This window comes from Micromonospora sp. NPDC048930, from assembly GCF_043197935.1.
In the GTDB taxonomy this organism is placed as follows: domain Bacteria; phylum Actinomycetota; class Actinomycetes; order Mycobacteriales; family Micromonosporaceae; genus Micromonospora.
This window is the reverse complement of sequence record NZ_JBICUB010000014.1, coordinates 113,637-171,307: the sequence shown is the minus strand read 5'-3', so window position 1 is coordinate 171,307 and position 57,671 is coordinate 113,637. Positions and strand designations below refer to the sequence as shown.

Below are 57,671 nucleotides of genomic sequence, written 5' to 3'. Positions count from 1 at the left end.
CTGGGCCGTCACCACCAGCCCGGCCGGGGTGCCGCCCCCGCTCAGCTTGACCGCATACTGGCCACCGTCGGCGGTGGTGGCCCGCCACAGCTCGGCGGTAGCGTCCGCGCCGTACCCGACGGGCACGGCGGAGACGACGGTGAGGCCGAAGTCGTCCGCCATCCACCTCGCGAGCCGCTCGTCCACGCCGGTCGCCATCTCGCTCGTCACCGGCTCACCATGTCACTTCGGTGACAGGCGAGCGAACCGTTATCGCCAGCCGTAGCCGGCGCGCAGTGCCTGGCCCACCCGGTCGAACCGCCGCCGGTCCAGCACCGCGCCCTCGCGGCGGATGCTGTCCTCACGCATGGTGAGCACCCGGTCGAGGCGTACCCAGCTCGGGCGCTGGTCGCGGTCCCACTCCCCCGGGCCGAGGGCCAGCCAGTGCCGCTGCCCGTCCCGGTCGCGCTGGCTGGACAGCATCAGCCCGAACAGGGTGCGGCTGTGCCGGCCGACCACCAGCACCGGCCGGTCCTTGCCCTGCCGCGGGTCGTCCTCGTACGGGACCCAGGTCCAGACGATCTCGCCCGGGTCGGCCTGCCCGTCCAGCTCCGGGGCGTACGCCAGCTCACGCCGTTGCAGCGCGGCGACCTGGCGCCGCCGGGCCACCTGGGCCGGGATGCGCCCGGGGGTCCGGGCCGGTGCGGCCGCGCCCCCGGTGATCCGACCGAGCCGGGACGCCACACTCCTCAACAGACCTGCCACGGCGGGCAGCCTATCGTCCGGGCACATCCGGCGCGCAGGACGGATCAACGGACGCGCCTGGTGGTGGGAAGCCACCGGCCGGCCCGCGGGGTCAGGTCGGGCGGCGGGCCAGCACCAGCGTGGTACGCAGGTCCAGCACGACCCTGCCGCCGAACCCGTCGACCGCCGCGCCGACCGCGGCGAGCACCCGCTCGCGCAGCTCCGGCGGGCGGCGCAACTGAGGCGAGAAGGTGCTGACCAACCGCAGGTACGCCGCCGTGTCCAGGGGCACCGCCCGGCGGAACGACAGCGAGCGGATGTCGCCGAACAGCCCGCTGTCGGCGATGTCGGCGCGGAACCAGCCGTCCGGACGGTCGCCGCGCTGCTCCGGGTCGGCCGACTCGAACGCCGCCTCCAGCGCCGCGGCGTGCGCCGGATCGACGTAGGCGTAGCGGTGCCCGAAGACGGCCAGGGTGCCGCCGGGGGCGAGCGCGTCGTGGGCCCGCCGGTTGCGGGTGGCCGGGTCGAGCCAGTGCCAGGCCATCGCGCAGGCCAGGGCCGGCACCCCACCGGCCGGCGGGCTCCACTCCTCGAAGGGGACGGTCACCACCTCGACCCGGGGGAAGCGGTCGGCCAGCACCCGGGCCATCCGCCGGTCCGGCTCCACGCAGGTGGTCGGCGCGCCGAGGCCGAGCAGCGTCCGGGTGGCCAGGCCCGTCCCGGCGCCCACCTCGACCAGGGCCCCGGGCACCCCGCCGTGATACGCGCGGAGCGCGTCGACGATCTCCGCCGGATAGCCTGGGCGGGCCTCGTCATAATCGCCGGCCACCTCACCGAAGAGCTGCGACATGATCGCCATCATCGCAGCGCCGAGCGGCCGCCGCCGACCCCGGGAGGAACCGTGCATCCGGAGCTGCCCCGCGACCTGCCCGTGATCGAGCGCCGCGCGGTGCGGCTGGTGGTGCTCGACGCCACCGACCGGGTGCTGCTGTTCCACACCCGCGACCCGGAGCACCCGCGGCTGGGCATCTGGTGGGAGCTGCCCGGCGGCGGGCTGGACCCGGGCGAGACGTACCTGGAGGCGGCGGTGCGGGAGCTGCGGGAGGAGACCGGCATCGCGGTCCGGCCGGACGGGGTGGGCGCCCCGACCTGGCGGCGCCGGGCCAGCTTCATCCACCGGCAGCGGCGGCACCTCCAGGACGAGGTGGTGGTGCTGGTCCGGCTGCCCGGGCCGGGGCCGGACGTGGACGAGGCGCACCGGCTCGACTACGAGGTGGAGGACTACTTCGGTTTCCGCTGGTGGCCGGTCGCCGAGCTGGTCACCACCCGGCCGCGCTGCTATCCGGGGCGGCTGCCCGAGCTGCTGCCGGCGTTCCTGTCCGGCGAGGAGATCGAGGAACCGTTCGAGCTGTGGTCGTGACGGGCGGGCGGCCAACCGGCAGAGTGGAGCGGTGACTCCTCTCCGCGAACCCCTCGCCCGCTACGCCGAGCGGCTGCACCGCGCCGCCGGCGACGCCCACCACGTCGCCTCCCCGCTCGGCGCCTGGCTGCTCCTGGCGCTTACCGGCCCGGCCGCGACCGGGGACGACCGCCGGGAACTGGAGGAGGCGCTCGGCATCGACGCGGACAGCGCGGCAGAGGCAGCCCGGTCGCTGCTGGCCGCACCGCACCCGCTGGTGGCCTCGGCCACCGCGCTGTGGGAGCGGACCCCGTTCGAGGAGCTGGCCGCCTGGCGGGCCGGCCTGCCGGAGCGCACCGAGCGCGGCCCGCTGCCCGATCAGACGACGCTGGACGCCTGGGCCCGGCAGCGCACCGGCGGCCTGATCGAGCGGTTCCCGGTCGCCGTCGCCCCGGACACCCTGCTCATCCTGGCCAGCGCCCTGGCCACCCGCGTGTCGTGGGCGGACCCGTTGCAGGTGGCGCCGGCTGCCGAGCTGGGGGCCCGCAGCACGTGGGCGGGCCGGCTGCGGCGGGTGCTGCGGACGCCGCCGTGGGGGCACCGCTGCTGGGTGGCGGCCACCGGGCGGGCCGGCGACGTGGCAGTGCACGCTGCGCCGGCCCGGCCGGCGGACGGCGGGGCCGGCCTGCTGGTGGTGTCGGTGGCCGCCGCGCCGGACGTGCCGGCGGCGGACGTGCTGGCCGCCGCCCAGGAGGTGGCCGCGGCGGCTGCCACCGCCCCGGACGGGGTCGGGCCGGGCCGGCGGTCCCTGTTCGACCTGCCGCTCGGCGAGACGCCGCTGTGGACGCTGCGGGAGGAGCCGACGCGGACGTTCGCCGCCGACGGCCGGGTGGAGCACGCCTCGGCCGTACTGCCCTGCTGGTCGGCGGAGAGCCGGCACGACCTGACCCCGGCCGGGTTCGGCTTCGACGGGGCCGCCCGGGCGTTGGGCGCGCTGCTCGGGCTGGCGGAGCCGCCGTTCGAGGCGGTGCAGTCGGCGGTGGCGCGGTTCGGACGGTACGGCTTCGAGGCCGCCGCGGTGACCGGGTTCGGGATGGTGGCCGGGCTGCCGCCGGAGGGGATCGCCCGACTCGCGGAGCTGCGGTTCGGGCACCCGTACGCGGTGGTGGCGGTGGCCACCGACAAGGCGGGCGGGCCGTGGCACGGGCTGCCGGTCTACTCGGCCTGGGTGGCCGAGCCTGCAGAGCTGCCCGAGGACGAGGTGGCGGACCCGCCGGTCGAGTACTGATCGCGGGCGCCTCCGGCTGTGTCGCGGAGGCCCCGCGCCCGCACGAGAAGGGAACCCTCCCTACCGCTGGTGTTAAAAAGGGCCCCTTCTCTACCGCTGGCGTTAAGAAGGGCCCTTCCTCACGCCGCGACCGGCTCGCGTTCGGCGGTGCGGGCGGCGAGGCGCCGTTCCCGTTCCTGGGCGCCGATCAGGTCGTCCGGCAGGGAGTCCTCGACCTCGAGGTCGAAGCGGCGCAGCAGGCGGATCGCGAAGCCGCCGAGGGTGATCAGGACGAGGGCCAGCCCGAAGCAGACGTACGCGAAGCCGATGCCCCGGCCCGGACCGGTGCCGATCACCGCGCCCACCGAGCCGGCGAGCGCCCCACCGGGGGCGAGCATCGGCTCGAACAGGGCGGTGGCCCCCGGCGCGAGCAGCGCGAACCCGATCGGCAGCGTCGACCAGGCGATGGTCTGGTTGAGGCTGAACACCCGGCCGTGGAAGCGCTGCGGCACCTTTACCTGGACGATGGTCGCGTAGATGGACTGCGCGGTGGTCATCGCCAGGGCCAGTCCGAAGACGCCGACGCAGATCATCGCCAGCGAGCCGTCCAGGCCGATCAGCACGCAGCCGATCGCGGTGCCGAGGTTCGCGATCAGGACGCCGATCATCCGCCGCTTGCGCGGGCCGCCCCAGAGCGACATGAGCACGCCGCCGGCCACCGCGCCGACCGCCTCGGCGACGGCCACCTGCGCCACCTGCGTCGGGGTGCCGAAGGAGAGCACCAGCGGGGTGGTGAGCACCAGGGCGGAGGCCAGGAAGATGTTGCCCAGCGCGAAGTAGCCGAGCATCAGCCGGAAGCCCCGGTGCTGCCAGGAGTAGCGCAGCCCGTTGGCGATGGATGCCAGCAGCCGCTCCCGGGGCCGCCAGCCGAGCAGGTCGGGGAAGCGGACCACGGCCAGGGTGGCCACCGCCACCAGGTAGCTGGCCACGTCGACGAGCAGGATGCCCTTGAGTTCGATCGCGGCGAGCAGGCCGGCCGCGAAGACCGGCATCAGCAGGGTGGCGACCCCGGTGGAGAGCTGGGTGATGCCCATGGCGTGGCCGAGGTAGCGCTTCGGCACCAGCTGGGGCACCGCCGACTGGAACGCGATCCGCTGGAACGACCCGGCGACGGAGCTGAGCGCGACCAGCAGGTAGATGTGCCAGAGCACCAGGTTGTCCGTCCACAGCAGTCCGGCGAGCACCAGCTGGATCGACCCGGCGACGGAGCTGGCCAGCATCATGATCTGCCGCCGGCTGACCCGGTCGACGATCGCGCCGGCCACCGGGAGCATCAGCACCCCGCAGATCAGCGCGAGCGCCCAGAGCAGGCCGAGGTCGGCCACCGAGCCGGTGCGGTTGAACAGCCAGATCGGCAGGGCGAACGCGGTCAGCGCGGAGCCGGTGCTGGAGACGAGCTGGCCGGCGGTGACCGCGAGGAAGCGGCCCATGCTCGGCTTGACGGTGGCCTCGGTGGGCTGCTCCGCCCCGACCCGCAGCCGGTCGAGCACCACCCAGCCGGCGTCCTCGCCCCGGGCCTCCGGGCCGAGCGCGGTGACGTCCCCCGCGGTCACCGCCGGGTGCACCTGGGTGACGATCTCGGCCAGTTCCTCGGCCCGGTACTTGAGGAAGAAGTGGCCGGCCTGGTCGAGGACCACCAGCCCGAGGGTGTCGCTGAGGAACTGCCACTCGGCGTACCGCTCGCGGTAGTAGTCGGTGACCGGGTCCTCGGAGCCGACCACCGAGATGATCGGGGCGCGCAGCCTGGTCGCCCGCTGGTCCAGCAGCCGGGTGAAGTACTCCTCGGAGGCGCGGGAGTCGGCCCGCATGTTGCTGATGATCCGGTCGGCCTGCTCCGGGTCCAGCTCGTCGGTGTCGACGCCCATGGACTTGAGCCAGCTGGCGTAGTGCCGGTTGCTGACGAGCTGCTCCAGCCGGTTGCGGGTGCGGGCGAAGAGGCCTTTGGGGCGGGCGAACGGGAACATCGCGCCGATGTAGACGGCCTCGAGGTCGCGCCCGGCCGCCTCGACCTTGCGGGCCACCTCGGCGATGATCGCGCTGCCCACGCCGCAGTGGCCGTACAGGGCGATGGGGCCCTCGACCCGCTCCAGGATCTCCTCGGCGACCCGGGTGGTCAGCTCCTCGAACGGCAGCGCGTCCTCGGCGAGCCCGACGTCGTGCCCGGGGATGGCCAGGGACCACAGGGCGTGCCCGGCGGGCAGCGCGTCGGCCAGCGGCTGGTAGACGATCGCGCTGCCGCCGCCGTACGGGACGCAGACGTACGACAGCACGCGTTGCGCGGCGGGGATCGGCTTGGTCAGCTCGTAGAGCAGCCGGCGGGGGCCCTCCTCGGCGGCGTCGCCGGAGATGTACGCGGCCAGCTCGCGGATGGTCCGCTGCTGGAACAGGTCCATCACGCCGACCGCCCGGCCGCCCAGCTCCGCCTTGCGGATCCTCGCCACCACCTGGGTGGCGAGCATGGAGTGCCCGCCCAGGTCGAAGAAGTCGTCGTCGATGCCGAGGGTGTCGACGCCGAGCACCTCGGACCAGATGGCGGCGAGCGCCCGTTCGGTGTCGTCGCGCGGCTCGACCAGCGCCACCGACGCCTCGCGGGTGGCCACCGGCGCGGGCAGCGCCTTGCGGTCGAGCTTGCCGTTCGGGGTCAGCGGCAGCGCGTCGAGGGTGACGAACGCGGCCGGCACCATGTACTCCGGCAGGGTCTCCTTGAGCGCGGCCTTCGCGGCGGCGTGCTCGGCGGGTCCGACGAGGTACGCGGTGAGCCGCTTGTCGCCGGGGCTGTCCTCGCGCACGATCACCGCCGCCTCGGTCACCCCGGGCTGCTCGCGCAGCGCGCTCTCGATCTCGCCCAGCTCGATCCGCAGGCCGCGCAGCTTGACCTGGTGGTCGATCCGGCCGAGGAACTCGATGACGCCGGTCTCCCCCGACCCGGCCGGGGCGGGCACCCAGCGGGCCAGGTCGCCGGTGCGGTAGAGCCGGGCGCCGGGGTCGCCGGAGAACGGGTCGGGGACGAACTTCTCGGCGGTCAGCGCCGGCCGGCGGTGGTAGCCGCGGGCCAGCCCGACGCCACCGATGTGCAGCTCCCCCGCGACGCCGACCGGGCACTCCTCGCCGGCCGGGTCGAGCACGTGCAGGCGCAGGTTGGCGATCGGCGCGCCGATCGGCACGCTGCTCACCTCGGCCAGCAGCGCCGGGTCGCAGGGCCAGGCGGTGACGTCGATGGCCGCCTCGGTGGGGCCGTACAGGTTGTGCAGCCCGCACCAGGGCAGCCGGGCGGTGAGCTCCAGCGCGGACGCCAGCGGCAGCTCCTCGCCGGAGCAGATCACCCGGCGCAGCGCGGTGACCGCCTCGATGCCCTCCTCGCCGAGGAAGACGGTGAGCATGGACGGGACGAAGTGGGCGGTGGTGATCCGCTCGGCGACCAGCAGGTCGCGCAGGTAGCCGGCGTCCTTGTGCCCGCCCGGCTTCGCCAGGACCAGCCGGGCGCCCTCGCGCAGCGGCCAGAAGAACTCCCACACCGACACGTCGAAGCTGGCCGGGGTCTTCTGGAGCACCGCGTCGTCCGCGCCGAGGCGGTAGGTCTGCTGCATCCAGTGGAGCCGGTTGACGATGCCCCGGTGGGTGTTCGGCACGCCCTTGGGCCGGCCGGTGGAGCCGGAGGTGTAGATGACGTACGCCAGGTGCTCCGGGCCGGCGGTCGGCTCGGGGTCGGTGGTGGGCTGGTCGGCCCAGACGGTGGCGTCGTCCAGGGCGAGCACGCTCGCGGCGGTCTCCGGCAGCACGTCGCGCAGGTGCCGCTGGACCAGCACCACCGGCGCGTCCGCGTCGGTGACCATGAAGGCGAGCCGGTCGGCCGGGTACTCCGGGTCCAGCGGCAGGTAGGCGCCGCCGGCCTTGAGCACGCCAAGGAGTGCGGCGACCAGCTCGACCGAGCGTTCGGCGCAGACGCCGACCAGGGTCTCCGGGCCGACGCCCGCCGCGCGCAGCCGGTGGGCGATCCGGTTGGCGGCCGCGTTCAGCTCCGCGTACGTCAGGCTGCGCCCCTCGATGGTGAGCGCCACCGCGTCCGGGGTGGTTGCGGCCCGCTCCTCGATCGGGCCGTGCAGGGTCTGCGTACGCGGGAAGTCGGCGCCGGTGTCGTTCCAGGCCGCCAGCAGCGCCCGCTCCTCGGCGGGCAGCAGCGCCAGCCGGGAGACCGGGGTGTCCGGGGCGGCGGCGATCGCGGCCAGCAGGGTGTTCCAGCGCCGCGCCATCCGCTCGACGGTGTCCCGGTGGAACAGGTCGGTGTTGAAGACCAGCTTTCCCCAGAGCCCGTCGGACACCTCGACCGCGTGCAGCTCGAAATCGAACCGGGTGGCCCGCAGCTCGATCGGCGTCCAGCTGAAGCTGACGTCGTCGGCACCGGACACCCCGGAGAACCGGCCCATCTCGTAGTTCTGCAGCACGAACATGGCCTGGAACACCGGGGAGCGGCTGACGTCCCGGGGCAGCCCCAGCTCGTGCACCACCTTGGCGAACGGCACCTCGGCGTGCTCGAACCCGTCCAGCACGCTGCGCTTCGTCCGCGCCAGCAGTTCGGTGAAGGTCGGATCGCCGGCCAGCTCGGCGCGCAGCGGCAGCATGTTGATGAACATGCCGACCACGTTCTCCAGCTCCGGCGCGGACCGGCCGGCCACCGAGGCGCCGACGGCGAAGTCGTCCTGGCCGGCGTGCCGCGCCAGCAGCACCTGGTACGCGGCGAGCAGGGTCATGAACAGCGTGCCGCCGGCGGCGCGGGTCAGCTCGCCGAGCCGGTCGACCACCGCCCGGTCGACGGTGAACTCGACGAAGTCGCCCCGGTAGGTCTGGGTGGCGGGGCGGGGCCGGTCCAGCGGCAGCTCCAGCGGGGTGATCCCGGTGAGCCGCTGCTTCCAGTAGTCGACGTGCGCGCGGGCCTGCGGGCCGGCCAGCTCCTCGGCTTCCCACCGGGCGAAGTCGCCGTACTGGATGGGCAGGGTGGGCAGCTCGCCGCCCCGGTAGAGGGTGATCAGGTCGCGCAGCAGCACGTCCACCGACCAGCCGTCGCCGACGATGTGGTGCTTGCCGAGGAACAGCACGTGGTCGTCTTCCGCCAGTCGGATCAGCAGCGCCCGCAGCAGCGGCCCCCGGGCCAGGTCGAACGGCTCGGCGGCGGCCGCGTCGACCAGCGCCTGCGCACCGGCCTCGTCGGGCGCGTCCACGATGGTCAGCGGCACCTCCACGGCGTCCTCGACCACCACGGTGGGGCGCCCGTCCGAATCGGCCGGGAAGCGGGTCCGCAGCGACTCGTGCCGGGCGGTCAGCGCGGCCAGGGCGGCCCGCAACGCGTCGACGTCGAGCGGGCCCCGCACCCGTAGCGGCACCGCGATGTGGTACGCCGCCTCGCCCGGAGCGAGCTGGTCCATGAACCAGACCCGCTCCTGGGCGTACGACAGCGGCACCTCGGCGTCGGCGGGCCGGGGCGCGATCCGGGCCGTGGGGGCGGCCTGGCGGGCGCGCAGTCGCCGGGCGATCAACGCCTGCCGGGCCGCCTCCCGGGCCGGATCCTTCAGGGCGGTCATCAGCTCGATTCCTCTTCCGCCGCGAGCAGCGCGGCGACCTCGGTGTCGGAGAGTCCGTCGAGTTCGGCGGCGATCTGCTCCTCGATCTGGGCGGCCAGGTCCGCCACCACGGGGCTGCTGAACAGCGCCCGCATGGGCAGTTCGACGTCCACCTCGGCCCGGATCCGGGCCATCGCCCGCATGCCGCGCAGCGAGTTGCCGCCGAGGGCGAAGAAGTCGTCGAGCGCGCCGACCTTCTCCACCTGGAGGATCTCGGCGTACACCTCGGCGACCAGGGCCTCGGCCGCGGTGCGGGGTGGCACGTAGCTGTCCTCGGCCGGGACGGTGGTGGCCGGGGCGGGCAGCGCGGCCCGGTCCAGCTTGCCGTTGGGGGTCAGCGGCAGCGCGTCGAGCCGGACCAGCGCGGTGGGCACCAGGTGCGCCGGCAGCTCGCGGGCCAGCTCGGCGCGGACCGAATCCTCGGCGGCCGGACCGACCAGGTAGCCGACCAGCACCGGCTCGCCGTTGTCGAGGCGCACCGCCGCGGCGGCGGCCCGCACGTCCGGGTGCGCCAGCAGGGCCGCCTCGATCTCGCCCAGCTCGATCCGCATGCCGCGCACCTTGACCTGCTCGTCCCGGCGGCCCAGGTACTCCAGGGTGCCGTCGGTACGCCAGCGGGCCAGGTCGCCGGTGGCGTACATCCGCTCCCCGGGAGGGCCGTACGGGCAGGGCAGGAAGCGCTCGGCGGTGAGGCCGGGCCGGCCGTGATAGCCGCGGGCCAGCTGGGTGCCGGCGACGTACAGCTCGCCGACCACGCCCGGCGGGACCGGCTGGAGGGCGGTGTCGAGCAGCAGCGCCCGGGTGTTCCAGGTGGGCGTGCCGATCGGCACCGGGCCGGGGGCGACCGGCTCGCCGGGGGCGATCCGGGCGGCCACGCAGCCGACGGTGGCCTCGGTCGGGCCGTACTCGTTGATCACCGCGACCTCGGGGTGGGCGGCCCGCCAGCCGGCGAGCTGCTCGCCGGTCAGCGCCTCGCCGCCGATCACCAGGTCGGTGGTGGGCGACAGCGCGCCGTCGAGCAGCGCCAGGTGGCTCGGGGTGACCTTGAGGAACGCCGGTCGGCCACCGGCCCGGGCGGCCGGCTCGTCGATCGCGGCCAGCCGGACCGTGCCGCCGGCGGTGAGCGTGCCGAGCAGGCCGGTGACCGTCAGGTCGAACGAGATCGGCGAGTGCAGCAGCGCCGCGCCGGCCAGGCCCGGGTAGGTGTGCCGGGCCCAGGCCAGGTACCCGGTCACCGCGCGGTGCTCCACCACCACGCCCTTCGGCCGGCCGGTGGAGCCGGAGGTGTAGAGCACGTACGCGGGATGCTCCGGGCGCAGCGGGGCGTGCCGGTCGGCGTCGGTGAGGTCCGCGTCGGACTGGTCGGCGCCCACCTCCCCGTCCAGCACCAGCGCCTTCCCCGGCACCAGCGCGGCGGTCTCCGGGGTGGCCACCACCAGGACCGGCTCGGCGTCCGCCAACAGGTACGCGATCCGCCCGGCCGGGTACCCGGTGTCCACCGGAACGTACGCCGCGCCGGACTTGAGCACCGCCAGGATGGCCACCACCAGTTCGAAGGAGCGGGGCAGGGCGAGCGCGACCCGGGTCTCCGGCGCGGCCCCGCGGGTCACCAGCAGCCGGGCCAGCCGGTTGGCGGCGGTGTTCAGCTCGGCGTACGTCAGCGGCACGCCGTCGCAGACCAGCGCGGTGGCGTCCGGGGTGGCCGCCGCCTGCCGCTGCACCTCGTCGACCACCGTGCTCGGCGGGACCTCGTGCGCGGTGTCGTTCCACGCCACCAGCACCCGCTCCCGGTCGGCGTCGGCGAGCAGCGGCAGCGCGGCGACCGGCCGGTCCGGGTCGGCGACCGCGGCGTCGAGCAGCCGGACGAACCGGTCGACGATCGCCTCGGCCGTGGACCGGTCGAACAGCTCGGTCCGGTACAGCAGCCGGCTGGTGCCGGTGGCCAGGTCGAACGCGAGGTCGTCCTTGGTGGTGCCGAGCGGCACCGGGTCGAAGCCGGTGTCGGGGATGTAGTTGATCGCCGCCTGGAAGATCGGCTGCACCGCGGGGTCCCGCTGCGGCGCGACCTCCTGCACGACCAGCTGGAACGGGGTCTGGGCGTGCTCCATCGCGTCCATCAGCGCGTCCCGGGCCCGACCGAGCAGCTCGTTGAAGGTGGGATCGCCGCCAACGTCGCAGCGCAGCGCGAGCGGATTGACGAACATCCCGATCAGCGGGGTCAGCTCCGGCAGGTCCCGCCCGGTGGTGGAGACGCCGACCACCACGTCCGGGCTGCCGGCGAGCCGGGAGAGCAGGGCGGTGAACGCGGTCAGCAGCACGGTGAACGGGGTGGCCGACGCTGTCCTGCCGAGCGCCGCCACCCGGTCCAGCAGCCCGTCCGGGAGGGTGAAGTGCACCTCGTCCCCGGCGAAGCCGGGCTTGACCGGTCGGGGACGGTCCAGCGGCAGGTCGGTCACCGGCGGGGCGCCGGCGAGCCGGTCCCGCCAGAACGCAAGGTGGTTCGCCAAACCTTCGCCGGTCAACTGCTCACGCTGCCACGCCGCGTAGTCCGCGTACTGGATGGGCAGCTCGGGCAGCACGGCGGTGGTGCCGGACAGCGCGGCCTGGGACAGGGTGTCCATCTCGCTGCGGAAGACACCCACCGAGTGCGCGTCGAAGACGGCGTGGTGCAGCACCAGCAGCAGCCGCCAGGCCGTGTCCCCCAGCCGCAGCAGCCGGGCCCGCCACAGCGGCGGCCGGTCCATCGGGATCGCCGTCCGGGACAGTTCCCCGGCGATCTCGGCTGCCCGCGTGGCGCGCTCGTCCGCGGGCAGCTCGCGCAGGTCGTCGACGGGCAGCTCGATCGGCTCGACCGCGCGCACCACCTGCACCAGGGCACCGTCGTCGAGGCGCAGGTAGCTGCGCAGCGTCTCGTGCCGGGCGACGACCTCCGCGAACACCGCGGTGACCTGCTCCCGGGTCAGGCCCACCGGAAACGTCCAGGGGCTGGAGACGTTGTAGACCGGTGACCCGACGTCGAGCTGGTTGGCGAACCAGACCCGCTCCTGGGCGTACGACGCCGGGAAGGTCCACTCGCGAGGCTCGGTCATCAGCTCGCCTCGCGCAGCGACCGTGGCCGCATGTCCGTCCACACCTCGTCCACGTGGGCCAGGCAGTCCGCCCGGGCACCGGTGAACCCGGCGTCGTGCCAGCCGGCAGGAAGTTCCCGGTCGGCCGGCCAGATCGAGTACTGCTCCTCGTCGTTGCGCACCACGACGAAACGGTCTTCGCTCATCACTGCTCCTGCTGCTCGATCGGGTCCCGCCGGTTGCCCGGGCGGTACGGCTCGGCCATCGCGACCGCGATCCGGCGGGGGCCGGTGAACGGCTCCCGGCCGTGCGCCGCGGTCATGTTGTCCACCACCAGGACGTCGTCCGTGCGGTAGTCGAAGCGCACCGTCGCCGCCCGGTAGGCGGCCCGGAGGTGGTCCATCACGTCGGACGGGATCGGCTCACCGTCGCCGTAGTAGGTGTTCGTCGGCAGCCCGTCCTCGCCGAACATCGCCAGCAGGGCCTCCTGGAGGTCCTTGGCCAGGGTCGACACGTGGAAGAAGGTCGCATGGTTGAACCATCTCGGCACGTCGCTGCCGGGCCGGCGGTGGACGGCGTCGCGGACCGTACGGGTGCGCAGGCCGTTCCGGCCGATCCACTCCGCCTCGATCCCGTTGGCCGCGCAGTAGCCGGTCACCTCGTCCCGGTCGTCGGTGTTGAACACCTGCTGCCAGGGCGTGCCGAAGTCGGCGTGGAAGTTGCGGACCAGGAGCCAGCGCCGCCGCTCGAACTCTTCGCGGATCGCCGGGTCGATGTTCCGGTAAACCTGTCGGACGTCGGCCAGCGGGGTGGCGCCCTGGGAGGTCGGCGGCTGGATGCAGTAGAAGAACAGGGTCAGCGGCCAGCCGGCCTGGTACGAGTTCTCGTTGTGCAGGAAGATCTCCTCTTCCGGCGGATAGTCGGTCGAGGTGTAGACCCGGCCCTTGATGGAGTGCCGGGGCGAGGACCGCTCGGTGTAGGTCAACGGCTCGCCGGACAGTGCCCGCACCACCCGGTCGAATCCGTCGACGCCGCCCACGTCGAAGCCGCGCAACAGCAACCCGCCGTGCTCGACCAGGGCGGCGCGCAGCTCCGCCCGGCGGCTCTCGATCAGCTCCAGGACGGGCGTGCCGTCACTCTCGACGGTCACCGGCAGACCCGCGGCGACAGTATCGGTCATCTGGCTCTCCGTTCGTGCACTCAGCGGCGGGGCAGCCGGGGGATGGTCGGGGCCGCCGGGTCGGCGGCGGTGGGCTCCGCGGGCTCCTCGGCTCGCATCTGCTCGATCAACGCGGCCAGCTCGGCGATGGTGGGCCGTTCGAACAGGCTGCGCATCGGCAGCTGTACCCCGACCGCCTTGCGCATCGCGGCGATCAACTGGACCGCGACCAGCGAGTTTCCGCCGAGCTCGAAGAAGTCGTCGTCGACGCCGATGTCGTCCACGCCGAGGTTGTCCCGCCACACGGCGGCGATGACCGCCGCCAGCCCGCCGGCCGGGAGGTTCGCGCCGCCGGCGGCGGTCGACGCGGCGGGCGCCGGCTCCGGTCCGCTGTCGGCCACCTGTCGCCGGGTCCGGGCCAGGACGTCATCCACGGACCGGGTGGTGATCACCACCTGGGGTCCGAGCCCGGCCGCCAGGCTCCGGCGGAAGGCCTCCGCCCCGGCCGCGGGACTGATCTCCCCCGCGGGTCCGGCCGACGGGAGGGCCACCGGCCCGGCCGCCGGCTCGGCGGCGGCGAGGTCGCCGGTCACCGCCGCCCGGTCCACCCGGCGCAGGACGAATTCGCTGATCGCGACGAGTTCCCGGCCGTCGGGGTCGACCAGCGACAGGTCGGCCACGACGACGTCTCCGCTGGCGGTGTCCCGGTGCCGCAGGTGGCTGTAGAAGGTGGCCGGCAGATCCCCCCGCACGACCACCCGGCCGTACGACAGCGGCAGGTAGTTCCCCGCACCGCGGGCGCGGCCGAACGCGGTGGCCACATCCAGCATCGCCGGGTGGAGTCCCCAGGCCGCCAGGTCACCGGCGGCCACCGGCGGCGCCTCGATCCGGGCCAGCTCCTCACCCTCGCCCACGTGGTGCTCGCGCAGCACGTCCCAGCGCGGCCCGAAGCTGACCATTCCGGTCCGGGGCGGGCCGGACCCTTCGCCGTCGTCGATCCGCCGGCACCGGGCGAGCACCGCGGCGAGGTCCAGCACCGGGGCGTCGCCCACCGCGGTCCAACCCGCCGATCCGCGTACGTGGGTGCGGGTCCGCCCGCCGGAGAGGCTGTGGATCTCGAACGTGCCGTCCTCGGTGGACAACTCGACCCGGTACTGCGCCACCGACCCCTCCGGCACCGCGAACGGCTCCAGGAAGGCCACGTCGGTCAGCTCGACGACCTGTCCGGCGTCCGGCGCCGGCACGGCGTGGACGACGGCGGCGCGGGCGCACTCCAGGTGGCCGGTGCCGGGCACCACCGGCACGCCGGCGATGCGGTGCTCGTCCAGCAGCCAGTGGGTGGCGGACGAGACCACGCCGTGCACGACGGCCCCGTCCGGGCCGCCGACCCGGGTGGTCAGGAGGGGGTGGTCGACCGGCGCGGTGTCCCGCGCCGCCGGGCGCAGGGTGGCCGAGGTGGTCTCGGCGGCCATCCCGACCTCCGCCCAGCCGCCCCAGTTCTGCGACAGCACCGGGGCCCGCCAGCCCTGGCCGGCCCGGGCGTGCGCGTCGAGGAAGGCGTTGGCCGCGCAGTAGTCGACCTGACCGAAGCCGCCCGCCACCGCGGTGACCGACGAGCAGAGCACCACGAAGTCCAGCGGCAGGTCGCCGAAGACCTGAGCCAGCGCGAGGGTGCCGGCGAGCTTCGGCGCGAGCACCCGCTCGGCCTCGGCCCGCTCCTTGAGCTCGGCCACCCCGCCGCCCGGCAGGCCGGCCGCGTGCACGATGCCGTCCAGTCCACCGAACGCCGCCTCGGCCTCGGCGCGTACCCGGCGCAGGTCGGCCGGGTCGGTCACGTCGGCGGCGAGCACCAGCACCTCGGCGCCGGCGCTCTCCAGCCGGCGGATCGCGGCGATGGCCCGACCGACCCGGTCGGTGGGCGCGCTGCCGTGGACCGCCAGGTGGCTGTCCCACTCCTCGCGGGGCGGCAGCCCGGAGCGGGCCACCAGCACGAGCCGCGCTCGTACCCGCGTGGCGAAGTCCTCGGCCAGGGTGATGCCGATGCCGCCGAGACCACCGGTGATCAGGTAGCGGCCGCCCTCGGCCAGCGCCGCGGTTTCGGCCGCACCGTCGAGGCGGACCGGCTCGAACCCGGACACCCAGCGACGCGCACCGCGCAACGCCACCTCGGTGGGGCCGTCGTCGGCCGGCCGGCGCAGCTCGGCCACCAGCGTCGCCGCGCCGGTGGCGGCCGGGTCGGCGTCGATCAGGCGGACCCGCAGGCCGGGCTGTTCGACCGGGAGCACCCGGGCCAGCCCGGCCAGGGTGGCGTGCTCGGGGCGGCGCAGGTCGCCGCCGACGGGGTCGCCGACGCCCGAGGTGACCAGGTCCAGCCAGACCGGCTCGGCGGCGTCCCCGCCGGCGGTCAGCCCCGCTGCGGCGAGGGCCTGGGCGAGGTGCAGCGCGCTGAAGAAACCCCGGTCCTGGGCGGCCCAGGCGGCGGCGACGTCGATGCCGGCCGGCTCGCCGTCCAGCGCCCACGCGTGCACGATCCGGCCCGGCACGCCGGTCGGGGCCAGCGCCTCGACCAGGGCGTCGTGGTCCTCGCGTACCCCCGGGCGGAGCTGGAAGCCGTGTGGCGTCGGACCGAAGTGGGGTCCCGGCCGCACCTCGACCAGGTCGGCGCCGGCGGCGCGCAGCGCGGCGGCCAGCGCGTCGCCGCGCGGGCCGTCGACGAAGGCCAGGCAGCGGCCGACCGGCGCGGTACGCGGGTCGGGCGGGGCCTGGCGCCAGGTCGGCACGGCGAACCAGTCGGCGAGTTCGCGGGGCCCGCTGGGCGGGACGGCGGCCATGGTCGGCTGATCCGGGTCCGGGTCGACCCAGTGGCGGGTGCGCTCGAACGGGTAGACCGGCAGCGGCACCCGCGACAGCGGGGGGACGCCGTCGTCGTCCGCACCGGGCAGCGTTCGCACCGGCGTGCCGCGTACCCACAGCGCGCTCAGCGCCCCGGAGAGCGTGGCCAGGTCATCGGTCGACTCGCCCGGGCCGGGCAGGCTGGCCAGCGGGGCGAGCGCCCGCTGCGCTGTCGACCGTTCCGGGTCGCGGCGCGGCGTCGAACGCGCCGAGCCGGAATGGTCGACTGCGGCCCGGCCCACCTGCATCCGGGCCAGGCCGGCCAGCTGCCGGCCGGGCCCGCACTCGACCAGCGACCAGGTCCCCTCGGCCAGCAGGGTCGCCACGCAGGCGCCGAACCGGACCGGCTGGCGCAGGTGGGTGGCCCAGTAGCCGGGGTCGGTCGCCTGCTCGTCGGTGATCCAGGCGCCGGTCACGTTGGACAGGAACCGGGTCCGCGGGCGGCCGAGCGGGACCGCGGCCACCACCTGGGTGAACTCGGCGAGGATCGGCTCCATCATCGGCGAGTGGAACGCGTGCGACGTCCGCAGCTTCTTGGTCTTGCTGGGCAGGGTGTCGGCGAAGGCGGCGACCGCTGCGGTCTCGCCGGCGACCACGCAGGTGCCGGGCCCGTTCACCGTGGCGATCGTGACCCCGTCCGGCAGCAGGGCGGCCACCTCGGACTCGTCGGCGGCGACGGCGAGCATCGCGCCGGCCGGCATCGACTGCATCAGCCGGCCCCGGGCGGCGACCACCCGCAGCGCGTCGGGCAGGGTGAAGACCCCGGCCAGGGTGGCCGCGACGTACTCGCCGATCGAGTGCCCGATCATCGCCGCCGGGCGTACGCCGAGCACCCCCCAGGTGGCGGCGAGCGCGTACTCGACGGTGAACAGGGCCGGCTGGGTGTACCGGGTCTCGGTCAGCTTCTCCTCGGCGTCCGGGTCCCGCCCGAGGATCAGGTCGCGGATGTCCAGCCCGAGGTGCGGCTCGAGCAGCTGGGCGCACTCGTCCACCACCCGGGCGTACACGGGCTCCTCGGCGTAGAGCCGGGCACCCATGCCGGCGTACTGGGCGCCCTGGCCGGAGAAGAGGAACGCCACCGGCGGCGCGGCGCCGTCGACGACCCCGCTCTGCCGGCGCCGCTTGTCCCGCAGCGCGGCGACCGCCTCGGGCAGGTCCTCGGCGACCACGCTCACCCGGTGTGCGTATTCGGGGCGGCCGACGCGCAGCGTGTGCGCCACGTCGGCGAGGTCGTCCGTGGCGTCCGCCAGGTGTTCGGCGAGCTGGTCGACGGCGCGGTCCAGCGCGGTCGCCGTCCGCGCCGAGAGGCGCACCACCTGGGGACGGCGGGGCCGGGACCGCCGGGCGATCGACAGCGACTCCGGCGCCTCCTGGAGGATCACGTGCGCGTTCGTGCCGCCGATGCCGAACGAGCTGACCCCGGCCCGCCGGGGTCCCCCGTCGGTCTCCCACTTCGCCAGGGCGCTGGCCACGTGGAACGGTGTCGCCGCGAAGTCGATGGCCGGGTTCGGCCGCTCGTAGTTGATGGTCGGCGGGATCAGCCGGTGTTCCATCGCCAGCACCGTCTTGATCACCCCGACGATGCCGGCGGGCTGGCTGAGGTGGCCGATGTTCGACTTCACCGAGCCGAGCGCGCACCAGCCCCGCTCGCTGGTGCCCTGCCCGTACACGGCGGAGAGCGCGGCGACCTCGATCGGGTCGCCCACCGCGGTGCCGGTGCCGTGCGCCTCGAGGAACGTGACGGTCCGCGGGTCGATGCCGGCCGTGCCGACCGCCTGAGCGACCGCGGCCATCTGGCCCTCGACGCTGGGCGCGGTGAACCCGGCCTTCTGCGCGCCGTCGTTGTTGATCGCGTTGCCGAGGATCAGCGCGCGGATGGTGTCGCCGTCGGCGATCGCGTCGGAGAGCCGCTTGACCAGGGTGACCCCGACACCGCTGCCCCACACCGTGCCGTTCGCCCCGGCGTCGAACGGACGGCAGTGCCCGTCCGGGGAGGTGAACCCGTCCATGCCGAGGTAGCCGATGCCGTGCGGCATCTCCAGGTTGACCCCGCCCGCCAGCGCCATGTCGCACTCCCCGTTGCGCAGCGCCTCGCAGGCGAGGTGAAGCGCGACCAGGGAGGTCGAGCAGGCGGTCTGCACGGTGAGGCTGGGGCCGCGCAGGTTCAGCCGGTAGGAGGGGGTGGTGGTCACGTAGTTCGGCGAATTGCCGGTGTTGATGGAGACGACGCTGCTCGGCGAACCGCTGACCCGGCGGTTCCGGAAGATGTTGTCGCGCAGGTAGTTCTGGCTGCCGGTGCCGCCGTACACGCCGATCGACCCGTCGTAGCGGGCCGGGTCGTAGCCGGCGTCCTGGAGCGCGACGTAGCACGCCTCCAGGAAGAGCCGGTGCTGCGGGTCCATCACCTCGGCCTCGCGGGGCGTCAACCCGAACAGCCCGGCGTCGAACCGGTCGAAGCCCTCGATGACCGGCGCCCGGGAGACCCAGCCCGGATCGTCCACCTCGGACAGTTTCGCGCCGCGGGCCAGCTGCTCCTCCCGGCTGAACGAGGTGACCGACTCGACCCCGTCCACCAGGTTGCGCCAGAACTGCCGGACGTCGTCGGCACCGGGCACGCGGGCGGCCAGCCCGACGATGGCCAGCGGCTCGACCCCGTCCTCGGGAAGGATGTCGGAGAGGTTGTGGAGGACCACGGTGATTCCTCTATCTTTCAGCGCCGCTGACGCGGCGGGACGGTTGACGACGGACTGCGGCCGGCGTGACGGGCCGCGTCACGGCTCGGCCCGCCCGGGGGCGCGGGTGGGGCGGCGGACCTGGCGGCCGCGCGCCCGCGCCCGGCGGTCCGCGGCGCGTTGCAGGGCCAGCCGGATCCCGTCCGCGTTCTCTCCGTCGTCCAGGAAGGCGGCCAGGGCGCGGACGTTGGGGTAGCGGAACAGGTCCACCAGGGCGATCTCGCGGCCGATCGCCTCGGCGAGCCGGTGCTGCACCTCGGCCATGGCCAGCGAGTGGCCGCCGAGGTCGTAGAAGCTGTCGGTGGCACCCACCCGCTCGACGCGCAGCGTCTCCCGCCACACCCGGGCCACCAGTTCCTCGGTCGGACCGGTCGGCGCGACCGGGTCGGTGCCGGCCTGCGGGGCGGCCGGCGCCGGGCCCGCCGGGGCGGGCGCCGGGGTCGACCGGACCGCACCGTCCCGCACCCGGGCCAGCGTGGCGGGGGTCGGTACGGAGTCGGCCGGCTGTGCCGGAGCCTCGGTGAGCGCGTCGAGCACCGCCACGTAGCCGTCGAGCAGGTCGGCGATCCGGGCGGCGGCGAACAGGTCCGGGTTGTAGACCGCGTCCAGCGCCAGCACGCCGTCCCGCTCGACCAGGTAGAGGGTGAGGTCGAACGGCGAACCCGGCAGCCCGGCAGCCACCCGCTCGGCGACCAGGTCCGGCAGCTCCAGCGCCGGCTCGGCGAAGTTGAACACGTTGAACAGCACCTGGACCAGCGGCGCGCGGGCCGGGTCCCGGGGTACTGACAGCTCCTGGACGATCCGCTCCAGCGGCGCGTTCGGGTGGGCCAGCACGTCGAGCAGCTCCTGCCGGCAGGCCAGCACCTGGTCGGTGAAGCTGCGCGCGCCGTCGGGGCGTACCCGCACCGGCGCGATGTCCACGAAGAACCCGATGAGGTCGGCGACCGCGGCCAGCCGACGGTCGGCGACCACCACCCCCACCACGTGGTCGTCGCGGTCGACCAGTCGACGCAGCACCTCGCCGAAGGCGGCCAGCAGGACGGTGGACGGGGTGGCGCCGACCCGGTTCGCCAGGTCGCGTACCCGGGCGTCGAGCTCCGGCCGGAACGGCACGGTGGCGAACGCGCCGGAGTAGGTCTGCGCGGCCGGGCGTACCCGGTCGGCGGGCAGCTCCAGCACGGTCGGCGCGCCCGCCAGGTGGGCGGTCCACCAGGCGAGGTCGTCCGGTCCGCGCAGCCGGTCCCGGGCGGCTCGCCAGACCGCGTAGTCGGCGTACGTCGCGCGCAGCGGCTCCAGCGGCGGACTGCCGTCCCGGGCAGCCCGGTAGGCGGTGGCCAGCTGGTCGTAGAGCACCGCCTGCGACCAGCCGTCGAACACGGCATGGTGGAAGGTCATCGCCAGGACGTGGTCGTCGGCGTCGAGCCGGTACAGCTCGGCCCGCCACACCGGCCCGGTGGCCAGGTCGAACCGGGTCGCCGCGGCGGCCTGCAACCGCCCCCGCAACACGGTCTCCCGCTCGCTCGGCGCCACGCCGGACAGGTCGACCACGGTCAGCGGCACGTCGGACGGCGGGTCGCAGACCACGTGCGGGGCGCCGGCCACCCGGGTGATCCGCCAGCGCAGCACCTCGTGCCGGTCGGCGACGGCCCGCAGCGCGGCGCGCAGCGCGCTCGGCTCCAGCGGGCCGCGCAGCCGTTCCGCCATCGCCGTGTTGTAGGCCGCCGAATCGGGCGCGAGCTGGTCCAGGAACCACAGCCGGCGCTGGGACGGGGACAGGGTCGGTGGCTGACCCGGGACCAGCTCCGGCTCGGTGAGCCGCGGCGCGCCGGCGACCCGGGCGGCCAGGCCGCCGAGAGTCCGGCTGTCGAAGACGTCCTCCACCGAGACGTCCCGGCCGACCTCGTCGCGGAGCAGGGCGACCAGCCGCATCGCCGACAGCGAGGTCCCGCCGACGGCGAAGAAGTCGTCGGCCCGGTCCGCCGTGAGCACGCCGAGCACCCGCCGCCAGGCGTCGGCGACCGCCCGCTCCTGCGCCGTGCCCTCGGCGGGCCCGCCGGCCGTGGCGTCGGCGCCGGCCAGGGTCGCGCCGGACGGACCGGTCGGCGCGGCGAACGCGGCGGCGGCCAGCTCGGCGAGGCGTACCGCGTCGCGCTTGCCCGACGGGGTGAGCGGCAGCTCGTCCCGCCGGAGCAGCCGCCGGGGCACCATCACGTCCGGCACCCGCTGCCGCAGGAACTCGACCAGCTCGTCGTCCGACGGCGACCCGGCCGGCGTCACGACGCCGACCAGTTCGGTGCCCGCCGGGCCGTCGACCGGCACCACCGCCGCGTCACGGACCTGCGGGTGCCCGCCCAGCACCGCCTCCACCTCGCCGAGTTCCACCCGCTGGCCGCGGACCTTGACCTGCCGGTCGATCCGGCCGAGGAAGAGCAGTTGCCCCTCGGGCAGCCAGACCGCGCGGTCGCCGGTGCGGTACAGCCGGGCGCCCGGCTCGCCGGAGAACGGGTCGGGCACGAACCGCTCGGCGGTCGGGCCGGGCCGCCCCAGATAGCCGCGGGCCAGGCCGACCCCGCCGATCAGCACCTCGCCCGGCGTGCCCGGGGGCACCGGCGCGCCGTCGGCGTCGACCAGGTAGATCCGGTGGTTGGGTAGCGGCCGGCCCATCGGCACCGGCCCGTCCCACGATCCGCTCGCCCGGTAGCCGGTGACGCAGACGGTGGCCTCGGTGGGGCCGTAGCCGTTGGAGAACCAGCGGGTCGGCCGCTCCGCCGGTCCGGCCCAGCGGGCGATCTGCTCGGGGGCGGGCGCCTCGATCCCGGTGAAGACCGTACGCCAGTGCGGCAGCCGGTCGGGGTCCAGCAGCGGCAGCAACGCGGCCGGCAGGCACCCCCAGGTCACCCCGTGCGCCTCGACGAAGCGCTGCAGCCGCGCCGGGTCCACCCGGTCCGCGTCCGGCACCAGCGCGATCTCGCCACCGGCGATCAGCGGGATGAACAGGTCCTGCACCGAGGCGTCGAACCCGAGCGGGGCGAAGCCGAAGGCCACGCAGCTCTCGTCCGCGCCGCTGTACGCCCCGAACGCCGTCACGTGCGCGACGACGCTGCGGTGGCTGACCACGACCCCCTTCGGCCGGCCGGTCGAACCGGAGGTGTAGAGCACGTAGGCGGCGTTGTCCGGTCGGGCCGGGCAGGCCACGGCCGGAAACGCGCCGACCGGCTCGGCGGGGACGTCGACCAGGCGCAGATCCAGCTCGGGCAGCGCCTCCCGGCCGGCCTTGTCGACCACCACGGTCGCCAGTTCCGCGTCCCGGGCGATCTCCCGGAGCCGCCGGTGCGGGTGCGCCCGGTCCAGCGGGACGTAGCACCCGCCGGCGAGCAGCACGCCGAGCACCGCCACGAGCAGGTCCGGCCGCCGCTCGGCGCAGATGCCGACCCGGGTCTCCGGGCCGACGCCGTGACCGCGCAGGGTGGCCGCCAGCGTCCCGGCCCGGTCGACCAGCTCGGCGTAGCTGAGCACCTCCTGCCACTGCCGCACGGCGACCGCGGCGCCACGGCGGGCGGCGGTGGCGAGGACGAGGTCGGCCAGGGTGGCCTCCGGGTAGTCCCGCACCGGCCCGACCGCGTACGCGTCGCGTGCCTCCGTGCCGTCGGGAGCGGCGGTGAGCGTCTCGGTCATCGGGTCACCTCCGTCGTGGCGGCCGGGGCCGGGTCGACCACCTGGATCCGCAGTTCGGACTGGTACCGGCGGCCCTGACCGTCCGGCACCCAGGCCAGGTCCGGGCCGGGCAGCGACTCGCTGACCACCACCGTCACGGCACCGCCGGCCTGCTGCCGGGCCGCGCGGACCATCGCGCACAGCGACGACGCGAACAGCGGGCTGGACAGGTCCACGTAGCAGGGCTTCGTCTCGGTGGAGAGCTTCACGTAGACCTGTTCCGGCAGCCCCAGCGACCGGCGCCAGCGCCGCACCGCGAGGTACCGGCCGAGGTTGCCGGTGGCGTCGGCCAGCCCCGACTCGTCGATGGTGGTCCGCCAGGTCTCCCGTACGGCGACCAGCCGGTCGATCGTGACCCGCGGGGTGTGCGGCCGGGCGCTGACCAGCTTGAAGCCGTCCGCGGCGTGCATGGACAGCAGCTCGCTGAACACCTCCAGCAGCGGCCAGGGTCCGTGCCCCGCACCGTCCACCAGCAGTTCCCCGCCGACGTCGCGCACCCGCAGGGCGGTGATCGGCACGCAGTCCGGCTCGGCCCCGGGCGCCGGCACGAAGGCGAGCTGGACGTCGGTGGGGTGTTGCAGGGCGAAGGTCACCCGGGCCGTGTGCCGGGGCATCGACGGCGGGAAGAGCAGCCGTACCCGGCCGGGACCGAGGTCGGCGGCGAGCCACTCCGCGAGCCGCTCGGGCGCGTCGTGGCCGGAGACGAACACCGAGTTGTCCAGCGTGGACCAGGCGGTGTGCAGCTCGCCGAGCACCACGGTCGCCGCGCCCCGGTCGATCGCCTCCACATCGGCGGCGCAGATCTGCAGGTCGGGGCTGTGGACCCGCCCCGCCGACCAGCCGGCACGGGTGGCCGGGAAGAGGTCGTCGACCCGGGCGGCCAGGTCGGCGGCGGACAGCTCCACCCGCCGGGTCTGCCCCGCCGGGTGGTCGTCGAGCCCGGTCAGCCGGCCGAACCGTGCCGCCAGCTCGGCCGCGACGGCGTCGATGGGCCGCTCCCCGGCACCGAAGAGCGGCCCCTGGGCCAGGTACCAGAAGTCCGCGAAGGACACCTCCGCGTCACCGGTCTCGGCGGCCAGTTCCTCGTAGAGTCCCCGGAACGCCGTCCCGTACGCCCCGGCGATCGCCACGGTCAGCCAGCGGGCCGCCCGCAGCAGCACGTCCAGCGGCGCCGCCACCAGGTCCAGCACCGCCCGGCCCAGGGTCACGTCGAGGTCCCGGACGGTGTCCTCGTAGCAGACCGCCCGGCCGGCGTACGTCTCGCCGGCCCGGTGCAGGGCGGGTTGGCCGGTCAACGCGGTGAAGTCGGCGTGCAGCTGCCGCAGCGCGCGGTGCAGCCGGTCCGGGTCGCCGGCTGCCGCCGCGACCTCGTCCCGCGCCGCGCACAGCCGGGCGAAGTCGGCCTCGACCGCCCCGCGCAGGTCCGCCTCTCCGATCCCGGCGATGAGCTCGCGCAGTCGCGCCTCGGCCGCGCCGCTCATCGGCAGGGACACGCCCCACCAGACCAGCCCCCGCTCGACCAGCCGGTCCAGCGTCAGGTAGACGGTGTCCTCGGTGCGCAACCCGCGCTGCGCGGCCGGCTCCTCCGCCACCAGCCGCCGGGCGACCTCGATCACCGGGGTCCGGCCATCCAGCCGGGCAACCACCGCCGCTTCGGCGGGGCTGAGGACGACCGGCGGCGCGGCGGGCCGGGCCACCCGTCGCTCGTCGGCGAGGTGGAACGGCGGGTGCAGCGCGGCCGGCAGCCACCGGCGGACGGCCGGCTCGGCCGCGATCCGATCACCGAAGGCCGCCAGCGCCCGCCACTCGAAGGAGACCATCCGGTGTCGGACCAGTCCCGGTCCCGCCGTGACGGTGCTGGTCGGGGTCCGCTCGGTCAGCGTCGCCCAGCAGATCGGCCCGAAGAAGCCGATGGTGTCGTTCTTCGCCGTGTACCGCTGCCAGTACCGGCCGATGGCCTGCTCGCGGGCGCGTCGCTTGTCGTGGCTGCGCTCGTCCGGGCCGCCCCGGCGCACCGAGTCGAACGCGGTGAGAATGTTGAGGTTCTGCCAGGTCACCGCCTCCCGGAACAGCGGGTCGCCGGCCAGGTCGTAGACCACCTTGCTGGTCTCGGCGACCGCCGCGGCCAGCACCGGCAGCAGCTCGGCCTCCGCCACCGCGCCGTCGAGGTGGGCGTCCGCCACCGCGGCCAGTTCCGGCGCGGTCAGCCGCAGCACCCCGTCGGCCGGGAAGCCCGCGGCCCGCAGCACACCCTCGCGCCATACCCGCCACCCCCCGCTGCCGAGCGGGATCAGGTGCTCCGCCACCGCGTCCGGCCGCGGCATCTCCGCGGGCCGGACGGTGCCGGTCGCCGCGGTGCCGAGGGCCGCGAGCAGGTCGGCGCCGACCTGCGCGGCCACCTCGGCCGCCCGCTCGGTGACGAACAGGTGGCCACCCTGGACGGTACGCAGCGTGCAACCGGCGGCGGCGTGCTCCGCCCAGGCGGCCATGGTCGCCGCGTCGGCGTCCGGGTCGTCGGTGCCGGCCAGGCAGACCATCGGCACCGGCAGCGGCGTGTCCGGCCGGTACGTGTACCGGTTGAGCCAGTCGAAGTCGGCGCGCAGCGCCGGCAGGATCAGCTCCAGCAGCTCCGGGACGTCCCGCAGTCCGGCCGGCAGTCCGCCCAGCTCGGCGATCCGGGCCAGGAACTCCTCGTCCGGCAGCTCGGCGATCGGAGCCAGCGTGTCCGGCAGCTGTGGCGGACGGCTTCCGCCCAGGTAGAGCCGGCTCGGCAGCCGTGCGCCGAGGCGGCGCAGTTCCCGGACCACCTCGAAGACGAGCAGGCCGCCCATGCTGTGCCCGTACATGGCGTAGGGCCGGTCGGCCCGCTGCCGCACCGCCTCGACCACCTCCGCCAGCTCGAAGGTGGGCGGTTCGGTGATCCGCGCCTCACGTCCGGGCAGGGCCAGCACGGCCAGTTCCACGCCGGCCGGCAGGGCTGCCGGCCAGTCCCGGAAGGTGCTCGGGCCGGCGCCGGCGGGCGGCAGGCCGAGCAGCAGCGGACCGGCCGGGGCCGGGCGGCCCAGGGTGACGAACCACGATGCCGGCGGGGGGACCCGACCACCCGCCGGTCGGATGTCGAGTTGGCTCATGGCCGGCCTCCACTCTGCCGCGCGACCTGCGGCGGCTCGATCCAGTGCCGGACGCGTTGGAACGGGTAGCCGGGCAGCGGCACCCGTCGTCCGTCGGGGGCCGGAACCTCACCGCCGCGCCGCCACTCGGCGGCACGGTCGCGCAGCTCGGCCGGAGCGTCCGCGGGCACCATGACGTCGTCCGGGCCCCGTGCGTCGGCCAGCGAGCGCAGCGCCGCGACGGCCCCGGACCGGTCCCGGGCCACGACGGCGGCCCGGTGCGGCAGCCGCCGCCGGCCCACCGTCAGGGTGTACGCCGCGTCGGCCGGCGGCACGCCGGCGTCGAGGTGCTCCGCCAGGCGGCCGGCGAGCTGGCGCAACGCCCGAGGGTCACCGGCGCTCAGCGGCAGCAGGACCCACGGCGTTCCCGCGTCCGGCGCCGGGCGCGCCGGGGCTTCCTCCACCAGCACGTGTGCGTTGGTGCCGCCCAGGCCGAAGGAGCTGACCCCGGCCCGCCGCGGGCCGGCCCACTTCTGCTCGCCGGTCGTCACCACGAACGGCGTGGCCGCCAGGTCGACGTCCCGGTGCGCTCGCCGGAAGTGCAGCGTGCCGGGGATGACCCCGTGCCGTACGGCGAGCACCGCCTTGATCAGGCCGATCACGCCGGCAGCGGCGTCCAGGTTCCCGACGCCGGACTTCACGGAGCCCAGGACGCAGTACCCGGACCGGTCGGTGTGCATCCGGAAGGCCCGGGTCAGCGCCTGGATCTCCAACGCGTCGCCGACCACGGTGCCGCTGCCGTGGCCCTCGACGAAGCCGACGTCGCCCGCCTGCCACCCGGCGGCGGCCAGTGCCTCCGCCACCACGGCGGCCTGGCCGGCGACGCCGGGGGCGGTGAAGCCGGCCCGGTCGGCGCCGTCGTTGTTGACGGCCCAGCCGGCCAGCACCCCGTAGATGTGGTCGCCGTCCTCGATCGCGTCGGCGAGGCGCTTGAGCAGCACCGCCCCGGCGCCGTTGCCGAACACCTGCCCGGAGGCGTCCGCGTCGTACGGCCGGCAGACGCCGTCCGCGGCGAGGGTGCCGCCGGGACGGTGCCGGTAGCCCACCTGGCGGGTCGACACCACCGCCGCGCCCCCGGCCAGCGCCAGGTCGCAGCGGTAGTCGAGCAGGCTCTGCGCCGCCTGGCAGACCGACACCAGCGAGGACGAGCAGGCGGTCTGCACGGCGACCGCCGGACCGGTCAGGTCCAGCGCGTACGCCACCCGGCTCGGCAGGTAGTCCGAGGTGCCGCCGGCGAGCGCGTCGTCCCAGTCCTCCATCAGGCCGCCCGCCGGCTGCACGGCCGGGTTACCGAGCAGGTGGTGCCGCAGGTAGCGGTTGGCGGCGCAGCCGGCGAAGACGCCCACCTGGGTCTCCGGGTCGGGCCGGGCGTAGCCGCCGTCCTCGAGCGCCCACCAGGCCACCTCGAGGAAGAGCCGGTGCTGCGGATCCAGCAGGGCGGCGTCGGCGGGCGGGTAGCCGAACAGCGCCGCGTCGAAGTCGGTGAGCCCGGCCAGCCGGCCGAAGGCGGGCACGAAGCCGGCGTCGGCGGCGGTCTCGGGCGGCAGCCCGGCCGCCGTCAGGTCGGCCCCGGAGAACCGTCCTACCGCGTCGACTCCACCGATGAGGTTCGCCCAGAACTCGGCCGGCCCGTCCGCGCCGGGCACCCGGCAGGCCAGCCCGATGATCGCGATCCGGTCGTCGTCCGTCATTCCGTCTCCCCCGACCGCGCCCGGCGGCGTCGGCGCATCCGACCGGCGGCGCGCAGCAGCGCACCGTCCTCCTCACCCGCCCCGCCGGCCGGTTCACCGGCACGCAGGTACGCGGCCAGTCCGGCGACGGTGGGAAACTCGAACAGCCGCACCAGCGGGATCCGACGCTGCAACGTCGCCTCCAGCCGAGCCTGCACGAGCGCCATCAGCAGCGAGTGGCCCCCCAGGTCGACGAAGGCCGTCTCCCGGCCGACCCGGTCCAGACCGAGCACCGCACACCAGGCGGCGGCGATGATCGCCTCCAGCGGGTCGTGGTCGGCGGCCTGGACCACCGGCCCGGACGGCGGGGGAAGGGCGGCGACGTCCAGCTTGCCGGTCACCCCCATGGGCAGGGCGTCCACCAGCACCACGGCGCGCGGCAGCATGAAGTCCGGCAGCCGGACCGCGAGGCCGGCGCGCAGGGCGGTCGGGTCGACCGACGCGTCCGGCGACGGCACGACGTACCCGATGATCTCCTTGTCGCCGGCGCCGGTGCCGCCGGGGCGGGGCCGGGCCACGACGGCGGCCTGCCCGACGCCGGGCAGTGCGGCCAGGGCGGCCTCCACCTCGCCCAGCTCGACCCGGTGGCCGCGCACCTTCACCAGCCGGTCCGCCCGGCCGAGATAGACCAGCCGGCCATCGGGCAGCCGCCGGGCCAGGTCTCCGGTCCGGTAGGTCCGCACCCCGTCGTGTTCTTCGAACCGGGCGGCGGTCAGGTCCGGCATCCGCCAGTAGCCGAGCGCGACGTGCGCCGAACGGACGACCACCTCACCGGTCAGGCAGGTGGGCCGGCCCGCCGGGTCGAGCAGGAGGACCTCGATGCCGTCCAGCGGATGGCCGATCGGGACGACCGGATGGTCCAGCGGCGCGTCCGGCGGGAGGTGGTCCTGGGTGGCGAAGCTGATCTCGGTGGTGCCGTAACCGTTGACGAACACGGCGTCCGGGGCGAAGTGGCGGCGGGCCAGCTCGACGTCGTGCCGGGTCACCTCCTCGCCGCCGAGCAGCACGGCCCGGATGTCCGGCAGCAGGCCGTCCGGGCCGAGGCTGGCACACAGGTAGCGGTAGACGGTCGGCGTCGAGTGGTAGACGGTGACGCCCCGGTCGGCCAGGGTCCGGGCCAGGTGACCCAGCCCTTCCCGGCGGATGTCCACCGGTACGACGGCGGCGCCGCAGAGCAGGGCGCTGAACGTGTCGGTGACCGCCATGTCGTAGCCGAACGAGGTGAGCACGCTGGTCCGGTCGGCCGGGGTCAGGGCGAAGTTGCGGATGTGGTTGCCGACGCCGAACAGCACGTTGCGGTGGCTCTGCACGACGCCCTTGGGGTTGCCGGTCGACCCCGACGTGTAGAGCACGTACGCCGGGTCGTCGGGGCCGGCCGGGGTGGCCAGCCCGGCCGCCAGGTCTGCGAGGTCGGCCGGTCCGCCGGCCCGGACCACCGGGACGACGCGGAGTCCGGGACGGCCCGCCAGCGCACGCAACCGGTCCGCCAGATCGGCGTGCTCGGCGTCGGTGAGCAGCACGTCCGCGTCGCTGTCGGCGAGGATGTGGGCCAACCGCTGCGCCGGGAAGGTCGGGTCGAGCGGGACGTACGCCCGGCCGGCGGCGAGCGCCGCGAGCAACGCGACCACCGTCTCGGCGCCGTGCCGGCAGAGCAGCGCGACCTGCCCGCCGGTGGACGTGCCGGCGACGGACCGGATGCCGGTGGCGGTGGCGACCGCCGCGGCGGCCAGGTCCCGGTAGGTCAGGGGGCCGGTGTCGGCGAGCAGCGCCGGATGGTCCGGTGTGCGGAGCAGCTGCGCGGCGAACGCGGCCGGGATGGTGTCCCCGGGCGCGCGTTCGGCCCGGACGCCGGCGCCGCCGTGCAGCTCGCCGCGCCGGGGAGCGCGGTGCCGTTCGTACGCGGAGACCGGCAGCAGCCGGGCGGTGTCGGCCCGGTCGTCGTCGGCGAGCGCGGCGAGCAGGGTGCCCAGGTCGGTGCGGACCGGTTCGACCAGCTCGTCCGGACAGCCGCCGAACTCGATCTCCCAGCCCGCCTCGGCGGTCCGGACCGCCAGCGCGATCCCGTCGGCGAAGGGCAGGTCCGGCGCGGTCCCGGCCGGTTCCGCCGGGGGTCCGGCGTGCGCTGTGGCGCGGCTGGTGGCCGCGGCGGAGAGCGCCTCCCCCACGGGCCGGTCGTCGGTGAGGTCCAGCTGGTACCCGGCGTCCGGGCAGCGGACCGTCACCTCGGTCCGCCCGGTCCAGCGGCGGACCAGCAGGGCCGCGGCGACGACGGCCACGACCTGCGGCGGCACCCCGTGGCGGGCGGCGAGGGCGGTCAACCTCCGGCTCGTCCCGGCGTCGAGCACGATCCGTGGACGCTGCTCGGCCGGCTCCGGTCCCGCGGTGATGACCGGCGCCGGGTCCAGCGGGGTCAGGGTCGGGCCCATCAGCGCCCGCCGAGGACCGCCGCGGCGACCTCGTCCACGGTCGACACCTCGGCGTACGGCTCGGCCGCGGCGTAGTCGTCGCCGGTGTAGCAGCCGGAGCCGTGCAGCACGATCTCGTGGCCGGCCGGCACCAGCCCCCGGTCGACCGCGTTGAGCACGCCGGTCAGCGCCATCACGATCGACCACTCGCGCAGCTGCGCGGGATCCGCCGGGAGCGGGCGCCGGCCGTCGGCGAACCAGTCCCGCAGCAGCGGGTAGCGGCGTTCGCACTCGCGCCGCGAGACCACGATGCCGTCGCCGCCGAACCGCCGGATGAGGTCGTTCATCGCCGGTGAGGTGACCGGCTCGTGGGTGTAGAAGGTCGGGTCCAGGACCTCGTCCGGGTCGTCGGTGACCTCCGGGAAGTGCGGGTCGTCGCGCTGGGTCCAGCCGCCGCCCGCCTCGTCCCGGACATAGCGGGGCAGGTGCGCCCGGGAGAAGCTGCCGTGCCGCAGGTTGAGCACCATGTCCGGGGTGCCGAGGTGCTGCACGAGCAGGAAACCGGGACGGTCCGCCGGCTCGGCCCGGCCGGTCGCCTCCAGCACGTCCCGGCCCAGGTTGTACCCGAGCAACCCGTACGCGCTGGAGACGGAGTGCGCGTGCCAGCGCGGCGGGGCCGCCGAGGTCGGCGACACGTCGGCCTCGAACGCGGCCCGGGCGGCGTCGGCGACGAGGTAGTTGCGCAGGTCGAGGGAGTACCACAGGTTCAGCCCGTGCTTGTCGTACGCCTCGGCGGCGTACGCGTCGACGAACGCCCGGGCGAGCGCCTTGACGCCCTCCGGGGCGCCGCCGGTGAACCGCAGCAACGGGTTGAGCGGGCGCAGGGCGGGGTCGTCGGCCAGCCGGTCGACGCGGAACTTGTGCCGGGTGGACTCCGGGGCGAGGACGACCACCGACAGCTGGTCCGGCGTGACCAGGCCGGCCGCCAACGCCCGCCCCACCGCGTCGCGCAGGGCGATGCCCTTGTTGGCCGAGGTGGGGGTGAAGATGCAGATCGCCTCCCCGGTCCGCCGGATGTGCTCGACCGCCCGCGCCACGATGACCATCGAGGGGAAGGTCTTCGTGGTGTGGGTACCGGGGTTGCCGGTGAGGTCGATCATCTGGACCGGGTGCCCCCGGTACTCCCCGAGCGACCGCCAGGTGACGGTGGCCGCGCCGAAGAACTCGCGCGTCTCGTCGGTCAGCGCCGGCAGGTCGAAGCCGGGCGCGAAGCCGGGGCTGCCGGCCGGGCCGGTCGGGGTGGCGCCGCACTTGGCGACCGCGGCCGGGATCAGGTCGTAGTAGTCGGTGATCAGGTTGCGGGACATGACGACGGGCGGCGTGGAAAGCATCTGGTCTCCTTGGTCAGGCCAGCCGGGCGGCGGCGGGCACGGGTGGCGCCTGCCTCAGCCGTCCCCGTAGCGCGGTGAGTTCTTCGGTGACCTGGTCGAGGGCCGAAGGGGTCCAGCCGTCCGCGAGGGCGGGCAGGTGGTCGGCGATCGCGACGGCGGTGGCCGACGGGTACTCGATCCGCCCGTCGACCAGGTGCACCCCGTCGCGCCGCCCGACCCGCAGGTTCCAGTCGACGGCGGCGGTCGGGGTGACCTCCGCGGGGAGGTCCAGGGCGATCGTCTCGGCGGAGATCCGGACCGGGTACCCGCCGGGCAACCCCATCGGCCCGGGCAGGTTGGTGCGGATCTCGGCGCCGGTGACGAGGTCGAGCAGCAGCCGGGCCGCGGCGTGTCCGGCGATGTCGTTCAGCTCCCGGCGGGGCAGCGCCCGGTCGGCGGCCAGCAGGGCGGTCACCCCGGCCACGGGGCCGCTGTCGGACCAGGCGAGGACCTCGTCGTCCGGGTCTGCCGGAGCGGCGAGGTGCACGTGGTGGCCGAGCATCGCGAGCCGGTCGGCGGCTCCGAGGCCCAGGCTGGCCCGCAGGCAGGCGGTCAGCGTGGCGACGTTGCCGATCCCGCACAGCACGGGCAGGTCGAGGGCGGCCAGCAGCGGGTTCACCAGGTCCGGGAAGGCGCCGTTGACGAACCGGGTCGCCGGGGACACCCGGGCCACCGCCCGGGCCAGCCGTACCGCGAGCGTGGCCTGCAGCGGGAGGGTGAGTCCGAATCCCGCTTCGGCGACCAGGCTGGTCCACGCCGAGGGTGCGGTCAGCCGCTCGTACGGCGACTGGTCCGAGGCGCAGCAGACCAGCACGTCCGGGCGGAGCCGGCCCAGCGCCTCGACCTCGTCGGTCAGCGGCTCGGCGGCGAACGACACGCCGGTGCCGCTGACGCCGGCCCGGATCCGGCAGGCGCGGGCGAGCTCGTCGACCGCGGCGCCGTCGCGGGCCAGCAGGGTGACCAGGACCGGTACGTCGGACCGGCCGGGCGAACAGGACGGTGCGAGCGCCGCGAGCGAGTGCGCGACGGCGCGGGCGAGAGCTCCGCTGCCGACCAGCGCGATGTGTCGAGGGATCATCGTGCGTGGACCAGACCGGCCCCGCGCAGCTCCATCTCGGACCGAATCAAGACATGGAGCACCACAGCACGCCTCTCCCCCCAGACAGGCACACGTCCGCATCGTCGCGGACACGATCGACGCAGTCGCATGGATCGAATCGACGCGACGGCATCCGCGAGGGATACTGCCATGGATTCCCCACGGGTGGATAGCCCGTGTCGGATACTGTCCGGAACAGGAATTTCGACCGCCTAGGCCGCCTCGTCCCGGAATCAGTTGCGCCGGGTGCCCCCTGCGCCGGACGAAATTCGGTGTGCTGAGCTACGCTGCTGCCCGCACGCCGAAGCGGGCCGAGCGACAGGTACACATCGGACAGTGCCGCCGGCGCCACTCCAACCGAACCGTCCGTGCAGGACACGGGCGTCACGGCGAAAGGCTGAGGACACGTGTTCAGGTCGATGATGAAGTCGAAGATCCACCGAGCCACCGTGACGCAGGCCGATCTGCACTACGTCGGCTCCGTCACCGTCAGCGGAGAGCTGATGGAGGCGGCCGATCTGCTGCCCGGTGAGCAGGTGGACATCGTCGACATCGACAACGGCGCACGGCTGACCACCTATGTGATCGAAGGTCCCCGCAACTCCGGGGTCATCGGCATCAACGGGGCCGCCGCCCGTCTGATCAACCCCGGCGATCTTGTCATCCTCATCGCCTATGCGATGGTCGAGGATTCGCAGGCGCGGGACTTCAAGCCCCGTGTGGTGTTCGTGGACGCCGACAACAAGCTGATCAGCCAGGGGCACGACGCGGCGGAGGTGCCGGACGGCCACGGCCTCACCTCCGGCGCGACGCTGCGGGTTCCCGGGGTATCCGTCGGCTGACCGAGGAGGCGTCAGGGAGAGAACGGCGGCCGGGGAATCGGGTCGACCATCGCGTCGAATCCCTTCGGCAACTGCGCGACGAGGTCCTGGAATTCGTCGACCGTGACCGTCTCCCGCAGCGTCGCGAGCACCGCCCGGGTGCCCACCTCGGCGACCGCCGGATCCACCCCGGCCCGGTCGGCGACCCGGCGCACGAAGGTCACCACGCCCCCGTCCCAGCCGCCGCCGGCCGGGGCGGTGAGATAGCCGCTCACCTCGTCGGGCAGCTGCGCCGCCAGGTCGGCCGACTCGCCCGCGGTGATCCGGTCGGCGAGGGTCTGCAGCACCGCGCGGGAGATCGTGGCGGCCTGCTCGGTGGGCAGCTCGGAGCGGCGGGACACCGCCTCGACGAATCGGGGAAACCGCACCTGAGCCTCCTGTCACTCGCCGGCCGCCACCGGGCCGCCGCCGGTTACCCAGGGCCGGCGGCGGCAAACGGCGGTCAGCGGGCGACCGGCACCGGATCGGCGGCCTCCGCCGGGACGGCCAGGTCCGCCGGGTCCGGGAAGTCCCGGGTACGCCAGACCGGCGAGCAGCGGGTGACCAGCGCCGCCGCGGCCATCCCGAGCGAGGCCAGCGCGAGGTACGCCGGCGCGCCCAGCAGCCCGGTCAGCGCGCCGCCCAGGGCCGCCCCGAGCGGCATCGCTCCCCAGATGACGAACCGGCTGGTGGCGGTCATCCGGGACAGCAGCGCCGGGGGCGTGGCGGCCTGCCGGAGGCTGACCGCGTTGACGTTGTAGAGCCCGCTGGCGAAGGCGTTCATGGCCAGGCCGGCGCCGATGCCGAGCGGGTGCGGCAGCAGCACCAGCGCCGCCCCGGCCTGGAGCACGGCCGCCCCGGTGACCGCCCGCCCGACGCCGAGCCGGGCGCGGGCCCGGCCGGCCACCGCCGCGCCGGCCAGGTAGCCGAGGTTGGCCCCGGCGACCAGCAGCCCGACCGTGGTGGCGGGCAGGTGCAGCTCGCGGACCGCGTACACCAGCAGCATGGCCAGGAAGCCGGCGTGCCAGACGTTGGTCAGGCCGGAGCAGAGGGTCAGCGCCCGGACGACCGGGTCGCGGAACACGAAGCGGATCCCGCCGAGGGCGTCCCGCCACACCCCGGTCGCGCCGGGGGCGGTGGACCGGGCCAGCCGGGGCGTGCCGGCGAGCAGCAGGGCCGAGGCGACGAAGCTGGCCACGTCGACCAGCAGCGCGACCGGTGCGCCGAGCGCCCCGACCAGCACGCCGGCCAGGCCCGGACCGGCGGTCTGCCCGACCGCCCGGGTCGCCTCCAGGCGGGCGTTGGCGTCGGCGAGCCGGCCGGCCGGCACCACCGCCGGCACCGCCGCGAAGTAGGCCACGTCGAACAGCACCGTGGCGCAGCCGGCGAGCAGCGCCACCACCACGAGCTGGGCGAGGCTCAGCAGCCCGGCCGCCCAGGCGAGCGGGACGCTGGCCAACAGCAGGGCCCGGACGAGATCGGTGACGACGAGGACCGCGCGGCGGGGCAGCCGGTCCACGATCGCCCCGGCGGGGAGGCCGAGCAGCAGGTACGGCAGGGTGGTCGCCGCGGTCAGCGCGGCCACCCCGGTCGATCCGGTGTCGAGCACGGTCAGCGCCGCCAGGGGCAGCGCCACGGTGGTGACGTGGGTGCCCAGGGTGCTGACCGCGTCGGAGAGCCAGAGCCGGCGGAAGGTGGCGTGCCGCCAGAGGGCGGCGGAGGTGACGGTCATGGGAGCAGCGTCGGGCGCGTACCGGCAGGATCGGGCCGGCCGGATTGTCACGGTGACAATCCGGCGGCGGCCGGCCGGCGCGGCGGCTAGATTGTCACGGTGACAATCTGGGAGCCGGCGGGGCTGTCCGGGTCGGGACCGCGCTACCTGGCGCTCGCCGACGCGATCGGCGTCGACATCGCCGCCGGCCGGCTCGCCCCCGGCGACCGGCTGCCCCCGCAGCGGGAGCTGGCCCGCCGGCTCGGCGTCACCATCGCCACCGTTGGCCGCGCCTACCAGGTGGCCGCCCGGCGTGGCCTGCTCACCGGCGAGGTCGGCCGGGGCACCTTCGTCGCGCCCGCGCCCACCCCGCCGGCCGCCGCCGGCCCGCCGGTGCTGGACGTGGCCGCCGTGCATCCGCCCGGGCACGGTCCGGTGCACCGCGCCGTCGCGCCGATCCTGCACCGGATCGCCGCCGACCCGCTCGCCGTGGGCGCGGAGGACGCCGACGCGGTGCGGCACCGGATCGCCGGCGCCCGCTGGATGGCCCACGCCGGCTGGCGGCCCGACCCGGACACGGTGGAGGTGACCGCGGGCGGGCAGCACGGCCTGGCCGCCGCCCTGGCCGCGGTGGCCCAGCCCCGGCAGGTGGTGGTGACCACCGAGCTGACCAACCCGGGGCTGCTCGCCGCCGCCCGGCTGCTCCGCGTCGAGCTGGCCACCGTGCCCAGCGACGCCGCCGGGGCCCGGCCGGACGCGATCGACCGGCTCTGCGCGCGCCGCCGGGTGGCCGCGCTGCACCTGCACCCGACCCTGCACAACCCGACCGGGGTCACCATGCCGGCGGACCGCCGGCGGGAGATCGCCGCCGTCGCCGCCGCGCACGACCTCACCGTCATCGAGGAGGACCCGTTCGGCGCGCTGCGGCCGGACCGGCCGCCGCCCGTCGCCGCCTGGCATCCGCGTACGGTGCACCTCACCGGCATCACCAAGACGCTCGCCCCCGGGCTGCGGATCGGCTACCGGTACGCCCCGGCGTCGCTCGCCGACCCGCTGCGCGCCGCCGCCCGCGCCCTGGCCTGGGCGCCCGCGCCGCTGGTCGCCGAGGTCGCCACCCAGCTCGTGCTGAGCGGGACCGCGCACCAGCTCGCCGCCGCCCGCGCCGCCGAGCTGGCCGGCCGGGCCGCGCTCGCCCGGGAGCTGCTCGGCGACCGGGTCGCCGCCGCCGGGCCGGCGCCCTTCGCCTGGGTACGCCTCGACCACGACGCCGAGGCGGTCACCGCGCTCGCCCGGCGTCGGGGCGTCGCGGTGGCCGGGGTGGACGAGTTCGCCGCCCGGCGGGGCGTGCCGCCCGGGCTGCGGGTCAGCCTCAGCGCCGACGAGGAGACGGTACGCACCGCGCTGCGCGCCCTGGCCCGGCTGCTGCCCGGCTGAACACCCGCGCGGGCCCTCTCCCGCCTGCCGCCAGGTTGACGTTGGGCGGTGGCGTCAGCGCAACGCGCCGGTCGACCGGAGGTGGTCGAAGATGAGCTGGTCGACCGGGGAGACGCGGGGCCGGTCCGGGTAGCCGAGCCAGGCCAGCTCCGCGATCTCGCTCGCCGGCCGCAGCGTGCCCCGGTAGTCGGCGGCGTAACAGGTCATCCGGACCAGCGTCCCGGCGGCCTGGCCGTGCGCCTGGGCCGAGAAGGTGCCGACGGGCGCGACCGACTCCGGCACGATCGCGACGTCCAACTCCTCGCCGATCTCCCGGACCAGCGTCTCCAGGTCGGTCTCGCCGGCCTCCCGCTTGCCGCCGGGCAGGTACCAGACGTCCTTGCCCCGGGACCGGGTGCTCAGGACGCGGCCGTCCTCGATCCGGATCCAGGCCACCTTGTCGATCTCGCGCACGGCGCTCCTCGGGCTCGACTGCGGGGCCCACCCTAACCAGGGGGTCGGTAGGCTCGCCGCATGGCCCGTACCACCCATCCCGGCGCCTGCCCGCTGGACTGCCCGGACACCTGCGTCTGGCAGCTCACCGTGGAGGACGGTCGGGCCGTCGCGCTGCGCGGCGACCGCGACCACCCGTTCACCCGGGGCGCGCTCTGCGGCAAGGTCAACCGCTACCTCGACGCGGTCAACGGGCCCGACCGGCTGACCACCCCGTACGTCCGGACCGGGCCGAAGGGGGTCGGCCGGGTCTCCTACCGGCCGGCGAGCTGGGACGAGGCGGTCGCGCGGGTGGCTGCCGGGCTGCGGGCCAGCATCGAGCGGGACGGCCCGGAGGCGGTCCTCCCCTACTACTTCGCCGGCACCATGGGGCACGTGCAGGGCTGGACGATGGGCCCGCGGCTCTTCGCGTACCTGGGCGCGTCCCGGCTGGACACCACCATCTGCACGGCGGCGGCGCGGGCGGCGCTGGGCTCGATCTACGGCGCCTCCGTCGGCTTCGAGCCGGAGTCCATCGTGGACGCGAGGCTGATCGTGCTCTGGGGCGCCAACCCGCTCGCCACCAACCTGCACCTGTGGCCGTTCGTGCAGCAGGCCCGGGAGCGGGGCGCGTACCTGGTGACGATCGACCCGCTGCGCACCGACACCGCGGCGCGCAGCGACGAGCACGTCGCCCCGCTGCCCGGCACCGACGCGGCGCTGGCGCTCGGCCTGATGCGCGGCGTCCTCGACGCCGGCGCGGCCGACGAGGAGTGGCTGGCCGCGCACACCGTGGGCTGGCCGGAGCTGCGGGCCCGGCTCGGCGAGTGGCCGGTGGAGCGGGCCGCCGCCGAGTGCGGCCTCCCCGTCGAGGTGGTCCGCCGGCTCGCGGAGCGGATCGCCACCACCCGGCCCACCGCGGTGCGGGTCGGGCTCGGGCTGCAACGGCACCGCGGCGCCGGCCAGGCGATCCGGGCGATCTGCGCGCTGCCGCTGGTCACCGGCGACTTCCGGTACCCGGGCGGGGGCGCGCTCGTCTCCACCAGCGGGCATCACCCGATCGACGAGGGCCCGGTGATCCGGCCGCCGGGCATGCCCGCCCAGCCCGCCCGGTCGCTGAACATGAGCCGGCTCGCCGCGGTGCTGACCGGGGAGGCCGACCCGCCGGTGACCTCGCTCGTGGTGTTCAACGCCAACCCGGCCGCCACCGCTCCCGACCAGCACCGGCTGCTCGCCGGCCTGCGCCGGGACGACCTGCACACCGTGGTGCTGGAGCAGCGCTGGACCGACACCTGCGACTACGCCGACGTGGTGCTGCCGGCCACCATGCAGCCGGAGCACCTCGACCTGCACTCCTCCTACGGGCACCACTACACGACCCTCAACCTGCCGGTCACCGAGGCGCCCGGCGAGGCGCTGCCGAACACCGAGATCTTCCGGCGGATCGCCGCCGCCCTCGGGATCGACCACCCCCGGCTGCGGGACAGCGACGAGGAGCTCGCCCGGCAGCTGCTGCGGGACACCCCGGTCAGCTTCGAGGAGCTGCGCGAGCGGACGTACGCCCGGACCACCGGGGTGGCGGTCGGGTCGGCCCCGTACGCCGAGGGCGGCTTCCCGACCCCCGACGGGCGGGCCCGGCTGCACGACCCGTCGCTGGCCCGGTTCGGGGTGGATCCCCTGCCCGGCTTCACCCCGCCGGCGGAGGCCGGCGACGCGGCGCTGGCCCGCCGGTTCCCGCTGGTGCTGCTCGCGCCGGCCGGGCGGTTCCTGATGAACTCCACCTTCGCCTCGCTGCCCTGGCACACGAAGCGGACAGGGCCGCCCCGCGTGCACCTGCACCCGGACGACGCGGCGGCGCGCGGCCTGGCCGACGGCGACGCGGTGCGGGTCCGCAACGACCGGGGCGCGTTCCTGGCGGCGGTCGCCGTGGACGAGGCGACCCGGCCGGGGCTGGCCTTCACCTACAAGGCGTACTGGGCGCGGCTGAGCCCGGGACGGGCCACCGTCAACGCGGTCACCGCGGTCCGCGACACGGACCTGGGCGGCGGACCGACGTTCCACGACTGCCGGGTCGAGGTGGAGCCGGTGCCGGCCGAGCTGCTGGTCCCGGACCCGCCCGCCGACGCGGCGGCCGTGCCGGCCCAGCCGTCGGCGGACGTCGAGGTGGTGCCGGCGGGCTGACCAACGCGCCGGCCCGGGACTTCCGGCCCGGCCGGGCGGTCCCTGCGCCCCTGCTCCCGGCCGCCCCCCGTGCCTAGCGTGGAAGCCGGAAGCAAGGAGGCAGCCATGCGTACGTGGCAGGTCCAGGACGTGATGACCACCGACGTGGCGTCGGTACGGGAGGGCACGGCGTACCGGGAGATCGTCGACGTGCTGACCGGCCGGCATGTGACGGCGGTGCCGGTGGTGGACGGGGCGCGGCAGGTGCTCGGTGTGGTCTCCGAGGCGGACCTGCTGTACAAGGTGGAGCTGCTGGGGCAGCCGCAGGAGCGGCGGATCCTCCCCAACCGGCACCGGCGGGAGGCCCGGGCCAAGGCCGGCGCCACCCTGGCCGCCGATCTGATGACCGCTCCCCCGGTCACCGTGCGGCCGGACGCCTCGCTGGTCGCGGCGGCCCGGATCATGGACGAGCGGCACGTGAAGCGGCTGCCGGTGGTCGACGACCTCGGCCGGCTGGTCGGCATCGTGACCCGCGGCGACCTGCTGAAGGTGCACCTGCGACCGGACGCCGACATCCGCCGCGACGTGGTGGACGAGGTGCTGCGCCACACGCTCGGCGTGCCTGACCGCGTGGTCGACGTGACCGTGGCGGGCGGGGTGGTGACCCTCACCGGCCAGCTCGACCGCTGGTCGACGGTGCACCTCGCGCTGCGCCTGACCCGCCAGGTGAGCGGTGTGGTGGAGGTGGTCGACGCGCTCGGGTACGCGATCGACGACGCCCCGATGTCCGCGCTGCGGGCGGGCGCGACGACCCCGGCCGGCATCGCCTGACGGGGTGCCGGGTGAGCCGCCGGCGTCGGTTCGACGCCGGCGGCTCACCCTTCGGCGAGGGCGTCCAGCAGCAGCGCGGCGGTCCAGCTGAACGCCGGTGAGCCGAGGCCGGCGCCGGTGTCCGGGTGGAAGTACTCGTGGCAGCCGCTGCGGGCGACCAGCTCGAACATCGACTCGCGCAGCCCGGCGGCCAGGTCGGGCCGGTGGTGGGCGCGCAGCCCGCGCCAGAGCAGCCAGCCGATGTTCAGCCAGCTCGGGCCGCGCCAGTATCGCAGTGGCTCGAAGTCCGGCGCGGTGCGGTCGTACGTGGGCAGCGGGCGGTCCATCCGGGCGGCCAGGCCGAAGCGGGGCGAGCACGCCTCGGCGAGCACCGCCCGGACCTGGCCGGCCGGCAGGTCGGGCAGGATCAGCGGCATCAGCCCGAGCACCGTCCGCGCCGGGACGAGCCGGTCGGTGCGCAGGTCCCGGGGGTGGAAGGTGCCGGTGACCGGGTCGTAGAGCCGGTCCACCAGGGCCTCGGTGATCCGCGCCGCGCGCTCGCGGTGCGACCCCGGGTCGGCGCCGACCACGCCGGCGATCCGGGCCAGGGCGTGCTCGGCCGCCCCGAGCGCCGCGTTGACCAGCGGGCACTCCACCAGGAACGGATGCCGTCCGGGCAGGCCCTGGTCCTGGTAGCGGCCCGCCCGGTAGGCGTCGACGATCGCGACGTAGCGGGCGTAGTCGAGGTCCGTGGGGCGGTGCGCCGCGTCGGCGTGCGCGGTGTCGTGCCGACGGTACGCGCGCATCACGGCGGCGTCGGCGGGCACCGCGGCCATCGGCTCGTCCCAGGCGGGGCTGTTGTCCAACCCGGACTCCCACGGGTGCACGATGCAGGCCAGCCCGCCCCCGCCGACGTCGCGCGGCCCGGTCAGGTAGCGCTGCTGGGCGACCAGCCGCGGGTAGAGCCACCGCAACGCCCGCACCGACGCCTCCGACGGTGCCCGGCGGTGCACCAGCCAGGCGGCCGGGGCGTGCACCGGCGGCTGGACGATCCCCGAGGTGGCCCCGGCCGGGGCGCCCGCGGCGCGGCCCGAGTCCCAGAACTCCGGCCCCGGGAAGTACGCGCCGGCCCGCACCGAGGGGTTGAATACGATGTGCGGCACCCGCCCGTCGGCCCACTGGGCGGCGAAGAGCGTCCGCAGCTCCCGCCAGGCCCGGTCGGGGCGCACGTGCGCCAGCCCGATCGCGATGAACGCCGAGTCCCAGCTCCACTGGTGCGGGTAGAGGGTGCGCGACGGGACGGTGTGGTCGTGTTCCCAGTTGGCGTCGAGGGTGGTGACGGCCAGCCGGCGGAGCAGGGCGGAGCGTTCCGCGCCGCCGGCGCGCAGCGACGCCGCCCCCGCCGGGGTGCCGCCGGTCACGCCGCCGCCCGTCTCGGCCCGGCCTGGGTGAGCACCGTGGCGGCCTGCCGCAGGGCGGCGACCGGCTCCCCGCGCAGCCGGCACTCCAGGGCCAGCCACCCGGGATAGCCGAGGTCGTCGAGAGTACGCAGCAGCGCCGCCCAGTCCAGGTGCCCGGCCCCCGGCTGGTACCGGTTGGAGTCGCTGACCTGCACGTGCCCGAGGTACGGCGCGGCCGCGCGCAGCGCCGCGTGGACGTCGTCCTCCTCGATGTTCATGTGGAAGGTGTCGGCGACCACGCGCACCGAGGGCAGGCCGACGGCCCGGCACAGGGCGACCGCGTCGTCGAGGCGGTTGACCATGTGGTCCTCGTACCGGTTGAGGGGTTCGAGGAACAGGGTGACCCCCTCGGCGCGGGCGTGCTCGCCCAGCTCGCCCAGGGCGTCGAGGAGCACCTGCCGGTCACCCTCCGGCGGGCGGGGCGGCTCGAACGGCGGCAGCCGGCGGGAGAACATCCCCCAGGCGGCGGGGGTCATCGCGCCGATCCCGCCGAGTTCGGCGATCACCGAGAGCTGGGAGCGGAGGTTGCGGACCGCGTCCCGCGACCGTTCCGGGTCGAAGTCGCCGATGAAGTGGTCCATCTCGACGCAGACGGTCGGCATGACCACCCCGTCGGCGCGGGCCCGGCGCAGCTCCGGCAGCCGGCGGGCGAACGCCAGGTCGCCCCGGCCGCGCAGCTCGATGCCCTGGTAGCCGAGGGAGACGGCGAGGGCGTACTTGTCGGACAGGCGGGCGCCGGGCAGCAGTTGCTCCTGGCAGGCGAGTGGGATGGTCATGGAAACCTCAGCACGACTTGGAGGACGTCACCGTCACCGCGGTCGAGCAACGCCAGCGCGTCGGCCACCGCGCCCGCGTCGACGACGTGGCTCACCAGCGGCAGCGGGTCGACGCTGCCCTCGGCCACCAGGTCCATGAAGGTCCGGGCGATCCGGGTCCCGGTCCACCGGCCGGCCGTGCCGGGTGCCGGGGTCGGCCCGGAGACCTGGGCCGCCACCAGCTGGATCCGGTTGTGGTGGAACTCCTCGCCGAGCCCCAGCCCGTGGGCGTACCCCTGGTAGAAGCCGGCGGCGACGACCCGGCCGGCGTGGGTGGTGGCCCGGATCGCCTCGTGCAGCGCCGGGTACGACCCGGACAGCTCCAGGCAGACGTCGGCGCCGCGCCCGTCGGTGACCGCGCGCAGCACCGTGGCGGCCGAGTCGGTGGCGGCGTCGACCACCCGGCGGGCACCGAACCGGGCGGCGTGGTCGAGCCGGGCCGGCACCCGGTCGACGGCGACCACCCGGGCTCCGGAGAGGACGGCGAGCCGGGTGCCGAGCAGCCCGATCACGCCCTGCCCGAAGACCCCCACCCAGTCGCCGAGGTGCAGGTCACCGGCGAGCACCGCGGTCAGCGCGATGGCGCCGGGGCGGGCGAAGACGGCGGCGAGCGGGTCGAGCCCGGGCGCGAGCGGGGTGACCGCGCCGGCGGCCAGGACGGCCTCCGCGCGGTGTCCCCAGATCCCCCAGACGACCTGCCCAGGGCGGCGGTCGCCGACGTCCGGGGCGACCTCGACGACCTCGCCGACCTCCTCGTAGCCGAAGCCGACCACCGGGTAGGCGGGTGCGGCCTGCCGGGGCACGAACATCCGGGCGGCGTCGTCCCAGTCCTTGCTGAGCCGGGGGTTGCTGCCCCGGTAGAGGGTCAGCTCGGTGCCGGCGGAGATGCCCGAGTAGCAGGTGCGGACGCGGATCTGGCCCGGGCCGAGCGGGTCCGGGGGGCAGGGCTCGAGGCTCACACGCCGGGGCCCGGCCAGAGAGACAACCCAGTTGGCCATGGCGTCGCTCCGAGGGAAGTGCCGGACCCGATTCTAAACCGAAATATTGGTAAATGTCTTGTAAACGATCAATCGAGGGGGTTGAATCCCTGATGTACCCTTCGAGAGGAGTGCCACCGATGTCATCGCCCTCGATGCGGATCCTCGCCTCTTCCCTGATCATGGCATTTGTCGGGACAACCCTGCTGGCCTGCGGAGACGACGAGCCGAAATCCGACAGTTCCCAGCTAACGGTGTGGAGCCTGGAGGACGTGGCGGACCGGGTCACCGCCACCAAGGCGATCATCGCCGACTACACCGCGAAGACCGGGGTGAAGGTCAACCTGGTCACCGTCAACGAGGACCAGTTCCCCTCCCTGATCGCCTCCAGCGCCGCCGCCGGCGACCTGCCCGACGTGGTCGGCTCGGTCTCGCTCGCCGGTGTGCGCACCCTCTCCGGCAACGACCTGGTCGACCCGGACGCCAACCGGGCGGTCGTGGACAAGCTCGGGAAGGACACCTTCGCACCGCGCTCCCTGGAGCTGACCAGCGAGGACGGCAAGCAGCTCGCCGTGCCCAGCGACGGGTGGGGCCAGCTGCTCGTCTACCGCAAGGACCTGTTCGCCGCCGCCGGCCTGCCCGCCCCCGACACGTACGAGAAGATCGCCGCCGCGGCGGCGAAGCTGAACACCGGCGGCGTCGCCGGCATCACCGCGGCGACCGCCCCCGGCGACGTCTTCACCCAGCAGACCTTCGAGCACCTGGCCCTGGCCAACAACTGCCAGCTCACCGACGACGCCGGGAAGGTGACGCTGGACTCCCCCGAGTGCGTCGAGGCGTTCCGCTTCTACGGCGACCTGATGCGCACCCACTCGGTCAAGGGCGCGCAGGACGTGGACACCACCCGGGCCACCTACTTCGCCGGCAAGGCGGCCATGCTGATCTGGTCGCCGTTCATCCTCGACGAGCTGGCCGGGCTGCGCAACGACGCCAAGCCCACCTGCCCGCAGTGCCAGTCCGACCCGGCCTTCCTCGCGCGCAACAGCGGCTTCGTCACCGCGATCAAGGGCCCGAACGGCACCGAGCCGGCCCAGTACGGCGAGATCAGCTCCTGGTCGGTGCTCGACGGCGCGGCCGACTCCGCGAAGTCGTTCGTGGAGTTCATGCTCTCCGACGGCTACACCCGCTGGTTCGGCATGTCGCCGGAGGGGCGGGTCCCGGTGCGGACCGGCACCGCCGAGGACAAGCAGAGGTTCCTCGCCGCCTGGAACACCAGCGAGGCCGGAGTGGACGTCAAGAAGCCGCTCGGCGCGGTCTACGGCGACGACGTGCTCGCCACCGTGCGCAAGAGCCCGGACACCTTCCAGCGCTGGGGGCTCCCGCAGGGCCAGGGGAAGCTGGTCGGCGCGATCCTCGGCGAGCTGCCGGTGCCCAAGGCGCTCGCCGACGTGATCGCCGGGAAGTCCGACGCCGCGGCCGCCGCCAAGCGGGCGCAGCAGGACGTCGAGGCCATCGCCAAGGGCGTCAATTGACCACCACCGCACCGGAGGCCGGCCGCTCCCCCACCCGGGAGCGGCCCCGCCCCGGCGGACGCCCGCTCACCCTGCGCCGCCGCGAGTCCCGCGCCGGGCTCGCGCTGGTCACCCCCACCCTGCTCGTCGTGGTCGCGGTGATCGGCATCCCCATCGTCTGGACCGTCGTGCTGGCCTTCCAGCGGGTACGCCTGGCCACCCTGCGCCGGACCGGCCTCGCCGGCGAGCTGACCCTGGACAACTTCGACCGGGTGCTGCACACCCCCGGGTTCGCCGACACCCTCCGGACCACCCTGGTCTACAGCCTCGGCGGGACCGTCGGGTCGATCCTCGTCGGCCTGGTCGCCGCGCTGGTGGTCCGCCGGCCGTTCCCGGGCCGCACCGTGGTCCGCGCGTCCATGCTGCTGCCGTACGTGGCGCCGGTGGTCGCCATGGCCTTCGTCTGGCAGGTGATGCTCGACCCGCAGCTCGGCATCGTCAACGACTGGGGGCGGCGGTTCCTCGGCTGGGACGAGCCGGTCCCGTTCCTGTCCCAGGAGTCCACCGCGCTCTGGACGGTCATCGCGTTCGAGGCGTGGCGGTACTTCCCGTTCGCCTTCCTGTTCCTGCTGGCCCGGCTCCAGGCCGTACCGGCCGAGCTGGAGGAGGCGGCCCGGGTGGACGGGGCCACCCCGACCCAGCGGTTCCGGCACATCCTGCTGCCGCAGCTCATGCCGGTGATCGCGCTGCTCGCGGTGCTCCGGTTCATCATGACGTTCAACAAGTTCGACGACGTCTACCTGCTCACCGGCGGCTCCGCCGGCACCGAGGTGGTCAGCGTCCGGGTCTACCAGTTCCTCACCGCGCGTACGGACATCGGCGCGGCGGCCGCCCAGGCGGTCGTGCTGGCCGTGGTGCTGATCGTGTTCGTCGCGATCTACCTGCGCTTCTTCAGCGGGCGACGGGAGGCGTGATGGACCGGGACCGGATCGAGACGGTGAGCCTGCGCTGGCTGCGCCGCCTGGTCATCGCCGTCTTCCTGCTCGTCACCCTGCTGCCGTTCTGGTACATGCTGGTGCTCTCGGTCCGCCCCATCGAGCGGCTGCTGCTCGACCCCGGCTCGCTGTGGGTGCCGTTCGGCGAGCTGACCGTCGCCACGTACGCCGAGGTGCTGAAGTCCGTGGAGGAGGGTGGCCAGGGCTTCCTCACCTTCATCCGCAACAGCGGCCTGGTCGCGCTCTCCGCCACGGCGCTCACCCTGCTGGTGGCCATCCCCGGCGCGTACGCGGTGTCCCGGCTGCGGTTCTTCGGCCGCCGGCAGGTCAACGCGCTCTTCCTCGCCGTCTACCTGTTCCCGTCGATCGTCATCGCGATCCCGCTCTTCGTGGTCTTCACCCGGGCCGGGCTGCGCGGGTCGCTGTTCGGGCTGGTGCTGGTCTACATCTCGCAGACCCTGCCGGTCTCGGTCTACATGCTCCGGAACTACTTCGAGACCATCCCGGTCAGCCTGGAGGAGTCCGCCGCCATCGACGGGGCCGGGCGGCTCGGCATCATCCGCCGGGTCAGCCTGCCCCTGGCCGCGCCGTCGGTCATGGCGGTCGCCCTGTACGACTTCATGATCGCCTGGAACGAGTTCCTCTTCGCCCTTCTCTTCCTGGTCGACCGCCCCAACCGGTGGACGGTCTCGCTGGGGCTGTCCCTGCTCTCCGACGGGGTCGAGGTGCCGAAGACCGTGCTGATGGCCGGGTCGGTGATCCTCACCCTGCCCATCGTGCTCCTCTTCTTCGCCAGCGAACGGCTGCTCACCGAGGGGCTGACCAGCGGCGCGGAGAAGGGCTAGCCGATCATCACCCGAGGAGGGGGCCCTAACCGAGCGCGGCCTCGCCGAGCGGCGTACGCCGGTAGCGGATCTCGTGCCGGTGCCGTTCCCCGGCGACGAACCCGGCGTCGCGCAGCACCGACAGGTGCTCGGAGACCGTCCCGGCCGCCAGCGCGTGGCGGTGGGCCAGGGTGGTCGTGCTGGCCGGCTCGTCGAGGCTGAGCAGCAGCGCCGCCCGGGTCCTGCCGATCAACCGACCCAGCGCCGCGTGCCGGTCGGTGGACAGGGGCTGCCAGAGGGTGCCGAGCCCCCGGGCCGGATAGATCACGGTGGGCTGCCACGGCGGATCCACGATGACGACGACCTGATCCCACTTGAAGGCGCTGGGCACCAGGACAACTCCCTCGCCGCGCAGGTCGCGATGCTCGTCGTCGCCGTACTCGCGGGTCAGCACGCCGTTGTTCCAGCGCAGTCGTGGATGCAGCTCGGCGAACAACCGGTCCAGGCCACCCTCGGCGAGCCGCCGGCTCTGGAACCCCACATCGGCGTCGAGCAGCCCGCGTACCTGCGGCCAGACCGGTTCGACCAGGACCTCCCAGGCCTGCTGCACGAGGGAGACCAGCGTCTGGAGGACAACGGCCGGGTCGCCCAGCAGGAGCCTCCCGGTCGCCGACTCGGCCGCCCCCGGAGTGTCGGCCAGTGACCGCCGCACCTCCGCGCGTACCCGATCATGGCCGGTGGCCGCCACGGCCGCGAGCTCGTCCTCGAACCGGGCATGTGGGCCGATCGGAGGCGGCGAGAGGAAGTCGGGGGTGTAGCCGCGACGCGGCTGGAGCAGGGCGATCGGCCGCAGGTCGAGTTCCCGCGGGTCGAGAGTGTCGAGCCAGCGGCGGTGGGGGCCGACGCCCTCGCGCGGGGAGAGCAGCCGCACCGCGGACAGCGTCTCGAGCATGGGTGAGATGGCGAAGCGGCAGCGCAGCAGGTCGGCGGGGCTGAATCGCAGCCTGACCGCCATCCGCACCACCCCGGAGAAGAGGAGATTCGGCCTCTGCCGAATCATTGGCGGCCACGGTAGCAGCGCCCGCAGAGTGTCTGTCGGCTGAACCGAGGATCACGAGGAGAACGACGATGAACCCGAGCGCCGATTGGGAGCAGCGCAACGCGGAGCTGTGGGCGGCCTTCAACGCGGCACCCGACGACTGGGACGAGCACGAGTTCCGCGCGCGGGTCGACGCCCTCGCCGACGAGTTGGGGGCGGATCATCCGGTGGCGCTGTTCGAGCGGGCCGGCGCCTGGGACTCGACCGGCCATTCGGACCAGGCGGTTCCGCTCTATCGCAAGGCGCTGGAGCTGGGCATCGACGGCATCCGCCGGCGGCGCTCGGTGATCCAGTTGTCCAGCTCGCTGCGGAACATGGGGCAGCCGGAGGAGAGTGTCCGGCTGTTGACCGAGGAGCGCGAGCGCGGCTCCGACGAGCTCGACGACGCGGTCAGCGCGACGCTCGCGCTGGCGCTGACCAGCGTCGGCCGGGAGCGGGAGGCGGTGTCGATCGCCGTCGGGGCGCTCGCCAAGCACCTGCCGCGCTACCAGCGGTCGATGGCCAACTACGCCCGGCTCCTGGTCGAGTCGGACTGATTCGCTGACCTGATGAGCAGGTCCGGGGCCAGGGATCGAGGTCCGGCTAGTTGACCTTGGCGGTTGCGGGCCACAGGATGACCCGGTGCGAGCGACCACGGAACGGACAGTCAGCGCCCGACTTGCCCGGCTGCTCACCGAGGTCCTCGCCCCGGGCATCCTGGTCACCGCGATGCCCCTGGTCGGCGCCGTCCGGGTCAGCCGCTCCGTGCGGGAGTTCCTGCTCTGGGGCGGCACCGCGCTGCTGTTCTGCGCTGTCATCCCGATCGCCGTGCTCGTCCACGGCGTACGCCGGGGCACGCTGAGCGACCGGCACGTCGGGGACCGGACCCAGCGGGCCCGCCCGCTGCTGACCGGCCTGGCCTCGGTGGCGGTCGGGCTCACCCTGCTCGCCGCGCTGCACGCCCCGGCCGTGCTGTTCGCCATGATCCTGGTGATCTTCGTGGTGGGCGCGGCGTGCACACTGGTGAACCACTGGTGGAAGCTGAGCATCCACGCCGCCTGCGCCGCCGCCTCCGTCACCGTCCTGGTGCTGCTCTTCGGTCCGGCGCTGCACCTCGGCTGGGCGCTGGTCGCGGCGGTCGCGTGGTCCCGGGTCGAACTGCGCGACCACACCTGGCCGCAGGTCGTCGCCGGTGCCGCCGCCGGCGTTCCGCTCGCCGCCGCCACCTTCCTCGCGGTCACCTGAGCCCGGGTTCCCGGCGCCGGCCCCGACAAGATCAGTTACCGTGACGGCATGGGCAAGCCGACCCGCTGGGTGACCGAGACGAAGCCAGGACACTCGCAGTGGTACATCGACCGGTTCCGCCGGCTCGCCGCCGAGGGCGCGGACCTGGCCGGCGAGGCCCGACTGCTGGACGCGCTCGTCCCGCCGGGCTCGCGGATCCTGGACGCCGGCACCGGCACCGGCCGGGTCGCCGCGGTGCTGGCCGCCCGCGGCCACACGGTGGTGGGCGTGGACGCCGACCCGGCGCTGATCGAGGCCGCCCGCGCCGACCACCCCGGCCCCCGTTTCCTGGTCGCCGACCTCGCCGAGCTGGACCTGGCCGGGCAGGGCGAGCCCGAGCCGTTCCACGCGGCGGTGGTCGCCGGCAACGTGATGACCTTCGTGGCCCCGGGCACCGAGCGGGCGGTGCTGGCCCGAGTCGCCGCGCACGTCCGACCGGACGGCCTGGTGGTGGTCGGCTTCGGCACCGACCGGGGCTACCCGCTCACCGACTTCGACGCCGACGCGGTGGCGGCGGGGCTCCGGATCGAGCACCGCTTCGCCACCTGGGACCTGCGGCCGTGGCGGGACGACGCCGACTTCGCGGTGACGGTGCTGCGCAAGCCGCGCTGAGACGGCGGCCCGAAGGAGACCGCCCGGGCCCGGGTCAGGCCGGGGCGGCGACGGCGCGGGCGGCGGCCGGGTCGAGCGGGCTGCCGGCCGGGACCAGGCTCACCAGGCTCGCCGGCAGCCGGACCGGCCGGACGCCGGGGTAGCCCAGCATGCCGAGCACGTCCGCGCCGGAGAGCACGTACCGCCGGCCCAGGTCGGTGACGACGCTGACCGCGCCGCCGGTGGCGCCCGGCGCCGCCGCCGACTCGACCACCGCGCCCCGGCCCGGCTCGACCACCACCTGGTCGGCGAGACCGCCGCCGGTGGTCCGCGCGGCGGCGGAGAGGTCCGGCGGGGTGACCGCCAGCCGGATGTCGCGTACGCCGGCGTCGTCGCCGACCCGGACGCAGAGCGCGCCGCCGTCCGAGGTGGCCAGCCGGGGCGGTACGGCCGGCGGCGCGGTCGGCCCGGTGGGCACCCGGTCCGGCAGCTTGGGCAGGGCGGCGAACCGACCGAGGGTGATCGGTTTCGGGTCACCCTGTCCGGTGCGGGCGAGCAGCAGAGCGGCCTGGAGTTCGGTGATGCCGGCCAGGCCGTCCCGCTCGGCGACCGCGTACTGCCGGCCGCCGCCGGAGTTGCGGACCAGGTAGACGTCGCCGACGGTGGCGTCGTCGACCCGGTCGGACCGCTCCCCCAGGCCGGGCAGCGCGGGCGGGGCCAGGTCGGCGCCGGCCGGCACGGTGTTGAGCAGCGCGGGGGCCACCCGCACGGCCCGTTCCCGGGTCGCGGCCAGCGCGGCCAGCACCCGGTCGGTGTCGCGCAGCAGGTAGCGCCGGTCGTGCCAGAGCAGGTGCAGGCTGCCGTCCGGGTGGCGCAGCAGCAGTCCCTGCTCGCCGAGCGGCCGCCCGCCGGTGGCCTCCCGCCCGATCAGCAGCGCCGAGCGGACCCCGGTGCGCCCGGGCTCGGTGGCGGCGACCGAACAGACCGTCCAGGCGCCGGTGACGAGCCGGCCCGGGGCCGGCAGCGAGTCCGGCGCGTCGGCGATGCCGAGCGGCAGCCCGCGCGGCACGCCGTCGATCGCGCGGCGGGAGACCAGGACGGTCTTCGGGCGTTCGGTCCCGATGATCAGCAGCGCGGAGGCGTAGTTGAGCACCGGGTGCAGCTTCTCCTCCCGGTAGACGAATCGCGCGCCGGACTCCTTCTCCACGATCACCGCGCCGGTGTCGCGCCAGGAGCTGCCGCCGCCGGCGAACAGTCCGTACAGGGCGACGCCGCCGAGCGCGACCACCGCGACCAGCACGCTGGCCAGGCCCGCGCCGGCCAGCCGCCGGAACGGCGACTGCGCCGGATCGGTCTCCCGCATCACCAGCGCCGCGACCGCCCGCTGGATAGTGAACTGGTACGAGTGCAGCTGGTCCTGCCGCGACGGCATCGCGTCCCTTCCGCCGGGTTCGTCGGCGCACAGGATAGACGTTCCGTCCATCCCCTGTGGACCCTCCGTGTCCGCAGTCCCAGCCTCGGCGCGACGGAGGCCGCTGTCATCTCTCTCCAGACATGAGGCGGGTGACCGGGGTTGCCCGGTCACCCGCGATCCGGCGGTCAGACCGCCGCGTGCAGCGCCTGCCAGGCGCCGTACCCGCCGAGCAGGTCGGAGACGTCCGCCCGGCCGGCGTTGCGGAGCAGGCTGGCCGCGACGGAGGACCGGTACCCGCCCGCGCAGTGCACCACGACCGGCCGGTCGGCCGGCACCTCGTCGAGGCGGCGGGGCAGCTCGGCCAGCGGGATGTGCAGCGAGCCGTCGACGCCGCCCTGCTCGCGCTCACCGGCGTTGCGCACGTCCAGCACGACCGGCGCGGTGCCGCCGTCCAGCGCGGCGCGCAGGTCGGTGGCGGTGACCCGGCTGGCCCGGGTCAGGTCGGCGACCATCTCGAGGAAGGCACCCTCCGGCTCACGCAGGTAGCCGACGACGTGGTCGAAGCCGATCCGGGCGAGGCGTACGACGATCTCCTCCTCCCGATCCTGCGGCGCCACCACGAGGACCTCGCGGTCCGGCGCGATCACGCTGCCGGCGGTCTCGGCGAACCGGCCGTCGGCGGGGATGTTGATCGCGCCCCGGACGTGGCCGGCGGCGAACTCCTGCGGGTCGCGGGCGTCCACCACCACCGCGCCCTCGGCGCGGGCCCGGGCGAACTCGGTCGCGTCGAGCGGGCGCGGGGCCCGGGTGTGGTCGAACAGTTCGCGGGCCTTGCGGTTGAGCACCGCGTCGAAGGCGAAGTAGCCGGGCGCGGCGGGCTGGCCGCCGGTGACCAGGGCGAGGAACTGCTCCTCGCTCATCGGGGCGCAGGCGTAGTTGGTGCGCCGCTGCTCACCGATGGTGGACTGCCGCTCGGTGGAGAGGTTCTTGCCGCAGGCCGAGCCCGCGCCGTGCGCCGGGAAGACCCGGACCTCGTCGGGCAGCCCCATCAGCTTGCGCTGGACGCTGTCGTAGAGCATCCGGCCCAGCTGGTCGGCGGTCACGCCGAGCGAGGCGAGCAGGTCGGGCCGGCCCACGTCGCCGATGAACAGCGCGTCCCCGGTCAGCACCCCGTACGGCACCGGGTCGGTGGCGTGCGCGTGGACGAGGATGCTGATCGACTCCGGGGTGTGCCCGGGGGTCTCCATGATCTCCAGCGTCACGTCGCCGAGGCTGATCCGCTCGCCGTCGGTGAGCTTGCGGCTCGGGTACTCGGTCTCCGCCCGGCGCCCGTACCCGATCCAGGCGCCGGTCGCGGCCGCCACCTCAAGGTGGCCGGCGAGGAAGTCGGCGTGGAAGTGGGTGTTGATCACCCCTTCGATGGTCAGACCGTGGGCCCGGGCGTCGGTCAGGTACTCGTCGATGTCCCGGCGCGGGTCGACGAGCACCGCCCGCCCGGTGGTGTCGTCGGCGATCAGGTACGACGCCTGGGACAGGCAGTCCAGGTAGTACTGGGTGAACAACATGTCGAACTCCTTCGCAGTGATGACTGGCGATGCCCCAACGGTAGCGCATACCCCCAGGGGTATATTCCGGGCCGAAGGTCCCGAACGGTCAGGACGCTCGACTCAGGCCCGGCTGCCCTCGGCCAGGGGGTGACCGGCGCGCACCCACGCTGCCGTGCCGCCGGCGACCGACCGGGCGTCGATGCCAGCACGCTCGAGCAGTTCGGCAGCCACCTGGCTGCGGTTGCCGCTGGCGCAGATGACATACACCGTGCCGCCGCGGGGCAGGCCCCTGGCGCTGGCGGGCAGGTGACCCAGCGGAATGCACCGGGCGCCGGGAACGTGACCCCCGACGTACTCGACGGGCTCCCGCACGTCGATCACCGTCGCCCCGTCGGCGTGGGCGGCGGCGAAGGTGGTCAGGTCAACCTCTCGCATATCTCCTCCTCGGCATCTCTATACCCCCGGGGGTATCTGGCGACGACACTAGCGCAACCCGATCGCACCGGCACACCGCCCGCCGCCCCGGACGGCGTGATGGGGACCACCGGAATAGATACCCGGGCGGGTATGTTGCCGGTGATGGAACGCCATCTATGCACGGAGGTGGGACATGGCGAGCGTGGCGCTGACCGCGGCCGACTTCGCGGAGACCGTCGACCGGGACGGGATCGTCCTGGTCGACTTCTGGGCGAGCTGGTGCGGCCCCTGCCGCAGCTTCGCGCCGGTCTTCGAGAAGGCCAGCGAGCAGCACCCGGACATCGTGTTCGGCAAGGTCGACACCGAGGCGGAGCAGGCCCTTGCCGCGGCCGCACAGATCCGGTCGATCCCGACGCTGATGGCCTTCCGGGACGGCGTCCTGGTCTTCGCCCAGCCCGGTGCGCTGCCGGCCGCCGCACTGGAGCAGGTGATCCGGTCGGTCCGCGACCTCGACATGGACGAGGTGCGGACGAAGCTGGCCGGCAGCGGCGCCGGTCGCTGACCCGGAACGCGGGGGTACGGGCCGATCGCCCGTCCCCCCGGCGCGGGTCAGCTCGACACGGCGTCCAGCGCGGCCCGCAGCCGGACACCGGCCTCGGCGGCGACCGCCGGCAGTTCGGGCGCGTCACTGAGCTGCACCATGACCTGGGGATCCATGGCCTGCACCAGGGTGTTGTCCGGCCCCTCGGCACGAACCACGACGTTGCACGGCAGGAGCAGGCCGATGGCCGGGTCCGCCTGCACGGCGCGGTGCGCCAGGGGCGGGCTGCAGGCCCCCAGGATGACGTACTCGGTCAGGTCGGCGCCGAGCTTCTCGCGCAGCGTCGCCCGCAGGTCGATCTCGGTCAACACCCCGAAGCCCTGGTCCTTCAGGGCCGTCCGGACGCGCTCAACCGTCGGGGCGAACCCGGCGGAAACGCGGACCGTCATCGCATAGCTCATGTTCTGCTCTCCTCGCTGGAGATGATGCCGGCCGGGCGGGGCCGGCCGCCGGTGATTGAGGGGACCCGGCGGTCAGGCCAGGCCGCGAAGCAGGCCGTGCCAGTACATGGCGGGCAGGCCGTAGCGCTTGAGCAGCCACATGTCGTAGCGCGGCCGCATCGTGTCGATGAACGGGAAGCTGGGCTTGGGCTTCTGCTCGTAGTCGAACTCGGCGAGCAGCATCCGGTTGTGGGCGGTGACCAGCGGGCAGGAGGTGTAGCCGTCGTACCGGCCCGGCAGCGGCTCGCCCCAGCGGGCCGCGAGCAGGTTGGACACCACCACCGGCGCCTGCTTGCGGATGGCCGCGCCCGTCTTCGAGGTGGGCAGGTTCGCCACGTCGCCCAGCGCGAAGACCTCCGACCAACGGGCGCTCCGGAGCGTGTACTGGTCGACCGCCAGATAGCCGAACGGGCTCGCCGGGTCGGCCAGCGGGCCGCCCTTCAGCCAGTCCGGCGCGCTCTGCGGCGGTACGGCGTGCAGCAGCTCGTAGTCGACCGTTTCCTTGGTGCCGGTGGCGCTGTCGAGGATGACGGCGCGCCGGCTCTCGCCGTCGACCTCGACGAGCTGGGACTCGTAGCGCACCTCGATGCCGTAGCCCGCGGCCACGCCGTGGAGGGCCCTGGCCCAGTCCGGCTGACCGAAGATGGTCGGCGTGGGCAGCACCAGGATGACGCGCACATCGTTCAGCACGCCCTGCCGGCGCCACCAGTCGGCCGCCAGGTAGGCGATCTTCTGGGGCGCGCCGCCGCACTTGATCGGGCCGGCCGGCATGGTGAAGATCGCGGTGCCGCCGCGTACGGCGCGGATGAAGTCCCACGTACGGGGGGCAAGGTCGACGCGGTAGTTGCTGGACACGCCGCGCGTGCCCACCGACTCGGCGAGACCGGGCACCGCCTCGAAGTCCAGCTGGAGCCCCGGCGCCATGACGAGCTGGTCGTAACCGACGGTCCCGTCGCCGGCGAGCGCCACGTGCCGGTTGTCCGGGTCGACCCCGGCCGCCCGGTCCCGAATCCAGGTCACGCCCTTGGGGATGAGCCTTCGTTCCGGACGTACGGTTTCCGCCACGGTGGCCTGACCGCCGCCCACGAGCGTCCAGAGCGGTTGGTAGTAGTGGTGCTCGGCCGGCTCGATCAGGGCGATGTCGCCCACACCCGCCCGGCGCAGCCGGGCGGCGACGCTGATGCCGGCGGTGCCACCGCCGACGATGACGACCTCGTGCTGCCGTACCGGAGCCATGGGACCTCCCGGAGGTGAGAAGGGTGGCCGCCGCGGGCATCTGACCGATCGGCGGGAATCCGCAGGCGACCCTTGAGGTTGACGATACCCCCGGGGGTATTCGGTAGCGAAGTCGGTACCCCCTGGGGTATGTTGAACGCAGGAGGTAACGCTGTGAAGCTTCAACCCGCCATGACCAGCGAGGCGCTGACCCGGCTCAAGCGGGCCCGGGGCCAGCTCAACGCCGTCATCGAGATGATGGAGAACGGTGAGGACTGCCGGGCGGCGCTGACCCAGCTCGCCGCGGTCTCCAAGGCCATCGACCGGGCCGGCTTCAAGATCATCGCGTCCGGGATGCGGCACTGCGGCACCGCCCGCGACCGGGGCGAGGAGCCGGAGATGACGGAGGAGGAGCTGGAGAAGCTCTTCCTGGCCCTGGCCTGACCGACGAAATCGCCACCCACGCCGCGTGAGCGCGGCGTGGGTGGGTAACCCACGCCCGAGACCCGGGCCGAAGTCTGTCTCCCACATACCCCCGGGGGTATATGGGAAATGGAAGGAGAACGGCATATGGCAGTCGACGTATCCGTCATCGCGACGTCCTCGCTCGGGGACCGCAGCTACCTGGCCTCGGACGGGCGGGTGGGGATCGTGGTCGACCCGCAGCGGGACATCGACCGGATCCTGTACCTCGCCGGGGCGCAGGGGGTGCGGATCACCCACGTGGTGGAGACGCACCTCCACAACGACTACGTCTCCGGCGGCCTCGAACTGGCCCGGATCACCGGCGCCCGCTACCTCGTGGCGGCGGCCGACGAGGTCGGCTTCGACCGGGTGCCGGTCACCGACGGCGACATGGTGCCCGTCTCCGACACCCTGCGGCTGCGCGTGCTCGCGACCCCCGGCCACACCTTCCACCACCTGTCGTACGTCCTCGACGAGGCCGCGGACGGCGGCTGGCAGCCGGCCGGCGTCTTCACCGGCGGATCGCTGCTGTTCGGCACGACCGGGCGCACCGACCTGCTCGGCCAGGCGCACGCCCACGAGCTGGCCCACCAGCAGCACGCCTCGGCGCGGCGGCTGGCCGACCTGCTCCCCGACGGGGCCCAGGTGTGGCCCACGCACGGCTTCGGCAGCTTCTGCTCGGCCAGCCAGGCCGACGCCCCCGACTCCACCATCGGCCGGGAGAAGCGGGCGAACCCCGTGCTGCGGCTCGCCGCCGACCAGTTCGTCACCGAGACGCTCGCCAGCCTCGACGCCTACCCGGCGTACTACGCCCACATGGGCGTGGCGAACAGCGCCGGACCGGCCGCGGTGGACCTCACCCCGGCGACCCGGGCGGACGCGGCCCAGCTCCGCGACCGGATCGCCGCCGGCGAGTGGGTGGTGGACCTGCGGCACCGCAAGGCTTACGCGGCCTCGCACCTGGCCGGCACCGTGAGTCTCGGGCTGGACGGCCCGATGTCCACCTGGCTCGGCTGGCTGATCGACTGGGGCACCCCGGTCACCCTGCTCGCCGAGACTCCGGAGCAGGTCGCCGACGCCCAGCGGGAACTGGCCCGCATCGGCATCGACCGGCCGGCCGCCCAGGCCACCGGCGAGGCCGGGCGGTGGGCGGCCGAGCCCGGGCAGCTCCGGGAGCTGCGGATGGCCGACTTCCCCGCCCTCGCCGCGGCGCGCGGCGGCAACACCCCCGCCGGCCTGCCCGCCCCGGCGGTCGTCCTGGACGTACGGATGACCAACGAGTGGAAGGCCGGCCACGTCGAGGGCGCGGTGCACATCCCGCTGCCCGAGCTGCCCGCGCGGCTGGCCGACGTACCGCCGGGCGCGGTCTGGGTGCACTGCGGCTCCGGCTACCGCGCCACCGCCGCGGCGTCGCTGCTGGCCAACGCCGGCCGCGAGGTCGTCGTCATCGACGACCGGTTCGACCGGGCCGAGGCGGCCGGCGTCGCCATGGCCGACAACGCCTGACCCGTACCCCGATTCCGGCCGGCGCGGACGACGCGCCGGCCGGCGCCCCGCCCTGCCACCCGCTCGGGTGGTTTGCCCCAGAACGAGGAGACATGAGCACTTCTGAGACCGCCCGCCCCGCCACCCTGGACGCCACCGCCCTGCGCGAGCTGATCGACTCCGGGCGCTCGCCCCGGCTGCTCGACGTGCGCACCCCGGCCGAGTTCGAGACCGTGCACATCCCCGGCGCCTACAACGTCCCCCTCGACCTGCTCCGCGAGCACCGCGAGGAACTGCGTAGCCACCTCGACGAGGACGTGGTGCTGATCTGCCGCTCCGGCGCCCGCGCCACCCAGGCCGGGCAGGCGCTGGCCGGGGTCGGACTGCCGAACCTCAAGGTCCTCGACGGCGGCATGCTCGCCTGGCAGGCAGCCAACGCGCCGGTCAAGCAGGGCGCGCCCCGGTGGGACCTGGAGCGGCAGGTCCGCCTGGTCGCCGGCTCGATCGTCCTGCTCAGCGTCCTGGGTTCGGTGTTCGTGCCGGGCCTGAAGTGGGTCGCCGGGTTCATCGGCGCCGGCCTCACCTTCGCCGCGGTGACCAACACCTGCGCGATGGGCATGCTGCTGAGCAAGCTGCCGTACAA

42 protein-coding genes (2 of these 42 cut by a window edge) are annotated in these 57,671 nt (G+C 74.8%); 16 read left to right on the top strand and 26 right to left on the bottom strand.

Going from position 1 to position 57,671, the window contains the following annotated elements; all coding sequences use genetic code 11:
• The 3 genes from ACGFI9_RS29585 to ACGFI9_RS29575 form a co-directional block, all read right to left on the bottom strand.
• Positions 1 to 210, bottom strand: the start of a protein-coding gene (locus ACGFI9_RS29585) for a phosphotransferase (protein WP_393183076.1). Its footprint begins 822 nt before the window's first position; the window shows 210 of its 1,032 coding nt (coding positions 1-210); its start codon is at positions 208 to 210; its stop codon lies beyond the left edge, outside the window.
• A gap of 39 nt (positions 211 to 249) precedes the next feature.
• Positions 250 to 744 carry a type II toxin-antitoxin system PemK/MazF family toxin gene (locus ACGFI9_RS29580; protein ID WP_393183074.1) on the bottom strand — a complete coding sequence of 165 codons (495 nt, stop codon included), beginning with the start codon at positions 742 to 744 and terminating at the stop codon, positions 250 to 252.
• A gap of 91 nt (positions 745 to 835) precedes the next feature.
• Positions 836 to 1,573, bottom strand: coding sequence for a class I SAM-dependent methyltransferase (locus ACGFI9_RS29575; protein WP_393183072.1), 738 nt, complete (start codon positions 1,571 to 1,573; stop codon positions 836 to 838).
• A gap of 51 nt (positions 1,574 to 1,624) precedes the next feature.
• Between ACGFI9_RS29575 and ACGFI9_RS29570 the strand changes: the two genes are divergently transcribed.
• Both ACGFI9_RS29570 and ACGFI9_RS29565 read left to right on the top strand, forming a co-directional pair.
• Positions 1,625 to 2,143 carry an NUDIX hydrolase gene (locus tag ACGFI9_RS29570; protein ID WP_393183071.1) on the top strand — a complete coding sequence of 173 codons (519 nt, stop codon included), beginning with the start codon at positions 1,625 to 1,627 and terminating at the stop codon, positions 2,141 to 2,143.
• 31 nt (positions 2,144 to 2,174) lie between these two features.
• Positions 2,175 to 3,410, top strand: coding sequence for a hypothetical protein (locus ACGFI9_RS29565; protein ID WP_393183069.1), 1,236 nt, complete (start codon positions 2,175 to 2,177; stop codon positions 3,408 to 3,410).
• A 119-nt stretch (positions 3,411 to 3,529) separates the two neighbouring features.
• Here the strand turns inward: ACGFI9_RS29565 and ACGFI9_RS29560 are convergent, their stop codons facing one another.
• From ACGFI9_RS29560 to ACGFI9_RS29510, 11 genes are all read right to left on the bottom strand, one after another.
• Positions 3,530 to 9,025 carry an amino acid adenylation domain-containing protein gene (locus ACGFI9_RS29560; RefSeq protein WP_393183067.1) on the bottom strand — a complete coding sequence of 1,832 codons (5,496 nt, stop codon included), beginning with the start codon at positions 9,023 to 9,025 and terminating at the stop codon, positions 3,530 to 3,532.
• Positions 9,025 to 12,153, bottom strand: coding sequence for an amino acid adenylation domain-containing protein (locus ACGFI9_RS29555; protein WP_393183065.1), 3,129 nt, complete (start codon positions 12,151 to 12,153; stop codon positions 9,025 to 9,027). The genes ACGFI9_RS29560 and ACGFI9_RS29555 overlap by 1 nt, the downstream gene beginning before the upstream one ends.
• Complete coding sequence (locus tag ACGFI9_RS29550; RefSeq protein WP_393183063.1) at positions 12,153 to 12,338, bottom strand: MbtH family protein; 186 nt, start codon at positions 12,336 to 12,338, stop codon at positions 12,153 to 12,155. Before ACGFI9_RS29550 ends, ACGFI9_RS29555 begins: the two co-directional genes overlap by 1 nt.
• Positions 12,338 to 13,312, bottom strand: a complete 975-nt coding sequence (locus tag ACGFI9_RS29545) for a TauD/TfdA family dioxygenase (RefSeq protein ID WP_393183061.1) — start codon at positions 13,310 to 13,312, stop codon at positions 12,338 to 12,340. The genes ACGFI9_RS29550 and ACGFI9_RS29545 overlap by 1 nt, the downstream gene beginning before the upstream one ends.
• 20 nt (positions 13,313 to 13,332) lie before the next feature.
• Positions 13,333 to 18,876 carry an SDR family NAD(P)-dependent oxidoreductase gene (locus ACGFI9_RS29540; protein ID WP_393183059.1) on the bottom strand — a complete coding sequence of 1,848 codons (5,544 nt, stop codon included), beginning with the start codon at positions 18,874 to 18,876 and terminating at the stop codon, positions 13,333 to 13,335.
• Between the two features lie 78 nt (positions 18,877 to 18,954).
• Positions 18,955 to 22,590, bottom strand: coding sequence for an amino acid adenylation domain-containing protein (locus ACGFI9_RS29535; RefSeq protein WP_393183058.1), 3,636 nt, complete (start codon positions 22,588 to 22,590; stop codon positions 18,955 to 18,957).
• A complete protein-coding gene (locus tag ACGFI9_RS29530) occupies positions 22,587 to 25,760 on the bottom strand; it encodes a lantibiotic dehydratase (protein WP_393183056.1) in 3,174 nt (1,057 codons plus the stop codon). The genes ACGFI9_RS29535 and ACGFI9_RS29530 overlap by 4 nt, the downstream gene beginning before the upstream one ends.
• The gene (locus ACGFI9_RS29525) at positions 25,757 to 27,490 is read right to left on the bottom strand and encodes a beta-ketoacyl synthase N-terminal-like domain-containing protein (RefSeq protein WP_393183054.1); all 1,734 of its coding nucleotides are present in this window, start codon (positions 27,488 to 27,490) and stop codon (positions 25,757 to 25,759) included. The genes ACGFI9_RS29530 and ACGFI9_RS29525 overlap by 4 nt, the downstream gene beginning before the upstream one ends.
• Positions 27,487 to 29,955, bottom strand: a complete 2,469-nt coding sequence (locus ACGFI9_RS29520) for an amino acid adenylation domain-containing protein (RefSeq protein ID WP_393183052.1) — start codon at positions 29,953 to 29,955, stop codon at positions 27,487 to 27,489. The genes ACGFI9_RS29525 and ACGFI9_RS29520 overlap by 4 nt, the downstream gene beginning before the upstream one ends.
• Positions 29,955 to 31,325, bottom strand: a complete 1,371-nt coding sequence (locus ACGFI9_RS29515; RefSeq protein ID WP_393183050.1) for a DUF6002 family protein — start codon at positions 31,323 to 31,325, stop codon at positions 29,955 to 29,957. Before ACGFI9_RS29515 ends, ACGFI9_RS29520 begins: the two co-directional genes overlap by 1 nt.
• A 13-nt stretch (positions 31,326 to 31,338) precedes the next feature.
• Positions 31,339 to 32,442, bottom strand: coding sequence for a potassium transporter TrkA (locus ACGFI9_RS29510; protein WP_393183048.1), 1,104 nt, complete (start codon positions 32,440 to 32,442; stop codon positions 31,339 to 31,341).
• Between the two features lie 428 nt (positions 32,443 to 32,870).
• On the opposite strand from ACGFI9_RS29510, the gene panD reads away from it, so the two are divergent.
• Positions 32,871 to 33,305, top strand: a complete 435-nt coding sequence (gene panD / locus ACGFI9_RS29505; protein WP_393183046.1) for an aspartate 1-decarboxylase — start codon at positions 32,871 to 32,873, stop codon at positions 33,303 to 33,305.
• Between the two features lie 11 nt (positions 33,306 to 33,316).
• Here the strand turns inward: panD and ACGFI9_RS29500 are convergent, their stop codons facing one another.
• Together ACGFI9_RS29500 and ACGFI9_RS29495 are read right to left on the bottom strand one after the other, a co-directional pair.
• Positions 33,317 to 33,712 (bottom strand): DUF2267 domain-containing protein, encoded by a 396-nt coding sequence (locus tag ACGFI9_RS29500; RefSeq protein WP_393183044.1) that lies wholly within the window; start codon positions 33,710 to 33,712, stop codon positions 33,317 to 33,319.
• 74 nt (positions 33,713 to 33,786) lie between these two features.
• Positions 33,787 to 35,055 (bottom strand): MFS transporter, encoded by a 1,269-nt coding sequence (locus ACGFI9_RS29495; protein WP_393183042.1) that lies wholly within the window; start codon positions 35,053 to 35,055, stop codon positions 33,787 to 33,789.
• A gap of 99 nt (positions 35,056 to 35,154) precedes the next feature.
• On the opposite strand from ACGFI9_RS29495, the gene ACGFI9_RS29490 reads away from it, so the two are divergent.
• Entirely contained in the window at positions 35,155 to 36,468 is a 1,314-nt protein-coding gene (locus tag ACGFI9_RS29490; RefSeq protein WP_393183041.1) for a PLP-dependent aminotransferase family protein, read from the top strand.
• 54 nt (positions 36,469 to 36,522) lie between these two features.
• Here ACGFI9_RS29490 and ACGFI9_RS29485 read toward each other — a convergent pair whose 3' ends face one another.
• Positions 36,523 to 36,921: an NUDIX domain-containing protein gene (locus tag ACGFI9_RS29485; protein ID WP_393183039.1), complete on the bottom strand. Its 399-nt coding sequence runs from the start codon at positions 36,919 to 36,921 to the stop codon at positions 36,523 to 36,525.
• Between the two features lie 60 nt (positions 36,922 to 36,981).
• Here ACGFI9_RS29485 and ACGFI9_RS29480 point away from each other — a divergent pair, with 60 nt between their 5' ends.
• The gene (locus ACGFI9_RS29480) at positions 36,982 to 39,120 is read left to right on the top strand and encodes a molybdopterin-dependent oxidoreductase (protein ID WP_393183037.1); all 2,139 of its coding nucleotides are present in this window, start codon (positions 36,982 to 36,984) and stop codon (positions 39,118 to 39,120) included.
• A gap of 105 nt (positions 39,121 to 39,225) precedes the next feature.
• A complete protein-coding gene (locus ACGFI9_RS29475) occupies positions 39,226 to 39,930 on the top strand; it encodes a CBS domain-containing protein (protein WP_393183035.1) in 705 nt (234 codons plus the stop codon).
• Positions 39,931 to 39,974: 44 nt separating this feature from the next.
• Here the strand turns inward: ACGFI9_RS29475 and ACGFI9_RS29470 are convergent, their stop codons facing one another.
• The 3 genes from ACGFI9_RS29470 to ACGFI9_RS29460 are packed head-to-tail and all read right to left on the bottom strand — an operon-like array spanning position 39,975 to position 43,182.
• Positions 39,975 to 41,330 carry a hypothetical protein gene (locus tag ACGFI9_RS29470; RefSeq protein WP_393183034.1) on the bottom strand — a complete coding sequence of 452 codons (1,356 nt, stop codon included), beginning with the start codon at positions 41,328 to 41,330 and terminating at the stop codon, positions 39,975 to 39,977.
• Positions 41,327 to 42,145, bottom strand: coding sequence for a sugar phosphate isomerase/epimerase family protein (locus ACGFI9_RS29465; RefSeq protein WP_393183032.1), 819 nt, complete (start codon positions 42,143 to 42,145; stop codon positions 41,327 to 41,329). The genes ACGFI9_RS29470 and ACGFI9_RS29465 overlap by 4 nt, the downstream gene beginning before the upstream one ends.
• Positions 42,142 to 43,182 carry a zinc-binding alcohol dehydrogenase gene (locus ACGFI9_RS29460; protein WP_393183031.1) on the bottom strand — a complete coding sequence of 347 codons (1,041 nt, stop codon included), beginning with the start codon at positions 43,180 to 43,182 and terminating at the stop codon, positions 42,142 to 42,144. Before ACGFI9_RS29460 ends, ACGFI9_RS29465 begins: the two co-directional genes overlap by 4 nt.
• A gap of 119 nt (positions 43,183 to 43,301) precedes the next feature.
• On the opposite strand from ACGFI9_RS29460, the gene ACGFI9_RS29455 reads away from it, so the two are divergent.
• From ACGFI9_RS29455 to ACGFI9_RS29445, 3 genes are read left to right on the top strand one after another with little or no spacing between them, the layout of a single operon-like run.
• A complete protein-coding gene (locus tag ACGFI9_RS29455) occupies positions 43,302 to 44,693 on the top strand; it encodes an ABC transporter substrate-binding protein (RefSeq protein WP_393183029.1) in 1,392 nt (463 codons plus the stop codon).
• A complete protein-coding gene (locus ACGFI9_RS29450) occupies positions 44,690 to 45,646 on the top strand; it encodes a carbohydrate ABC transporter permease (RefSeq protein ID WP_393183027.1) in 957 nt (318 codons plus the stop codon). The genes ACGFI9_RS29455 and ACGFI9_RS29450 overlap by 4 nt, the downstream gene beginning before the upstream one ends.
• Positions 45,646 to 46,512 carry a carbohydrate ABC transporter permease gene (locus ACGFI9_RS29445; protein WP_393183025.1) on the top strand — a complete coding sequence of 289 codons (867 nt, stop codon included), beginning with the start codon at positions 45,646 to 45,648 and terminating at the stop codon, positions 46,510 to 46,512. Before ACGFI9_RS29450 ends, ACGFI9_RS29445 begins: the two co-directional genes overlap by 1 nt.
• Positions 46,513 to 46,537: 25 nt before the next feature.
• Here the strand turns inward: ACGFI9_RS29445 and ACGFI9_RS29440 are convergent, their stop codons facing one another.
• Positions 46,538 to 47,551 (bottom strand): DUF5937 family protein, encoded by a 1,014-nt coding sequence (locus tag ACGFI9_RS29440; RefSeq protein ID WP_393183024.1) that lies wholly within the window; start codon positions 47,549 to 47,551, stop codon positions 46,538 to 46,540.
• A 68-nt stretch (positions 47,552 to 47,619) separates the two neighbouring features.
• On the opposite strand from ACGFI9_RS29440, the gene ACGFI9_RS29435 reads away from it, so the two are divergent.
• The 3 genes from ACGFI9_RS29435 (at position 47,620) to ACGFI9_RS29425 (ending at position 49,465) form a co-directional block, all read left to right on the top strand.
• On the top strand, positions 47,620 to 48,126 hold the full coding sequence (locus ACGFI9_RS29435) for a tetratricopeptide repeat protein (protein WP_393183022.1): 507 nt from the start codon (positions 47,620 to 47,622) through the stop codon (positions 48,124 to 48,126).
• Positions 48,127 to 48,211: 85 nt separating this feature from the next.
• Positions 48,212 to 48,814 (top strand): phosphoesterase PA-phosphatase, encoded by a 603-nt coding sequence (locus ACGFI9_RS29430; protein ID WP_393183020.1) that lies wholly within the window; start codon positions 48,212 to 48,214, stop codon positions 48,812 to 48,814.
• A gap of 48 nt (positions 48,815 to 48,862) precedes the next feature.
• Positions 48,863 to 49,465, top strand: a complete 603-nt coding sequence (locus tag ACGFI9_RS29425; protein ID WP_393183018.1) for a class I SAM-dependent methyltransferase — start codon at positions 48,863 to 48,865, stop codon at positions 49,463 to 49,465.
• Between the two features lie 34 nt (positions 49,466 to 49,499).
• Here ACGFI9_RS29425 and eccB read toward each other — a convergent pair whose 3' ends face one another.
• The 3 genes from eccB to ACGFI9_RS29410 all read right to left on the bottom strand — a co-directional run bounded on the left by eccB (position 49,500) and on the right by ACGFI9_RS29410 (position 52,840).
• Complete coding sequence (gene eccB, locus ACGFI9_RS29420; protein WP_393183016.1) at positions 49,500 to 50,876, bottom strand: type VII secretion protein EccB; 1,377 nt, start codon at positions 50,874 to 50,876, stop codon at positions 49,500 to 49,502.
• A gap of 167 nt (positions 50,877 to 51,043) precedes the next feature.
• Entirely contained in the window at positions 51,044 to 52,423 is a 1,380-nt protein-coding gene (locus ACGFI9_RS29415; RefSeq protein ID WP_393183014.1) for a rhodanese-like domain-containing protein, read from the bottom strand.
• 102 nt (positions 52,424 to 52,525) lie between these two features.
• A complete protein-coding gene (locus ACGFI9_RS29410) occupies positions 52,526 to 52,840 on the bottom strand; it encodes a rhodanese-like domain-containing protein (RefSeq protein ID WP_393183012.1) in 315 nt (104 codons plus the stop codon).
• Positions 52,841 to 53,015: 175 nt separating this feature from the next.
• On the opposite strand from ACGFI9_RS29410, the gene trxA reads away from it, so the two are divergent.
• A complete protein-coding gene (gene trxA / locus ACGFI9_RS29405) occupies positions 53,016 to 53,384 on the top strand; it encodes a thioredoxin (protein WP_393183010.1) in 369 nt (122 codons plus the stop codon).
• Between the two features lie 47 nt (positions 53,385 to 53,431).
• Here trxA and ACGFI9_RS29400 read toward each other — a convergent pair whose 3' ends face one another.
• Both ACGFI9_RS29400 and ACGFI9_RS29395 read right to left on the bottom strand, forming a co-directional pair.
• The gene (locus ACGFI9_RS29400) at positions 53,432 to 53,824 is read right to left on the bottom strand and encodes a DUF302 domain-containing protein (protein ID WP_393183009.1); all 393 of its coding nucleotides are present in this window, start codon (positions 53,822 to 53,824) and stop codon (positions 53,432 to 53,434) included.
• A 72-nt stretch (positions 53,825 to 53,896) separates the two neighbouring features.
• Positions 53,897 to 55,099 (bottom strand): FAD-dependent oxidoreductase, encoded by a 1,203-nt coding sequence (locus tag ACGFI9_RS29395; protein WP_393183007.1) that lies wholly within the window; start codon positions 55,097 to 55,099, stop codon positions 53,897 to 53,899.
• Between the two features lie 153 nt (positions 55,100 to 55,252).
• Between ACGFI9_RS29395 and ACGFI9_RS29390 the strand changes: the two genes are divergently transcribed.
• The 3 genes from ACGFI9_RS29390 to ACGFI9_RS29380 all read left to right on the top strand — a co-directional run.
• Positions 55,253 to 55,522, top strand: coding sequence for a metal-sensitive transcriptional regulator (locus tag ACGFI9_RS29390; RefSeq protein ID WP_265009040.1), 270 nt, complete (start codon positions 55,253 to 55,255; stop codon positions 55,520 to 55,522).
• 126 nt (positions 55,523 to 55,648) lie between these two features.
• Complete coding sequence (locus tag ACGFI9_RS29385) at positions 55,649 to 57,049, top strand: rhodanese-like domain-containing protein (RefSeq protein ID WP_393183004.1); 1,401 nt, start codon at positions 55,649 to 55,651, stop codon at positions 57,047 to 57,049.
• 92 nt (positions 57,050 to 57,141) lie between these two features.
• Positions 57,142 to 57,671: the 5' portion of a rhodanese-like domain-containing protein gene (locus ACGFI9_RS29380; protein ID WP_393183002.1), read on the top strand. It continues 61 nt past the right edge of the window; 530 of the gene's 591 nt are visible here — the first part of the coding sequence; its start codon is at positions 57,142 to 57,144; its stop codon lies off the right edge, out of view.

Coding starts and splice junctions, on each gene's coding strand:
- ACGFI9_RS29575 (WP_393183072.1), bottom strand. CDS start 1,573: ATGTCGCAGCTCTTCGGTGAGGTGGCCGGCGATTATGACGAGGCCCGC.
- ACGFI9_RS29560 (WP_393183067.1), bottom strand. CDS start 9,025: ATGACCGCCCTGAAGGATCCGGCCCGGGAGGCGGCCCGGCAGGCGTTG.
- ACGFI9_RS29555 (WP_393183065.1), bottom strand. CDS start 12,153: ATGACCGAGCCTCGCGAGTGGACCTTCCCGGCGTCGTACGCCCAGGAG.
- ACGFI9_RS29550 (WP_393183063.1), bottom strand. CDS start 12,338: ATGAGCGAAGACCGTTTCGTCGTGGTGCGCAACGACGAGGAGCAGTAC.
- ACGFI9_RS29545 (WP_393183061.1), bottom strand. CDS start 13,312: ATGACCGATACTGTCGCCGCGGGTCTGCCGGTGACCGTCGAGAGTGAC.
- ACGFI9_RS29535 (WP_393183058.1), bottom strand. CDS start 22,590: ATGACCGAGACGCTCACCGCCGCTCCCGACGGCACGGAGGCACGCGAC.
- ACGFI9_RS29530 (WP_393183056.1), bottom strand. CDS start 25,760: ATGAGCCAACTCGACATCCGACCGGCGGGTGGTCGGGTCCCCCCGCCG.
- ACGFI9_RS29525 (WP_393183054.1), bottom strand. CDS start 27,490: ATGACGGACGACGACCGGATCGCGATCATCGGGCTGGCCTGCCGGGTG.
- ACGFI9_RS29520 (WP_393183052.1), bottom strand. CDS start 29,955: ATGGGCCCGACCCTGACCCCGCTGGACCCGGCGCCGGTCATCACCGCG.
- ACGFI9_RS29515 (WP_393183050.1), bottom strand. CDS start 31,325: ATGCTTTCCACGCCGCCCGTCGTCATGTCCCGCAACCTGATCACCGAC.
- ACGFI9_RS29510 (WP_393183048.1), bottom strand. CDS start 32,442: ATGATCCCTCGACACATCGCGCTGGTCGGCAGCGGAGCTCTCGCCCGC.
- ACGFI9_RS29495 (WP_393183042.1), bottom strand. CDS start 35,055: ATGACCGTCACCTCCGCCGCCCTCTGGCGGCACGCCACCTTCCGCCGG.
- ACGFI9_RS29480 (WP_393183037.1), top strand. CDS start 36,982: ATGGCCCGTACCACCCATCCCGGCGCCTGCCCGCTGGACTGCCCGGAC.
- ACGFI9_RS29475 (WP_393183035.1), top strand. CDS start 39,226: ATGCGTACGTGGCAGGTCCAGGACGTGATGACCACCGACGTGGCGTCG.
- ACGFI9_RS29465 (WP_393183032.1), bottom strand. CDS start 42,145: ATGACCATCCCACTCGCCTGCCAGGAGCAACTGCTGCCCGGCGCCCGC.
- ACGFI9_RS29460 (WP_393183031.1), bottom strand. CDS start 43,182: ATGGCCAACTGGGTTGTCTCTCTGGCCGGGCCCCGGCGTGTGAGCCTC.
- ACGFI9_RS29455 (WP_393183029.1), top strand. CDS start 43,302: ATGTCATCGCCCTCGATGCGGATCCTCGCCTCTTCCCTGATCATGGCA.
- ACGFI9_RS29445 (WP_393183025.1), top strand. CDS start 45,646: ATGGACCGGGACCGGATCGAGACGGTGAGCCTGCGCTGGCTGCGCCGC.
- ACGFI9_RS29440 (WP_393183024.1), bottom strand. CDS start 47,551: ATGATTCGGCAGAGGCCGAATCTCCTCTTCTCCGGGGTGGTGCGGATG.
- ACGFI9_RS29435 (WP_393183022.1), top strand. CDS start 47,620: ATGAACCCGAGCGCCGATTGGGAGCAGCGCAACGCGGAGCTGTGGGCG.
- ACGFI9_RS29425 (WP_393183018.1), top strand. CDS start 48,863: ATGGGCAAGCCGACCCGCTGGGTGACCGAGACGAAGCCAGGACACTCG.
- eccB (WP_393183016.1), bottom strand. CDS start 50,876: ATGCCGTCGCGGCAGGACCAGCTGCACTCGTACCAGTTCACTATCCAG.
- ACGFI9_RS29415 (WP_393183014.1), bottom strand. CDS start 52,423: ATGTTGTTCACCCAGTACTACCTGGACTGCCTGTCCCAGGCGTCGTAC.
- ACGFI9_RS29410 (WP_393183012.1), bottom strand. CDS start 52,840: ATGCGAGAGGTTGACCTGACCACCTTCGCCGCCGCCCACGCCGACGGG.
- trxA (WP_393183010.1), top strand. CDS start 53,016: ATGGCGAGCGTGGCGCTGACCGCGGCCGACTTCGCGGAGACCGTCGAC.
- ACGFI9_RS29400 (WP_393183009.1), bottom strand. CDS start 53,824: ATGAGCTATGCGATGACGGTCCGCGTTTCCGCCGGGTTCGCCCCGACG.
- ACGFI9_RS29395 (WP_393183007.1), bottom strand. CDS start 55,099: ATGGCTCCGGTACGGCAGCACGAGGTCGTCATCGTCGGCGGTGGCACC.
- ACGFI9_RS29385 (WP_393183004.1), top strand. CDS start 55,649: ATGGCAGTCGACGTATCCGTCATCGCGACGTCCTCGCTCGGGGACCGC.